This window comes from Neobacillus niacini (genome assembly GCF_036961885.1).
GTDB classification, from domain to species: domain Bacteria; phylum Bacillota; class Bacilli; order Bacillales; family Cytobacillaceae; genus Neobacillus; species Neobacillus niacini_H.
Genome location: NZ_JBALNQ010000062.1, coordinates 1 through 57671, shown reverse-complemented (window position 1 = coordinate 57671; position 57671 = coordinate 1). Strand labels below are relative to the sequence as shown.

Here is a 57671-nt window from a genome sequence, read left to right as displayed (position 1 = left end):
CGCCAAATCGGTTACGGTTGCTTTGAGAACATAATCTTTTTCCACGTCAAGCTGTGTTCCACTTTTATACGGAGCACCATTTAACGTTACAGAAGTTCTGCTTAAATCTAGATGAATATCTGAATACGTAACAATTGGTGCCAGGTTTTGATTAAAGAAGCCATCTAGTATGCCGGAAATCGATAAAATCGGCTTTGTCGTATCTACGGTAAACTTGATTTCAAATGTTGTTTCATTCCCTGCTTTATCACGAGCCAGTACGTTAAAGTGATAAGCCATTTCCTTCGAGGCTGTCGGAGCTGTTCTGCCTATATCTGAACCGTTTAACGTAACAGAAGCGATCTCATCGTCTTTATGATTTAAAGCAAATTCTGGTGTAAAAATTTCGTTTATATATTCACCATCTTTAATCACTCTGTTTTGGCCTTTAAATTTTGGGGTGATGACTGGTTTCGTCTTATCAATCGTGAAGCTCACTTGCTTCGATAAGCTATTTCCAGCTTTGTCGGTCGCTTCTACGAGGACATGATAGTTACCTTCAACGCTAAAATTGTGACTCAATGTTGCACTGTTTTGACTGACCGAGTAGCCGCCGGCATCATAGCGGGCACCATCTCTTGTTACCGTTATTTTGTTACTATCTAAGTTTACATCACGAATAGCGACATTCACTCGCTTATCCTCATTGTAAGAGGCCTCTTGATCAACACCTGTGATTTCAATCGCAGGATTAGTTTGATCAATCGTGAATGTCCGGTTCACCGTGACAGGTCCGTTACCCGCCTTATCTGTCGATTTAACAAATATGGAATACAACCCATCCTGAGAAAAATAATGACCAATTTCTGAAAGCTGTTTTTGATCACTAATGAACGTACCCAAATCATATGGCTTATTATCCTTTGTTACCGCTAGTTCAACATTATTTGTTGAAAAATTCTTCTCATTAACGGATATGGTCACGTTTTTGCTCCCTGGGTTAAAGGAGTGATCGTCCACACCCTCCACTTTCACAACAGGCTTAGTGGAATCAATTATAAAGTCAATCGGTCCATGGACGCTTTTTCGGTTCGCTTTATCCGTTGATTCTAAAGTTACGGTATAATTTCCTTCTTCTTTAAACATATAGCTTAGTGCACCTTCTGTATGATAGCTTAATGCAAGTTCACCAATTCTATATGGAGCCCCATCTTTTAACACGGTTAGCTTTGTATTGGATAGGTCAATATTTGTATCTTTTACCCAAAATGCTGCTGACGTACTTTGGTAATGCTGATCATTCTCAATACCCTCGGTTGCTACTATCGGATCGACGGTATCAATAGTAAAGGTTACGGATTTTTCGTCTGCCTTATTTCCAGCCGCATCTTCCGCAATCACCCTGATGAAATACTCATAGTCATCTTTAAAAAGGTAGGTAAGACTTGATGTTTCAGCAAAGTTTCTCCACTCACCGATCCAAATCGTTTTGCTTTCATTCGTTACTGTATTCTTCTCTATTACTTCATACTGAATCTGGTTGTTAGCAAAGTTATGTTCATTCACTACGATTGAAACAGTTTTGCTCTCAGTGTCGTATGAATGGTTTTTCACCACTTCGTTGGTTTTCACATCGATAATATCGATTACAGGTTTGACTGTATCGACCGTAAACGATAACTCCTTGTTGGAGGCTTTGTTTCCAGCCTTGTCTTCTGCACTTACGGTAATCAGATAATCTCCGTCTTCAGTAAATTTCAGTGCGAGCTCTGATCTTTCACCTGTATTTACAAACGTTTCTTCTATTACACTATCATTCTTCTGAACCGTAACGGTTACGTTGTTTGTTTCATAGTAGTATTCGTTAACCCCGATGACAACCTCACCACTTTTTACAAAGGCACCTTGGTTAATTCCAGTGATATCAACATGTGGTGCGGTTCTATCGATGGTAAACTCTACTGTTTTCGAGCTCATTTTTCCGAATCTGTCTTCTGACATTACTTTAAGTTGATAAACGCCTTCTACTGAAAAGGACATGTTCATTTCACCTTTATAAAGCCACTTTAGGTAATCATAAATGTCCCAATGGCCTGGTTTGAGTTCGGTGACCTGATCACCATTTGTTCTTGTCATTTCAAGGGTCGTTTTGTTTTTATCAAAAGTGAAATCATTGACACTTACTGTTACATCCACATTTTCACTGTTGTAATGTTCCTGATTTTTAACTCCTTTGAACTGAATATCTGGTTTGCCCGTATCAATTATAATGGTTTTCGTTATTACTGATTCATTCCCTGCTTTATCTGTAGATTGTACTGTAATTTCATAGACTCCATCTTCTTTCAATAAATGTTCCGTTGTAATGGTGTCACCGTCACGAACGAATGGATTGATCCCATACTGTTCTCCATTTTTCGTTACCGTTACGTTGTAAGTGTCATGATTCTTATCAGTTACCGCTATTGTTACCGTTTTTTCGCCATCGACTACTCGTTCATCTTCTGTCATCTCCGTACCATCAAGGGAAATGACCGCTTTCGGATGGGTATGATCGATCGTAAAGCTGGTTACTCCTAACTGATGTCCTGGATCGATATTTTGTCGGTCTTTTACTGTAACACTAACCTTATAAACACCATCTTCTGTTAGTGAAAGGACAGCACTTTTACCTTTTCGCTCGAAACTTTTCACTTCCGTGGTCGTTACACCATTTATCGTTTTCTCAATGGATGCCATGGCATCCTGAATACCAATGTCGCTTTCAATCTTCAGTTCAACATTTTTATAAAAACCACTGTCGTTTTTATCTGTAATCGTTAATCTTGGACCCTGTTTCACGATACCAAAGGTCACTATTTTAGCTGTACTGTTATTTCCTGCTTTATCAGCTGCAACCATCGTTACTTCATAAAACCCAGTATTATCAAAGGCTAGGAATGTTTCCTTCTCATTCCAGACTGGCGCTTGTGCAGGTTCGAATGGAATTCCATCTTTTAAAATTGATATCGTACTTTTTTCCGGAGTAAAGTTACTGTCATTTACTTTAATACTCATGGAGACCGGCTTTTTCGTGAAGCCACCTTCTTCAAAGCTACCATCTTCAAATATAGTGGTAACGTCGACAACAGGGATAGTGGCATCTCGATCAATGGTAAATGTGTTGGTTGAAGCAGGGATATTCCATGCATTCTCCACAGCAAATTCCACCGTCACATGTAAGCTGCCATCGCTGCTATCCGGCTGCAATGGAATCGTGACCAAATATTCACCTAAAAAGCCCCATTCAGGTTCCATTATTTCTTCTATTTTTGCTGTTGTGATTTCACTGTCTAAGTAATCAGCTGTAACAGCAAATGGTGTTTCTAACCCAGTAATACCTTCTGTTTGACTAATATTTTCAAAGTCTTCCTTTAAGTCTACCTTGAAGGAAATACTGTCTTTATTGGTCATCCATACTGGCTGATCAATCGATCCCATTTCCCATTCATCTTCATTAAATACGATAAATCGCTTTGCTCCATCAAGTGAAAATGCATTCGAGCTAAATACAAACACAGAAATGAGCAAGAGACTTACCGTTAATGTCCAGATTACTTTCTTTTTACTTTTGTACTTTCTAACTATACTCTCTGCCATTCTACTAAACCCCCTTTAGATGATCGTGTTGGAATGAACAACGATCACATCTACTTCTTTTTTAAAAGGTTCTTCTTCCTCTATTAAGAATGAAGTTTCCTCCATATCCGCTGATAAAACGGTTGTTTCCTCAAAGTCTGCTGTTAACAATGAGGTTTCTTCTATATATCCATCATCACCAAGTAAGGCCGTTTCCTCGATACTGCTCATCAATTCCGTCTCTTGACTGGCTGCAGCCTCCCTGGCATACTGCTTTTTCAACATGATTTCTTGTGTCAGCCGCTTTTGATTTGATTCTTCCTTTGCTTTTCGCTTTTTATGTAATCTTTTCCGAAAGCTTATACCCGTTAAGTCCTCGACCACTTGTGCAATGCCCATTTTGACGTAGAGAATGATCGAGATGATCAGGGTAATAATCGCACCGGCCATTCCTCCGTAAAACATAATCTGGTACTCCATTTCCCTTCCCCTTTCTAGTTCATAGTAAGGTTATCAAACCTCCTTTTTAGCTTTTTAAAAGCTTCATCCTCACCTGCTCCATCCAGTGCATTTGCTTGTTCAAAAATGAGTTTCGCGGCTTGATAATTTCGGCTGCCTTCGTCCTTACTTTGCTCGATATCCAACAATAAATTTCCGAGTTTAACATAGGCATCAATGCTTTTGGGGTAGTTCTTTATCGCATCTTGGAATTCCTTGATTGCACGGGCTGGTTCGCCCATCTCTTGATAAATGACACCGATCTTTACTAAAATTTCTTCCTTATTACTCGCATTTAAATCCCAAAGGTTCTGATAATGCTCGATTGCCCGTTCAAGATCTTCTTTGGCCGTCAGTTTATCTTTTGAATTAACACCTCTGCTGTAAAAGGCTTGCGCTAATTTTTGTTCAAAATCTAGTTCATACTTAAGCATTAAGTTCTCATTTTCGACTAACCGGAGGGCTTCGTAAGCTTTTTCAACGATTTCAATGGCTTTTGTATTGGCATCAGAAATTTGCCCTTTATATGAGATGTAAATATTCGCTAAGGAATTATAGTTATCGATTTTCTTTCGTTCATTTGGCAAACGATCATTAAACGTTTCAAACTCCAGCAGATTTTCGGAGAACTCTTTATAGTCAATATTCATCGAAATCATCGTTGTCGCTAATGCTTCATAATACTGTGCGTCTGGAATTTCATCGGGATCGACTTGATTAAAATGCTTTAGCGCCTCCGCGTAGTTACGTTTGATATCAAAATACGTCATCCCCATTTTAAAGCGGACCTCATTATTCTCATGGATGTTTCCATACTCATCCTCAATATAGGCTTCAATCTTCGCTAACCCCGTATCCGTTTCATTTCGGTTGGTATATAAATCTAGTAAATTGACGTACGCTTCTGCTCGGGATTTGTCGACCGTTGTGATCGCCTTTTCTAACATTTCAATGGCTTTCTTATCCTCGCCATCCATTAAATAAACTGAGCTATCGTTGACCAATCCCATATAATCCTGGAACTGGGTATTTTTCACGCCTTTATAGCCAAACACGGCTGTTGTCGTAAAGGCTAGACACAAGACTACTGGAATGAGGAAAATCGAAAGTTTCTTGCGCAGCTTATTTTTATAACCTTCCGTTAGCTTGTTAATATTTTCAAGGTCATAGGATAGCTCACTGCAGCTTTGATAGCGGGCCGTTGGTTCCGACTGTGTCGCTTTGATAATAATATGTTCAAGACCTTCAGGAAGGGTTGGATCCCAATGACGGATTGGCTTAAGCTCAAAGGGCGGCTCATTTAGACTCTTGCCGGTGACAAGATGATACAAGGTTACCCCTAAGCTATAGACATCCGTGCGCGCATCCGTCTGTTTGCCGGACATCTGCTCCGGCGCCGCATAGGATTTCGTTCCTAAATTAGTTGTATCCGTAGAACTCTCTGTCTTGAATTCCCTTGCAATCCCAAAGTCAATCAGCTTAATTTTCCCTTCAGGGGTGAGCATAATATTATCTGGTTTCATATCCCGATAAATAATCGGGTACGGTTTTCTTGTATGTAAGTACTCTAAAACCCCACTCAGCTGCCTGGCCCAATCAATGACCTGATTCGCGGGAATTTTCTTTTCCCGATGCAGCTTCTCTTTTAAAGACTCTCCTTCGATATAGTCCATGACTACATAGATATCGCCTTCCGATTCGATAATATCGTAGATCTTTGGCAGCGCTCCATGGTCGAGTACCTTGAGCATATTGGCTTCGACGATTAAACTGTTGATGAGAAGCTCGTTATTACTAGACGCACGTTTGCGAATATCCTTTACGACTAATGATTTGTTCAGTCTGTTATCCATCGCCAAATAAACGATACTCATGCCGCCGCGGCCAATTTCCTTTAATATTTCATATCTTTCATCGATTACTGATCCAATTTCTATCAAGAAAAACTCCCCCGCCCCTTTACCTCAATAAACTTTTACTGCTATAACCGAAATATTATCGACTTCTTTCCTAACCTTTACTAACTCAACTAACTCGACAACTCTATCCTTCAACTGCTGATTATTCGTTACCGTTCCTGGTTTGAGTTCCAGTTCTAACTCTTCCTCTGTAATCTGATGGTAAAATCCATCCGAACATAACAGAAACACTGTGTTTGCTTGAACGTCACCCTTAGAGAAATCCACTTCAATCTCCGTTGTTGCCCCGACACATTGCAGCAGCACATTTCTGCGCGGATCTATTTTTGCCTGTTCTTCCGTTATGTTCCCACGGGCTACCTCACGCGCGACCAACGTTTGATCCTTCGTCAGTTGGTTTAAGCTGTTTGAAATGCGATAGGCCCGGCTATCCCCTATATGGGCAATATAATATTTATGGTCGACAATCAAAAGTGCCGTCATGGTTGTCCCTAATTTCACTTTTGAGGTCTCACCGTATTTGAGGATTTTTTCATTCAATTGTTTCATGCATTTTTCAACTTCTGAATAGATTTCTTCCTCGAAGTGCTCTGAGAACGCAAGTCTTGGCATTTGCGTATCAAACCACTCTGCCATTCCTCTAATTACCTTTGCACTTGCCAACTCACCATGGGACAAGCCGCCCATCCCATCACAGACGATGAATAGGCCGACTGGACCTTTCGGAGTTTTCGCAGTCTTTAGTAACAAGGCATCTTGATTGGTTTTCTTTTTGATCCCTACATCTGTATGGTGCGCTGTTAAAAATGCCATCAGTCAACCTCCTTTTTAAAACAACCTGAAAACAAATTCCTGATTTGCAAGCTTAATGCGGTCTTCGTGTTTCATTTTGTTCTTTTCATTTGGATACAGTTTGACTCCATTTAGATAGCTGCCATTCCTTGAATGTTTATCAATTAAAAAATATTCACCATCGGAGGTTACCACTTCTGCATGGATCCGGCCAACCACTTTACTGTTCGATGCATAATCAGCTTGTTCAGGGTCTCTTCCTAATGTAAAAACTTCCTTGGTTACGATAATTTTTTCACCTGTTGCCTCTTCAATGAGAAATGGCTTTAGCAGCATACCGTTATCTACCCCTAATGCTGTGGTGCCTTCTTCATACTTGTTTAGCTCTTGTAATGCCCCTAAAACCGTGGTACCCTCATTTTCCTCTTCAGAGTCCTTTGAAATTGCCAAGGCGCGAGTAATGAATCCTGGACTATAATAATTGGAATTCGATTCCGATACAGCCTCTATTTTCTGAACCTGGACGCCTGAAAACTTAGTCAGCTTTTCCCTAAACTCTTGCAACCGGAGTTCGGTTGCACCCGCTAGGTAATTATGCAGTTTAACAAAAAATAGCAAATCATCATTTTCATCATAGGACGTTGCGGCAAGCAATTCTTTAAAAAATTCACTCATTGATACCTTTTCAAAGACATTATCTTTTATAGGAACATACATAAATACTAATCTATTTGAAAAGTGATCAAGAAAAATATGTTTCTTGTCTAGCAAAATGTTTTCGAAATCTTTACTGCTTTTCTCTAATTCAGTTAAACTGTCGACAATGTTCATCAAATGATTCACCAATTGTTCTTTCGTAAGCGTCCCTGAAAAAAGCTTCTCCAACTCAATCTTCATCCTTATCGTCTCCATTTTTAGAGTCACCTCATGACCCGTTTTTACTTGCTTCGAAAGTAGTTATTCCTAACTCTCCTCGAAAGAAGAGAGTTAGGAACCCGTCAGCATGCCTGCCTATTTAAATGCACTCGCGTTGTTGTTGATTGCTGATTCTGAAGAGTTATAGGCATTGACAGTCTGGTCTAAAAACTTTGCATAGCTGTCAACGATATCACGGAAGTTATCAAACTTTGGTGTAAGAGAATTAAAATTATTACGAATCGTATTCGATGCATCACTATTCCATGAATTAGCTAAAGCATTCATTTCTCTCTTGATTTCATCAAGTCTGCCCGTTAATTGTTGGTTTAAATTACGGATTTGATTCGCTGTACTGCTAACCTCATTTAGCGATATTTTGATTCCTTCTACTGCCACAATTACCACCTCACATTCATACTCAATTAGTTTGTTAAACGTTTCGCTCCACTAATGACTTCGTTTTGAGTTTCTCTATACGTTCTTGCACTTACTCTCAAAAACTCGGAGTATTGCTTCATTAAAGCGGACATCTTATTAAAATCATCCATAAATCCTTTAATTTGTGAAACATACGCCAGGTTATCAGCACCTTGCCACGCAGCCTGCATACCTTCAATCTCATTGAAAAGAGCTTTATAAACTCTCTCATAATCAGCTGATTGCTGGTCAACCTTTGCTGCAGCACTATCTAACTTTGCTGGATCAACTGTGATCGATCTACTCATTCTTCTCACCTCCTTTAAAGTTTGGTCTGCACTTGATTATATTTTCCTTAACTCATACATTACTTTTCGATAGCTATTTGCCGCCTGCTGTAAGCTTGAGGCACTATTGACAGACCCAATCCCTTTGAACTCCCGACCCAAACTCTGTGAGATGTCCTCTAACTCTCTAGCAATCTCATTTATATCAGCAATGATACTAGCAACCTTGCTTTGAACATTCTTATCCATTTGTTTCCCCCAAACGATTACCGTATTGACTGTGCTTTTTTACTCAAAATAGCCTCGGTTCTTTCCAGCAGGGTTTTCACGGAATGTAAATAGGCAATATTTTGGTTTAGCCTAGTGTTAAACGTGGTTAAAATATCTGCTTTCAACACGTTATCCAGCCCAAAGAGTCCCGCTTCCCAATACAAATCATCAATTCTATTATTCAAAGCGCTCGTCTTTCGCTTTATCGCTTCTAATCTATCTGCATAATAGGACAATCTATGTAAATCCACTTTAAGATAGGGTTCGACAGCGACATTTGTTCCATGATAAGCACTGACTGTAATACCGGAAAAGCGTTGCGCCATTTTTTTAACGGAACGGAAGAAACTTATTAGATCATTTGTTACCTTGGTGGTGACATTCTTCAATCCAGAGATGAATGCTACACAGCTATCAATCACAAGTTTCGCTGCCGCTTCCATGCCTTTCCAAGTAGCATGAATAACCATTAATGCTGCGTTTTTTATGGCTAACGCTGCCTTATAAGCATCTCTTACTCCATTTACGGCATAAACAATCGCAAACTTAATTACCTCTGGATTCATGTCTTTAGGTGAAAAAATCGACCCTTGTCTAGCCTTTTCAAATGAGCCATTGGAAAAATTTACACTCGTTTCATAATGCGGATAAAATGGATCATCATAGTCCTCTTTATTAATCGCAACCGTCTTATCCACATAAGGTGCAAACCCTAGATCATGTACAAAATCACCTTCATAGGCAATAAAATCAAATTTATTACTTTTTAATGCTTCTTGTTGTTCCTTGGTTAAACTAGGCCAAAATAATGGAGCACCGTTGACCACATATCCATTAGGGTTATCATCTAAGTTATTTACAAACACATATGAAGCTAAATTGCCACCCTTTGAATGACCAACGATTAACTTTTCACCCGTTGCACCCTTTACAAATTCCCCATAGAAGTGATTGGCTTCCTTATGTTGTTCGATTTCATTTCCAATCCCCGCGGAGCCATTTGATACCCAATCTGTTTTAAAGTGGTCCCAATTTTTAAAGTCTTCACTGCCTCGATAAACCGCTGCTGCATTACCTGTCTTGTCACCCCATGCATAGCCAACAAAGCCTGATTCTGACTCGCCGCCCATAGCTGGATTGTTGTTCTGATACCCCTCGAGCGTTACCTCAGCCAAACTGGAGTTTTGGTAGGTATCAGAAGTAAAATACTCCTCAAGCTTTATTCTTCTGACCTCTCCGCCATTGTTTTGAGTTCTTATTGCTTCTTCCCACATTTCCTTAACACTCAAGCCTGTTAAATCTCCTGGTAAGTCAAAATAAGATAACTGGAGAAGAACATTTTTCTCCTCATCATTTAAGTTTGAAAGTGACATGATATCACTCCTTAAACGCTTTATAATATTCTTCGATTTGACTTGCATCCGATATCGTAAATCGTTTATCAACCATAATCGTTCCATAAACCTTTGCATCCAAATTGGACCAAGGTGTATTGTTAACACCCGAGGTTCGAATATAATCGGAAACATCCACTGCAGAGTCAACAAATCCTACTGAAACACGGCTTGATTTCACATCCATCTGTTTAACCACCTGTAATAGCTGATAAATCGGTTCATTATAATCCGTTACATTTGGGTTCCCTGCACTTTTAACGGCTGCCTTTAACTCAATACTTACATCATTATTTACATTTGCTAAATAATCTTCGACAGACATATCCTTCATGGAGCTATCATATTTTCCGTCCTCGACAAATACTAAAACTCTAAATTCAGCATCCTCTGGCAGTAGATTGCTAATTTCAGGTTTTAACCTTTTTGTCAGTTCCTCTGACCATTTAGACAACACATAGTTATCGTAATATTTTCCTTCATGGTCTCTATCTTCACCCGCTAAAAAGACATGCCCAGGCTTACCCTTTGGATGAACGATCACTTTATCCGCACCGTACATGTTTTTAAAAATGGTACTTCCTTCCTTAAAGGTTTCTACTTCAAAGGTTTCATTATAGGTCTCGTCTAAATATGTCAGTATCGAGTTCTCTGAAGATTTTTCATTCATACAGCCTGTCACCCCTATTAATAGAATGAATGGAAGAAGGATGGATTGTACCTTCTTTGCTATTTTCATTGTGCACCCCCCTTTAGAGGAAATTTAAAAAGATTCCAACCCGTCAGAGTATCATCAGCTTGGATCCATTTTTTAAACCAAGCTCTTCGATGGTTTTGTTGATATCAAATAGATTCCCTGTTTTCCGGTCGCATAGAATCGTTTGCTCGGACGGCTTGTACTGGCCTTGTGATAATTCAGAGATTGTATTCGATAATAAATAGACAACTTCATATACAGGACTTTTCAACGGGATAAAAACATCGTAGCTGTTGTTTGAAGCAGGGTTATAAATCTCGACTAAAATCTTATGCATATTGTACAGCCCCCTCGTCACTCGCCGCGGTGGTCAGAAGTTTTACTAGTTTTACTTTCCCCTTGTTCACTACATAGCCGAAGTCCTCTGGCAGTTCACCATACATGTCATTGGAAATTTTATTGATTTTTAGTGTGTATTGATCGGCTATCCCATTTCCAACCCAAACCGCCTCACTCAGTGATACATGATTTTGGAACCAAGGTTCATACGTGTATGAGCTTAGCTTGTCGACGGCATCTGAAAAAATAATGGTTACGTTCAATCCATTTACTCGTTCTAAAAAGACCTTCAATTTATCTTTTCCATCATCAGATAGCTGTGCATTTAATTCTGTGAATGAATGGATGATACAGGTAATGTTTTCAAACACCGGTGCTGCTTTGCCTTCCGCGATGGTCTCTTTTGTGGTGTTGTTTCGGTGCACCAATGTCGTAAATAAATAAACAATCATCTCTTCTAACGATTGTGAACCTGTCACATATCGATAGGCTCGGCCGCTGTCATTTACAAAGCTGTCAGCAGCATCAAGGACAATTACCTCTCTGCTGTCTTTCATCGTAATGGCTTCCGCAAGTCCCTGCACAAAAGCGGAGCATTCATCACCAGTAATTGAGGTTACGAGATTGACCGGTGATGCAGTAAAATCATAAGTTGCAAGACTTAATGTGCTCTTCTCGATTCCAATCGGAATTCTGCTTGTTTGATTAAAGCGGATTTCATCCTGTATATAGTGGATATCTACCTTATCAGGAAGGATCGGAATCCGTTTTGCTGAGTTCTTGTTCCATTTCTGCTGATAATCACGGCAATAGTCCGTAACAAAGCTGTACATGTCGGATGCATCTTTAGAAATTTGAGCAATTTGGAATTCGTAAACATTTTCTGTTTTAAAGATTCCTCTGCCCTTGAATTTCGAAGGATAGACCCCATCAACATTACCTAGCACACCAGAATATTCAGTTGTGTCATTTAGCTGCAGGACATACATTTGCTTAAAATTCTGTAGAAGCCTGTATCGAATCGCACCCGTATTTAACGCTGTTACAATGAAATAAATCCCATATTTCGTTCCTTCTCGAGTCAAAAATGAAATAGCTTCCTCAAATTGTTCATACATCTCTGAAAACGCTGAGTAATTATGAATCATCAGAACGATAGATGGTACTTTTTCATTCGACTGCAGATTGAAGGTTTTAAAGTCTCCACCATAATTTGAGAATTGTTTCTTTCTCGCTGCGATTTCACTAGCCAGCATTTTAAATAAATTGTCGATTTTTTCCCCTTCATGTGACAGCATCACATCGCCGACATGTGGTGACTCACGATACCAACTTAATGTTTCTGAACCAAAGTCTAGTAAATATAGATTTACTTCTTCAGGCGTATGTTCTTCCATCAAGGAATAGATAAGTGAGGTCAAGAAGGTTGTTTTTCCACTTCCCGCCACACCATACACAACGGTATTGCCTTCTTGGCTAATTGGCAGTCTTAACACTGTCTGGCGTTGACTTGCCGGATCATCATATTCCCCAATCACCGGATTAAGCTCAAACCGCTGTGGGTTTATCATCACACGGTACTTCGCTTTTACTTCATCGATGTAGATGTTAGCAGGGATAGGCTCTAACCAAAGCTGTTTTACTTTAATATTTTCTTGTTTTGCAAGAGATGCTAAATATTTCGTTACCTCATCTATTTGACTTACTGGTTTTTTAACCGTATTTATTCGTTTATCGACTCTAGCCGATTTCATCACTCGTCCTAAATTATCAATGACTGTAATGCCATCATCTATTGTCTTTTCTTTCTTTTCAGCAGGGTAATAAGGTGCCCCTGCCCAAGCGGATTGACCAAGTTCAAATAGTTCATTGTACCCGACCTGCAAGTAGAAACGTCCGGTTTGTGATAGCTCAGCTGCATCCGGTCGTTTGATGACTTCCATACTATCCGCCTTTTCCTGAACCTTCAGACTGATACGGAATTTACTGTTACTCCAAATTTGATCATCGACAACCCCAGAGGGCTTCTGCGTTGCTAAAATCAAATGAATACCCAAGCTTCTGCCAATCCGTGCGGCACTGACCAGCTGCTCCATAAATTCCGGCTGTTGGGTTTTTAATTCGGCAAATTCATCGGAAATCATGAATAAATGCTGTAATGGCTCTGAAACCGCACCTTCACGATATAACTTTTGGTACTTATAAATATCGATATTGCTTTCATTCAAACGTCTGCTTGTTTCACTAAAAATAGCCTGACGCCGCTTCAGCTCACTTTGAATACTAATGAGTGATCGTTTGACAGCTGCTCCATCCAGGTTGGTAATTGTTCCTGCTAAATGCGGCAGGTCCAGGAAGGCATTCGCCATGCCGCCGCCTTTATAATCGATTAAGATAAAGGCCACTTCATCTGGATGGTAGTTAACGGCTAATGATAAAATGAACGTCATAATAAATTCGCTCTTACCAGAACCGGTCATACCTGCAATCAATCCATGTGGTCCATGGTATTTTTCATGTAGATCAAGCTTAAATGGCTCTCCCTTCTGGTTGACACCAATCTCCGTTTCGATGGTCTGAGTTGGATTATTTTCCTTCCATCGGGTCGGCGCATTCAAATGTTCCACTTTTCCAACGCCAAACATTTCTAAAAAAGTGATCATATCTGGCAGTGTGTAAGCTTTTACAGAAGAAGCGAGCTGAATGTTGGCCAACTCTACTGCAATGGGTTCCGCCTCCTGCTGTAAGTAAATATCTGCAGTAAAGGCTTGGTACTTTCCAGAGATATCGTCTTTATCGTAAATTTTGCTGGTTTTGTCATTGATTTCAACAACATTGGTGCATTCCTTCGGCAGCATCTCCAGGGTGTCATACAGGGTAATTAAGCTGAAGCCGATCTCTTTCTTTTCTTTTAGAAGTAAGTTCATCATTTCTGCTTTGTCTGCTAACTCTTTGCTCATTGAAAAAACAACATAATGCTGCTTTATATCTCCTTCAATACTGTCTGCCCGCTCTACTTCTATTCGATGGGCAATTTCCTTTTCAAAATAAGCGGAAAGCTCCTTTATTTCATTGTCGTCAGAGGCAATAAAGCGGATAGTCCTGCTATCATCCCAGACATGTGGCAGCCACTTAACAAACTTCCAACACTCTTGTTCTTCTTTATCGTAAATAAACACGAATTTTAATTCATCGTAACTATGTAACGCGGCGAGTTGAAAAATAATCCCCTTCGCGAACTCAACAACCGTTTCCCTTTTTCCAATTATCCCGCTTACACGTTCATCCATAAGCGACATGGTGACAGGCACCTGCCTGACAATTTGAGGAGATTCTACCCATTGATACAACTCATCCTCGAGGTTGTCATCCTCAAGCGTAAATTTCTTCTCAGGGTATTTGATTTCCGCGTCTAACGGCAGATCGCCTAGGCCAACTCTGATCTTAAGAAAATCATTTTGTCCTAGTGTCCGTTCCCATAAATTACGTTCACGGTTCCGAATCCTTTTTAAGCAAAGGTAAAGGGGAATATGGTTTTCGTGCAAAATCTCACTCTGATACTTGCATTCGTCCGCCACCACCTGTTTCATTTCTTCTATGTACTTACTATATTTCTCCTGCCGTATTTTTTCCTGCGCAATCCGCCGTTTCTTCTCATACCTTTTTGTTAAAATTGGCCAAAGAATCATCCCAATCATCATACTTAATGACATCACAAGCGTAGGTATCGCGTACCTAATGTCACCGTTTGTCCGCATCGCATTTTGGACCGCAAATATTCCTGTAAACAGCGATGCCATCCCCATCGTAATCGACGGACCCAGCATCAGCATTAACGGTGTTTCATCGGTATTATTTTGCTGCGGCGGCGGATCAATTTTGATGGTCTTTCGTTCAATATCCCGCTTAAACCTCGGTGAACGGAAAAACAAATCATCCTGTTCTTCTTCGATAAAAAAATCATCGAGACCATCGTCCTGCTTAACAATCAGCTGATCAACAACAAATGGTTTAAAAGCATTTCGATCCAAAAACACTAATTGATGTGGATTATTTAATGAAAGTAATTGGCCATTGAAAATGATCCGTAAGCCCATAATCGATATGACATCGCCAATGGCCAGTACTTTTTCCTTAATTCTTTCACCATTGACATAGGTACCATTTGAACTGTTATGATCCCGGATTACAGCTGGACCTTTTCCATCATAAACGATTGAACAGTGTGAGCTGGAAACCAATTTGTCGGTAAAACAAATCTCGTTATCCTTCGCCCGCCCGATCTTAATGACATCCGCTGAAACCATATGTCTAGTAAACTCATTTCGCCCTTCACTGGCAGGTTCCACATATAATAGCGCAGACGAATCTTGATCACGATTAATCGTATATGTCACAAAAGGCTCTACTGGAACTTTTCCGACCTTTTCCCCAGCAGTGCCCTTCAGATAGGCATATTTATTTGATTTCACATACCACTTGCCTTTTTCTGCTTCAACCGCCATTAAATCAATCGTATTACCATCTTTATCAACTGTGGTGAGAATATATCTCCCGGTAATTTTTTCTGGTAAAACAAGATTAAATGCCTTACCTCTATCAAATAGCGTAACTATCAAAGCAATTCTCTCCCTAGTTCAAGCTCAAGTAGAAATAATTTCCTATATTTACTATTATAAAACAAATTTCTTTTCAGTCTGTCATACTTTAGACACAATTAGCCAAAATCCAGAATTTGGTTAATTAGTAGGATAAAAGCGAAAAATTTTATTCAACTGGATTAGGTCTAATCGTTCAATATTCACTGCGGCCATAGGGTTTATTGCGAACATCGTATTTTTGAAATTAACAATTCGTACAATCACCGGAAACACTTTTTCCACCCTTTTATACCTATCTTTCACTTGGTAAATCCACGAAAAAAGTACTGCTAAACTCAAAAAATCCACATGAGTAGATTCTCACGTGGATTTGTCATTTTATGTTATTACCTATTTACATTCGCTGCTTCAAGCCCTACACCATTTAATAAGTCACACCACTGCTCAAACGTATTTAATGCAATCCTAACGGGGGCAGTCGGATGATCACTGTATTCAACGACCCAAATCCCTCTTGCAGAAGGAAGAAAGAAGACAATATTTTCAAGAATCGGGTCTTTTTCTATACTTGGATGATGGAACACTGAAATATTATACAGAGACCATGTCTGTAACGCTAAATCATCGAGGAACATTTGAAAACTCTGTTCTTCATCAGGTGAAAAGCTGCTTATTTTCCTTACTTTTCTTTCATTACGATGTTCACTCAGTAAATCAAATGCCTGATCAGAAAGATGGAACAGCTGTGTTTCTTCAATTGCCTCTTCAGAAAAAGAGTAATAGTCTCGGATTATGTTAGGTATATCAGCACTTTTGATATAAGCAAATTCGTGGATAATGTCACGATCAATAATATGAGTCATCCATGTATCTTGTTCGATATGGTGAATCATCAGAATGCTCGATTGCCCTTTATTTGAGCAGCGAACCATCCATTTCGATTCAACATAGCTCTTTATAAATTGCTGAATCTCATCCCGTAATGGAACCTCACCCTTTAACTCTCGATCATCATCCCAGAGCTGCTTCAGGATTAATTGGTGAGTAGTAACTTCCATAATTGCTTCCCATTCTTTTTGGCTTTTTTCTCCAACCGAAGCCTCCGCAATACCCTTTGCGACGCCAGGATATCCACTCAGGGTTACTAAGAGCGCAAGTTCAGCAGATGTACAGGTCATAATATAATCCATTTATTTCACATTCCTTTTTTCATTATAGAGCCGTAGATTCATAGATAGACCATTTATAGAAAAATCGCCCGGAGCAGATTTTTCATTACATAATAAACAATAACAGAGGCAAAAAATTGAACAATAATAGCAATTAACATAAAGAACTTTCTTTTTAAGAAAGAGTACTTTAAAAATTTCTTATTCAGATACGGTCCTATTCCAATAAAAGCATTGGTCACAAACGTAAGTGTCCGTTGAAAAACCGTTTTGGGATTTTCATAAACCCCTGTCTCGTAAACATCAAGCACCACACTACCGAGTAAAAATACCAAGATACTGAAAATTACTTGAATACTGAGATAATAGGATAATAAGCCTTCGATAAGTTCCATTGTTTCTAAAGTCATGTTTTATTCCTTATCCTTTATTATGAGATTTGAAAACCACCGAAACCACCGGGACGGTTCTCATGGCTTTTAATGAAGCATGTTATTCTGCCACAAGAACCGTCCCTCTGGTCCCCCTGGTCTAGTTGAACCAGCTTCCAATGGATTTAAAGGTGTTATTGATTCCTTCACCTATACTTTTAATTCCACTTTCTACTGCTCCTCCAACCTTTTCGCCAACATCTTTAATTTGGTCTTCAAAGATAATACTTCCGACTCCGCCGACTAAGGCACCAACAGCACCGCCCACAACGATTCCAACGGGGCCGCCCACACTGCCGATCATCGCACCCACTTTAGCTCCTGCTCCGATTGCGACAAAATCAGCGGTAATTCCAGCAGCTGCCCGTCCGGTTTTCTCACCGACGGTCTTACCCGCATTGTCAGGATTCCAAAATTCTGTTGCGTTTGCAGCGATTGATATTCCCCAGCCAACCAATGGGACTTTCTTTGCTGCCCTAGTCCATCCCTTGGCATCGATTAGGTGCTCGGCAATTTCCTTTGTACCTGTTGTGATTCGTTTTTGGAATGTACCAGATAAGGTATCCGCTTTTAACATCCGATCTAAATTCTTGGGAAAACCAGCCGCATGCTTTAATAGTGCGGAGGGATTGTTATAAGAGGCTACAACCTTATGAAGTTGCTTAGCGATAGGATTCGTAGGGCTTGAGTTTGAAAAATTGTAGATCGCACGAGCTAGTTTAGAGTCATATCTTCCTCGTCCCCTGCTCTTCCAGGATGAATGAGACCCGACTGAAAATTTATAATCACCCTTAATTTTCTGTAACAGCGATGGTTTCCCACCTATATAGTTAATTTTAAGCCTGCGCGAAAATCCAGCCGTAATCCCGATCGCGAACAGTTGTGATCCGACTAAGGCAGCATCCCCGAGACTTAGCCTTCCATTGATGTAGTTGAAGACATTCAAGATACTAGCAATCGTTGATGTCTTAGATTCTGGGGTTAAGGCGGATTCTGACCTTTTCGTCAACTCCGTCTCTGTCCGGCAATACTGATCCATGGATTGAGCAATAAAGCGGTCCAAATTTCTCAGCCGGGTCTCTAATTGATTGGATGATGTGATGGCAGCATTGAACCTGGATCGTAAATTCCCCCGGTTCATAATCTCATGATCAATCGAATACCTAAGAGCGCTTAAACCATCACCTACCTCTGATACTTTTTGCGACATAGGTCCAATACTGGCACTAGTCTGTTTAACATAACCCGTTCGAATTTTTATCGGCGGCAATTTATCGCACCTCCTATAGATAAATTATTAGTTTAGTTTCCAGTGGTATTTGCTTTTTTTTCAGCTTCAGCTTTTGCCTTTGCTTCTGCCTCAGCTTTTGCTTTTGCTTCAGCTTCTTCTTGACGCTGAATTTGCTGTGCTGCCGAGAGAACATCTGAGCCGATTGAACTTAGTTTAGAAGATAGGGCAGCAATTTCTCGATTTATATTATCTATGGTTTGGTTTATGTAGATCATTTCTAGTGCATTCCAGCCATTGTTTAGGTTACCTTTTATACTATTTAAGTTACTTTTAACTTCAAGTAGTTTTGATGAATAATCGTTGATTTTATTTGCCTGCGAAGCGGCTAAATTAACATTAATACTCATTTCATCACCTGCTTTTTCACGAAATGTTATTGGATTTTCAAAGGCGTGCCAGGGGTCACTTCCAATTCCCTCTATTTTCCTATTTATTATAAAAGCAATTTATCTATTATTCTATAAAAAAGAAAAAGTTGGTTATTTAGTACCGGTCCGCCACCATTATTTATAAAAAATCACGTCTGAAGACCTATGAGTCTTTCATAAACCCTGCTTGACACCTTCTACATGGTGACAATAAGAATGAAAAAAGAGACCTTCCAAAGTTCAAAGAACGAATGGAAAGCCTCTATTTAGACCCATTTTAAAGTATTTTCAGCAGTGTACATATAGTAAACAAATTAATCCGTCAGCCATTTATAGATTTCCACAGCTGTTTTTTCCACATTACTTTGGCCGTTTAAGTAATACAATGGTACTTCCGTTTTGCTTAATTCCTTGATGATTTTTTTATAAAAGGCATGTGAAAAAACATTCGTATTAATAAAGACAGCATCGAACCGTTGAATCTTAGAAATATCCCTATTTATTTCAGATACATCAACAAATTCAATCTGTTGAAACTCCATCTTTAATTTCTGCTGCCAAATAGGAGAGCCGCCGAAGACAATGATTCGCTTTGACTGGATATACTCTGTCATGGTTTTCATTGATGGACCACTTTTGACATGACTGTCATGCTGCTCTTCCCAATAGAGATAGTTACGAAGGGCATGGACCTCATCTGAATAATCTTCCATTTTCACGATGACCTGTTCTAACTGACGAATTTTGGCATTGGCCTCTCGGAGATTCCTCGTTAATCCTTCAATTTCTCTTTGTTTTTGGTCATTGTTAAGATGCCATTCTCTCTGCCTTTGAATCAGTTTGACTTCTTGTTCGTGGATATGAGATTCTTTCGATTTCATTTCTAGATAATATTCCTGCTTGGATTGATCTAAATATATTTGTTTCGTTTCCTGATAATGAGCACTTAAACATTTGATATACACACAAGTAATAAAAAATAATACCTGTTCCTCGTTTTGAATATGATTATATTTTTTGGCATACAACAGTTCTAAATAGATGTTATCCAAATCGATTTTTGTTAACGGCACCTGTTCAGTGGCATCGAGTTCATGGATTTTAAGGATTTTTAACCACCCGCCAATAGCTCCGATATATTTCGCAGGAGAATCTTGAAACACCTGTTCTTCTGCCTTTTTCGTAGGACACTCAGGGGATAATTCATATATTTTTCTTAGGTTATTGCTAATTAAGAACTCTAATAGAGATCCAATCGAATCAAATCGTTGATTTTTTGGAATACCAAATTTTTTATAAAGTTCTTCAATTTCCATTCGATGTTGGTCGCGCATCTTTTTAGAAAACAGGGAATTTTCTACTTCAGATTCATTAATGGACGTAACTAATACTTGAATAAATGATTTCCAAGCAATATTACTTTGATTAAATGTTTTATTCTCACGCACACAAAGATACCAAAGGACAATATTTTGATAGATTAAGTCAATTTCCTTCACGATACTTTTCTTTTGTCTTTTAGCAAAGCTACGCATAAAGTGCTCAAAATCTATGTTGGTATGCTGCTTCATATATTGATAGACATACTTATAACCTTTTTTAATTAATTGGTCCACCTGGGTAAACTGCTGGCTTTGGTAACTCCATGCTACGATACCTGCCACTTGCCTGATTTTCCCCTCGCTTTTCGTTGTGTACATAGAAAAGAGGGAATTATTTTTCCATTCGCATTTCTGAAACGCTTCATAATAGGTCCACTCCTCTTTACTATATAATTCATCAATAAAAGCATGTATAAAGGAATTCCCACCCAAAGCAATGCACAGGAACTGGTTTACAATTGCCACATCCGGTTTTAGATCTTCTATTAGATTTGTCATATGTCATCTATTCCCCTTTAGTATCTCTATTATAGACTTTATACGTTTATACTTTTAGTTGGCTATGCATTTTATCACCTAGTGGTTACGTTTTGTTTGGTTTTATTAAGTACCGTTCACAAAAAATTAACAAAACCAAACAAAACTTAACAAAACTCATTGTTATTCATAGTATTACACATTTATAATAAGAGTATCGAAGCACCTGAAAGCGCTGTTTTAATTCGATAAAGAAAACTAGCTATGATGGAGGAAAATCATGTTAAAAAATCGCTATTTGTCATTCTTATTTGTCTTTATGCTACTGTTCTTAGCAGCATGTGGAAACACTGAAACAAAAGATTCAGCCGCAAAGGAAAAGAAGGTGGAGCCTAAAGCAGAACCAACTGAAATAATCCTTGCAACCACCACTAGTACACAGGACAGCGGATTATTAGATGTTTTAATCCCGATATTTGAGGAAGAAAACAATGTTAAAGTCAAAACAATTGCTGTTGGTACAGGTCAAGCATTAGAAATGGGAACGAAAGGAGAGGCAGATGTTCTTTTAGTCCACGCTCCAAAGTCTGAGGAAGAAATCGTTGCCAGCGGTGACGCTATCAACCGTAAGCGTGTCATGTACAATGATTTCGTTTTAGTAGGACCAAAGGTTAATCCAGCTGGAGTAAGCGGCGAAGACACTGTTGCTGCATTCAAAAAAATCTCTGAAGTAAAAGCAAACTTCATTACTAGAGGCGATGACTCTGGTACACACAAAAAGGAACTAGGAATTTGGACTTCTGCTGCGATCACACCAGCAGGTGACACATATATCTCAACAGGCCAAGGTATGGGTGCTTCTTTACAGATTGCCAACGAGAAATCCGGCTATATCTTAACTGACCGTGCAACTTGGCTTGCACAAGAGAAAAACTTAACAAACCTTCAAATTGTTGTTGAAGGCGGCAAAGACCTTTTGAATATTTACCACGTTATGCAAGTGAACCCTGATAAACATGATATGGTGAACAGCACAGACGCAGAAAAGTTTGTTAACTTTATGGTTGATAGCAAGACACAAGATACGATTGAAAACTTTGGTAAAAAAGAATTTGGTCAATCTTTATTTGTAAAATATACAGAGTAATTTTAAATGGAAGGTCCTCGAAAGGGCCTTCTTTTTTGTATAGTAGCAGTATAAGCCACTGGGACGATTTACAACAACCTTGAGGACTATTCTCCATAGAGTGTATCAAGGTTTTGTCCTCAATAAGCAGCCTTGAGGACTAATCTACATAAAGTGCATTATGGATTCGTCCTCAATAAGCTGTCTTGAGGACGAATCTCCCTAGAGTGCATCAAGGTTTTGTCCTCAATAAGCAGTCTTGAGGACTAATCTCCATAGAGCGCATCAAGGTTTCGTCCTCAATAAGCTGTCTTGAGGACAAATCTTCATTGAGAGCAAATTTGGGGAATTTTTTATTTTCATAGCATTTTTTTCATTTACCAATTTTCAGTATCCACTTTCCAGTTGTTTCGGACGTTTCTTATCTTTTTTATTGAAGCTAGCTAGCTCTGGCCACAAGAATCGTCCCTGTAGATTTTCTTCTCGACAATATTCTTCCCACTCAGAAGGATTAGACCCAGGTTTGACAGCATTTAAAGCTTTTTTAATTAATCGTTTAGTTAAATCTGATTCAACTAATTAATCGATTGATTAAATTGTGGGTAAACCCTTTTATTAAACGAACTAATGCCTGCTTTCAAGAGAATTAATTGTCGAAGAATAGTTGTGGTTGCTATCAATTATCTTCAAAACTGACAATAGAAACTAGAAAAATACATATTCTAATAAATGTTAACAATTTGTTATTCCAACTAAACGTTTGATTGAAAGTACTGTAAACCCTTTTAAACCGAGATTTTAACTGCTTTTTGGAAAAATATTTTGTCGAGGATTGATTACGGCTTAGCCATTCGGATGATCAAATAATAACCCCTAAAAACCCAGATTAATCACAAAAAAGCCTCTCACCTGTTTATATACAGATGAAAGGCCATGGTCAAGAATAGTATTTTAGGTACGCTTCGTTTGAATAAAATTGTTACTCTGCTTTTCCTTCTACCACTACATTATCGGCACTAATGTCATCACCGAAAGCAGATTTCAATGTTTCGTCATATGCTTTGTGGAAGAATTGTTCTTTTCCTAATGTTTCAAGCTCGGTATTTAACCATTTTAACAGTTCTGTATTACCTTTTTTCACAGCTGGTGCAATGTAAGCTACATCACCTAAAGATGGTAATGCAACGGAGAAATCAGGGTTCTGATTAGCCCAGCCAAATAATAATGCATTATCTTGCGCCAACGCATTTCCACGGCCATCTTTTAACGCTTCAAAAGCTTCTGTGATGGCATCATATTTTACAAGTTCAATATCTGGGTGGTTCTTCATAAAATAGGTTTCTGCCGTTGTCCCCTTTGGAACAATTAATTTTTTCCCTTTTAATTGATCAACAGATTTGATTGGAGCTGAATTTGGCGATACTAACCCGATTGCTACCTTCATGTATGGATTAGCAAAATCTACTTGTTCTTGACGTTCGGGTGTTACGGTGAAATTCGCTAATACAATGTCCACTTTATCTGATTTTAATAGATCTACACGTGCTTGTGGTTCGGTTAACACATATTCAATCTTTGACTCATCGCCTAATAAATCTTTTGCAAGACGTTTCGCCAGCACAATATCATAACCTTGGTTTTTCCCATTTGAATCTACAAAACCAAATGGTGGTTTATCGCCAAATACTGCAACACGTAAGGTGCCGCGTTCTTTAATTTCATCAACTACTGTTGTTGCTTTCGCAGATTTATCATTTCCTTTATCGGTACCGGTACTTGATTTACTGCTGCCGCAAGCTGCTAACATTACCATTGTTAATGTTGCCAATACTAAAACTAAAAATTTCTTCTTCATGTTTGTTCCTCCTAAAATTGTAATATATTTAAAAATTGCTGAGCGCGCTCGGTTTGTGGATTGGAGAAAAATTGTTCTGCCGATGCTTGCTCCACTATGTTTCCTTGTTCCATAAAAATCACTTCATCTGCAACTAGTTTTGCAAAATTCATTTCATGCGTCACAATTAACATCGTCATTCCTTGATTGGCCAGTTGTGCAATAACATCCAGTACCTCACGAACCATTTCTGGATCCAGTGAGGCTGTCACTTCATCAAATAACATAATCTCTGGATTAATACATAATGCTCTAACAATCGCAATTCTTTGCTTTTGTCCCCCTGATAACTGCCTTGGATAATCATTTGCCCGATCCGCTAATCCAACACGCTCAAGTAATTCTAAAGCCTGAGCCTCTGCTTCTTGGCGTTGGCGTTTCTGCACTTTCAATGGCGACAATAAGATATTTTCCAACACACTTAAGTTAGGAAATAAATCATAGCTTTGGAAAACCATTCCTATTCGCTGGCGAACATCACGCCATCTAGTGGAATCGCCAATTAAACTCTCGTTATCTAGTAAGATGTCTCCTCCTTGTACTTCCTCCAAACCATTAAGACAGCGCAGAAATGTACTTTTCCCACAACCAGAAGGACCTAAAATGGCAATTACTTTTCCTTTTCCAACTTCCAAATCAATACCATTCAAAACCACTTTATCGCCGAACTTTTTCACGAGATTCTTTACTTGTAAAATAGGAACTTGTCCCCTCATTTTGCTAACAACTCCTTATGCTGCCCATTTTTGTTCGAGCTTTCTTGAAAAACGAGATAATGGGAAACAGATGCAAAAATATAAGAAAAAGATAAAACCATAGACCCAAAATGCAACGATTGGGTAGTTGATATTATTTACTTCAATAATTTGCTGACCCACCTTAATGACCTCCACTACCCCAATCATCGTTAATAGAGCAGTCGTTTTAATCATCCTTGTTATCAAATTAATCATTGGTGGTATTGTACGTTTAATGGCTTGCGGAATTAGCACGTAACGATACATTTGAACGGGACTTAACCCAAGCGCTTTGCTCGATTCAACTTGGTGTTTTGGCAGTGAAATAATCGCCCCCCGTACAATATCACTCATTTCAGCTATTCCCCATAAACTAAAGACAATAAAAGCAACTACCTCTGAACTTAAATTCAAGTCAAAGTTAGCAGGAAAAATATAATAAAAGACAAACAGCCAAACTAGAATCGGGATGATCCGAAACATCTCTAAATAGACTCTGAATAGAAGTTGGACGAATTTATTTTTGGACGTCCGGATAATTCCAATAATGAATCCCATTACAATGGTAATAACGACTGCTACGAGCGCGACACGCAATGTTACGAGAAGTCCTTCAATTATACGCAGCATATTAATACCTTCAAAAAGGACACTAATTCCCGAATTCAGCATGTCTAACCCTCCTTTCCAGCCACGTCAAGAACAATGTTAGAGGGAGTAAAATGATTAAATAGCCAATCACTAGCATGAATAATGCTTCATTGGTTTTATAAAAAATCCCCATAAGGTTTTTGGTTGTGTTCGTCAGCTCTAGAATAGCAATACCACTAAAAATAGAAGTCTCTTTAATAAGGAAAATACAATTTGCACCAAACCCTGGGACACTATAAGAAAATGCCTGTGGTATGATCACATAGCGCATTAATTGCGAATTACTAAGACCAATTGCTTTACCAGCTTCAATTTGGGATTTTGTAACAGCCTCCATCCCTGATCGAAAAACTTCGGCCATATAACTCCCACCTAGAAACGTAAGCCCGATAATTCCACATATTTCTTCACTTAAGGTAATCCCTACCTTAGGCAATCCATAGTATAAAAAGAATAATTGAATTAATAGTGGTGTATTACGTGCGATTTCTAAATATACTTGGACAATGGTAGTCAGTACCTTTATCTTGAAATACTGTATAACACTACAAACAATACCGACGATTATCGCAAACATGATTCCAATACCTGCAAGCTTCACCGTTAACCATAGTGCGGTTTTATAGTAAGGTAAGACCTCCACCATATATTGCCAATCAAATGTCAACTTCCCCACCAACTAACAATGAATTATTTGCCGAAATTTCTTGTCCAGGCTGCAGTGTTTCTACATCCTCGATTTCAACTGTTTCTGGATATTTCAGACCAGAGCCTGTGTTGAGACATACGACATGTTCATCAGCTTGAATCCATCCTTGCTCACGTAGAATCCTAGCTGCTGCAAAGGTCGCTGCTCCTTCTGGACAGATGAAGTTTCCTTCTAATGAAGCTACTTGTTTCTGCGCGTTCAATAGTTCCTCTTCTGAAACGGCAATCGCACAACCTCCTGTTGCATAAATCCCTTCAAGGACAAGAAAATCGCCGATTGCTTTAGGGACATTGATACCAAATGCACATGTTGTAGAATTCTCAAAGAATGTAGACTCGGTTTCACCTTTTTTCCAGGCCTCTACAATTGGTGCACACCCATCTGCTTGAACGGCTACTAAACGCGGGAGTTTCCCATTCTCGATCCAGCCTAATTGTTGCAGTTCAAGAACGGCTTTATAAATCCCGATGATGCCCACTCCACCTCCGGTTGGGTACAGTATCACATCCGGAACCTTCCATCCAAATTGTTCGACAATCTCGTAGCCCATCGTCTTTTTACCTTCAATACGATAGGGTTCTTTCAGTGTAGAAGCATCATATACTCCGTGGTTTTGAACTAAACCAGCAACAACCTTACCAGCATCACTAATCAACCCGTTGATTAGATGCAAGTCTCCACCTGCAATAAAAACCTCTTTGCGCGTAATTTGCGGGGCATCTAAAGGCATAACAATTGTCGCCTTAATATTTGCTTTTGCTGCATATAACGCCCATGCTGCACCTGCATTGCCGTTTGTTGGCATTGCTAATTGTTTTACACCTAGTTCTTTCGCCTTTGAAATACCGACACTAGCACCTCGTGTTTTAAATGAACCAGTGGGAATTACCCCTTCATCTTTTATGTATAAATGATTTATTGCATACTCTGCTCCTAGAGTTGGAAGTTTTTCAAACGGTGTCATTCCCTCACCGAGCGTTACTATATTCTCCTCTTCACGAACAGGTAGTAACTCATGATAGCGCCATAAGCTATTTGGACGATTTGCAATATCCTCGCGTGATAGATTTGCTTTCACTTTCTCTAAATCATAGCGAACTAGTAACGGTGAACCACACTTACATAATTGCTGTACTTTGTTTTCCTCGTAGGTTTCGCCGCATTTTGGGCATTCTAAATGTGAAATATAGCTATAATCTTTCATTGGTCTTTTATCTCCTCCCAAAAAATAAAAGACCACAATTAGTCCCCTTTCTAAAAGGAGAACAATTGTAGTCTTTGGTGGTCCAATCAACTATTGTTTTATTAAACTAATAATATCTTAATCATATATATCCGATAAGTCAACTATGATTTAAAAATTTCCTTTCACTGCACCCGCAATTATACGAATGCCAATGAAAAACTAAAATCCATTTTCCACTAACCATTTCATAATGCTTTCTTCTCTTTCCTTACTATCATTACGCTGCGCATCGTATTTTCGCATTTTCTTCTGTGCCACAAGATTTCCATCTACCATATACAATACTCTTTCGGTTTTAGCTGCCACTTTTACATCATGCGTAACGAGCATGACGGTTGTCCCTTTTTTATTAATCTCTGCAAGAATTGACATAATCTCTGCTGTCGATTTGGAATCTAATGCTCCGGTCGGTTCATCTCCAAATATGATATCCGGACTATTTATCAATGCTCTGCAAATGCCGACTCTCTGCAGCTGTCCACCAGAGCCCTGAGTGATATTATGATCTGCAAGCTTATCAATTCCTGTCATTTCCAACAGTTTTTTTGCTTTTTGATATACCGCATTTTTATCCACATCTTTTGATACAAGAGCAGGAAACATAACATTGTCAATCAATGACAGATTCTTTAATAGATTAATATCCTGAAAGATAAATCCCATGTGATTCAGCCGGAGCTTCGCCAATTCTTCTTCTACTAGTGTGCCGATTTCACTGCCTTTAAATTTCACACTGCCGGAAGTAATTCTATCCATACCGCTTATATTATATAGAAGTGTTGATTTCCCGCTTCCGGATGGCCCCATAACCGATACGAATTCACCTTCTTCTATATCTAGGTTTACATCCTTTAAGATATGAAGCTCATTTTCTTTTCCTAATTCTACTCTTTTGTTCATACCTCTTGCTTCTACTATATTGCTCATCTATATTCCTCCAATCCCATAAATTTAAACCAAGATCTAATCCGCAGAGGCATCAATCCTGACCTTTTCAGCCGTTTTAACTTCTTAAAACTACTGATAAATCATCTTCTACTGTTACCTTACAGCACATAGAAATAGTAAATCCAACGGCTACAATCAACGCTAACGGGCATAGCAACCACGTCTGCCAGGCAACATTAACCAATTCAATTTTTGCAGCTCCCATAGAGGACATTGCCATACTTACAAGAAATTCCCCTAAATAATTAGAAGCAAGCACTCCAACTATGATTCCCAATATCAGTACCATCATAGTTCCTGCCATATATTGATGTTTAATATTTTTAGAAGTTAATCCCACACTTCGCATGATGGCAATCTGAGACATATCCTTTGATAACAACATCCGAAGGAATAATGCAGTTATCAATACAGCAATGATTACTGCTATTGCGATTCCGCCTATAACAATCTGGCTCATCTGATCAATGATATTTCCAAGAGTCTGCCCAGTATATTCTTTGATATCATTTACTTGCGCAGAATCGTAAGCATCCTGGTAGTAGTCCATTTTCACACGTGTATCAACGCCCTGAGCCAAATCCATGCTCACAATATACCAAAGAACAGCCTCTTCATTTACCCCAAGACTCCTATGCGCCTTTGCTGTTTTTCCACCATTTGTAATATCTTGATAAATACCCGTGACTGATAAAGTCTGTTCTTCCCCGCCACCCCTGACGGTTACCTCATCTCCCACTTTCTTGTTTAATCCATCTTTTGACGCATTTGCATAGGAAAGTGAGATTTCACCTGTTCCCTTCGGTGCTCTCCCTTCCAGATAATTTAATGGAAATACGGAAAAATCTCCTGTTTCAATATTAATATAGTCCCAGGAACCTTCAGCGTTTTTGACCTGGTAGGAACTTGTTATGTAGGTCGCATACTTTTCAATATCTGAATCATTCTTCAGTTCTTCCTGCAGCTTTTTAAAATCTTCTCTAATCGTATCTGTCCTTCGAAGATCGATTCTCATGTCGGATTTTCCTATCCCCATGTATGTGGAAAATTCCGGTGAATTCATGGTGTTATAAATATTTAACGGAAGGATGACAATAAACGTACATACGACAAAAATAAAAAACAGTAACCTGTATAAGTTGAAACGCTTAAACACATCCCTAAGTCCCATGTAAATATTGGTGTTGAAGAATTTGTTCTTAAGAAGTGGAAAACTGTATTTTCGACTCTTTCCACGCTCCGTGATAGCCGAACGTAATGCTTCCACCGCAGAAATCTTATCGATTCTTTTCAATACATGCTGGCAGTACATAACAATCATGAAATATACAAGTAATGGAGCTATAAGCGATAGTACATATTTTAAGCTACCTGATAAATCGGAAGAGATGTAAAGTCTCATATTCCCGTTTAACAGATTTACAACTGCAAAGGACATGAGATAACCGACAATTCCGGCTGCTACTGAGATGACTCTGTATTTGTTAAGATAAACCTTTTTTATATCTTTTTTGGATATCCCAATTGCTTTCATAACACCGATTTCTCTAATATCTTCTTCAATCGTTGCTAGAAATGTAAGTCTGATACAGAGCGAAGCAATTACAATCAGCAGAATACTAATAAATATAATGATAATCGCAACTGCCATATCTGACATGGCATTAAACATCGTAAATATCTTTCCTTCAAGTATAGGACCGTTTGCCGGAAGACCCGCTTCGATATAGGCAGTCTGAACAGTAGCAGAATCCCCGTTTTCATACAGCTTGAATTCGATCAGATACTCTAGTTCCCCGGCCTGCAATTCAATCATTTCATCATAGTCATTCTGATTTATCACAAACCGTTTCGAGGAAGTAAGGGAAGAGTTCATCTCAAAATCTCTTGCATATTCAGAAATGATAAACTCTTTCTCATACCCACCGCTTTTCACTGTAATCGTATCACCTATTTTTAAGTCATGTTGTTCCATGAAATAGATGGGAACAGCAACGAAACCTTCCTTTACATCAAGCTTTTCATTATTCAGATCCAAAATAAAATCAAATTTCTTATTCTGTACAACAAAGGAAATATCCTGTATCGTTCCAGCCATCGTTTGATTTTGGCCAAAATGAATATCGCTTCCATCAATATTCTGAAGAACCATCGTCTCCTGCACCGCTATATGGTCACGGTATCGTTTTGTGAATTGGTCGATCTCTGCCTGGTCATATTCTCCAGCATGCATCACCGTAATATCAGCTGGTACTGCATTCTCCTGAAGATCTGACATCGCCTGAAACAGATTGGCAATGTTATTAATGGCACTAGCTGCCAAAATAACTGCCATCGTGATAAATACAAATACTGTCATCGTTACAATTTTGTTTCTAAGGAAATCATTCTTGACTATTTTCAAAAACATTATTTTTCTCCTTCCTGCATACTTTTTTGAATTCATATTATTCTTACATGCAGGTTTCTAAGTTGACTTCACCTAAATAAATAGTAACCACTCTAAAGTAAGCATACAAATTAATTTTTTGTAAATTAACCCGCTAGAGACCAATTCATTACTAAGTCTTCAGCCCTATTTTAGTAAGTTGACGATTGGAGATTATTAGAAAATAATCGAAATGGAGAGAAAGAAGTGGATATCTCCACGTAACGCTAGTAATGAAAAAAGAAGCTTCCCAAAAGTTCAGTGAACTTATGAGAAGCCTCTAATTTCATTATCGGAAAGGTTTCAGCACCTTTCTTCTTTAATTATCTCTACTTAGCTTTATTGCGTTTCATTTCCTCAGCTTTAAAATTTACAAACTTAGCAAAAATTTTACAAATATTTTAAAAATTAAACGGTCACAAATCTCGGCTTGGGTCCTGTTGCCTAATAATTTATCCTCGAGAGTGAAAATCTACACTCATAAATAGTAAAAGGAAGAGTAAATCCTGTCCAAAACTCGGATTTTTTGGACTATTTTCCCATTTTAACACGCTTTACCTTTTCTTTACTGCATTCATACACCCGCTAAATAACTCTATCCTATGATTGGATTGTAATACATATTCGTACAAAGGGAGATGGATTGAATGAATGTTAAGAAGATGTTCAGCACCACGAAGAGCAGAACGATTTTGCTATCAGCTTTGCTGGTTGCCGCGGTTCCGACGATGAATGTTGTCCTTGCCGACCTGACTGCAACAAAATACCCGGCTTCGGAGACGTACAAGCCTACCCCTGTTCCAGACCGTGTAATCCTGAACTGGAAAGGTGACACTGCCACTACTCAAGCTGTTACTTGGCGCACCGATACTAGCGTTATCACACCACAAGCCCAGATTGCTGTTGCTGGGGATGGCCCATCCTTCAAGCAGCAAGCGGTCACCATTAATGCCGAAAGCTCAAGTGAAGTAAAAGGAAATCAGGAGTACACTTCAAAATACCACACCGTTAACTTTGAAGATCTTAATCCGGAAACAAAGTACTTGTACCGGGTCGGAGATGGGGTCAACTGGAGCGAGTGGTTTGAATTCGAAACAGCTTCCAACCAGGCTGAGCCATTCTCCTTCCTTTATGTTGGAGACGCACAAAACGACATAAAAGAACATTGGTCCCGTGTTATCCGTAATGCCTATTCCGATATGCCTGATGCTGACTTCATCATCCACGCCGGTGACTTGATCAACCACGGGGATGCCGACGAGCAATGGGGTGAATGGTTCGAAGCTGGCGGCTGGATCAATGGCATGGTTCCTAGCATTGCCGCTCCAGGCAACCACGAATACTCAAAAATCGTCAAAGGAGCACCAAAGGGACTTTCCCAATACTGGAACCCACAATTTGCTTTTCCTGAAAATGGACCTGCTGAACTAAAGGAAAACGTCTATTACACCGATTATCAAGGCATGCGTATCGTTACCCTTGATACGAACCTTCGTGGTGAAAACCTAGACAAGCAAGTAGCTTGGCTAGAAGAAATCCTAACCAATAATCCGAACAAGTGGACCGTTCTGACATTCCACCATCCGATTTTCTCGACTTCTCCTGGTCGAGATAACCAAGAAGTCCGTGACAAGCTACTTCCTGTCATCGAAAAGCACAGTGTCGATCTCGTTCTTCAAGGACATGACCACAGCTACGCCCGCGGTATGGTAACCAATGTTTCAGAAGGAACAAATGCAATGAGCGAAAAAGCCGACACCGTATTCGTTGTCTCTGTTTCCGGTCCTAAGATGTACGACACTACAACGAAAAATTGGGATGATAATGGTGCCGAAGTGAAAAAAGCAAGCAAGGATACACAGCATTATCAGCTAGTTACGGTTGACGGAAACAAACTTTCCTATGAAGCCCGTACTGCCACTGGCGAATTGTATGATGCTTTCGACATCAACAAAACCCCAAGCGGTGAGAAGCAAATAAAAGAGATTAAAACAGCAAAGTAATAGAAAACGGGGATGGAGATGGATCACTATGATACCATCTCCATTCCCCTGTTTTCCAAAGGAACATTTTTTAAATAGGAAGGAGTACCACCTTATATGAAACAACTACTTACTCTGAATTCTTTCATCCTTTTATTCGTACTCTTACTGACAAGCTTCCTTCCAACTAAGGCAAGTGCCCACGCCAACAGCTACGGCTACATGGACGTTCAGGACGGATCCGATAGAGTTGAAATAGACCTAGCTCTTGATTTTTCTGAGCTTGCTGGGGCATTCGGGTTTATTGCTGCCTTTGAATCCGCAGATTCGATACAGAAAATGGAAGAAGTACTATCCCAAAATGAAGAAACCCTTACGAATTACATAACTGTAGGCATGCATGTTTACCGTGACGAACTTATTTGCGAACCGCAAGTGACCGGGACAAACGTCAGCATGACAAGCGACAACTATCCCCTCGCACACTTCCAAATGGAGTACCCCTGCGGTGGTGAATCAACCCGCATCGCATATGAGTTATTTGTCGATGATATCAACCGTTCACACATCAACTTTGCTACCATCGAAGGCGAAAAAGGAACCCAAGAATTCACGTTTACCATTGCCGAACGTGAATTAGTCATCGGCGATCGGAACTGGCTTCGTCAGGCTTCGAACTTTGTCATCCTTGGAATTCAGCATATACTTACAGGCTATGATCATATTTTATTCGTGCTGTGCCTGATCCTCCCAGCGGCTATTTCACTCGGTCGTGTCGTTGAGGTTGTCACCGCTTTTACGCTGGGCCATAGCATTACTCTTGGCCTTGCAACACTCGGCATCGTTTCACTTCCTAGCCAATTGGTAGAGGCAGCGATTGCTCTCAGCATCGTTTTTGTCGCAATCGAAAACATGACTAAGTGGAAATTGAAAAAACGCTGGATCATCACCCTTTTGTTCGGCCTCATTCACGGCTTCGGATTTGCCGGAATCTTACAGGAAATGCAGCTCTCCAGCAGCACCGTTGCGTCATCGTTGCTCTTTTTCAACCTTGGTGTCGAAATCGGCCAGATCGCCATTATCGCACTCGTCTTTCCATTGCTTGTCATGGCCAGAAAGTACAAACGTTTTCCCGCTTTCGTCACAACCAGCTCCACCCTTATCATGGCCATGGGCCTCTTCTGGTTCGTCCAGCGCCTTGGTTAAATGATAGAAGCACAATAAAGGTGACAGGCACCATCCAAAATGATGGTGCCTGTCACCTTATTTAGAACCATGATCGTGATCCTTCTCCACCATTATTACTACATCCTCATTCTCGACAATAATCTTCCTAAAATGGAGGAATAAACATTGGTGTGACAGCATTTAAATCATTTTTAATCAAACGTTTGATTAGCATCTATTCAACTAATTAATCGTTTGATTAAATAGAGCGTAAACCCTTTGAATAAACGAACTTTTGACTATTTTCAAGAGAATTAATTGTCGTATAAAAGTTGTGGTTGTTAACAATCATCTTCAAAACTGACAATAGAAACTAGCGAAATACATATTATCACAAATAAAAACAGGTTGTTCTACCAATTAAACGTTTGATTGAAAGTGCAGTAAATCCTTTTAAACCAAGTTTTATCCTGTTTTCTAGAAAAATTTATTGTCGAAGAAAACTCTTGTTTTTCTAATATAGGTAATTAACTTTTTTCATTGGATTGCGTTAGCAAAATGTTTGTATATCACTTTTCTTGTATATTTAAATGCTTCAATTTTTGTCGATATCTACTCATTATTTGTAGATATTTCCCGGGAATTGTTGAAATTTAAAACATAATGATTTCTTTTTACTGATTGGGGTTGGGATTGAGGGGTAGATTTCAAATGTATCGGGTATCGAAATTTCCGTGGTTACTTCTAATCTTTCTTTTAATTCATACACACGTTCTTTAAATGTATCATCTCTAAGTTCTTATCCATATCGGGTAGCGATATGCGCTCTATTATCGGATTGAACAAAGCGCTATGAAATTACAAGGTGTATCGCCCGGCGATATGAATCAAAAAAAAGAGCTGTCCCTCCCAGCCCCTTTCTTGAGGAGCACGATTAAGCTTAAAAACCTTAATCAGGCTCCTTACCTTATTTACGAAACACGGAGAAAATCCCTCCCCATTTTCCTTTAGGTTTTTGTATCGCTTCTTCTAAACGTTTATTAAAATCATTTTGTGAATTCCATTCTTTTGTCTGTTCGTCCCGTAACTTTTGTATCTCTTTTTGTAAGAGTTCACTTTTTTGTTTTTCCTGTTGAAGCAATGTTTCGTATTGGATATTTTGTTGTTCAGCTAATTTTTCAATTTTAGCACTAGATTTTTGCGCTGCATTTCCAATACTAGAACTTATAACATGATGATCTTGCTGGAGTCGAGAAACCTTTGTTTTAAGCTCTGACATATCGCTTTTCAGTTGGATGTTCATTTCACGTGTGGCTGCGAGTTCATTGACTAAAAATGTAAAGAACTCTTTTAATTGATTCGGGTCATACGGTAAATTTTCATATGTATCGGTTATCGCAATCTCTATTTCATTGGATTCTTCTAATCTTTCTTTTTGTTGATCCACAAGGTCTTTAGCTGTATCGTCTAGAGGCTTGGATGTATCGCGCAGCGCTATAAGCGCTCCAATGTCAGATTGAACAAAGATACGTCGATCGCCATCTTTCAAGAACACATATCCATTCCGCTCTAAGATTTGGCCATACTTTCGAACAGTAGGAGTTGCAATCCCTACTTCTTCTGCCACTTCCTTGGTAGAATATGCTCGTTCATTCGGTTGTATATCACGTCGCATAGCGAACCCCCCTTATCTATTAAATATGACTGTTTTTAGATATATTTACAAGTTATATCGCCATGCGATACGATACGAAACAAAAAAAAGCCGATTTTCATCTGCAAAAAGGCTTTCCATAAGTTCAGTGAACTTATGGAAAGCCTCTTTCATTGTTTTTTGTGGTCTTAGATAAGTTAACTATCTCTTTCCTTTATCATAAATTTCGCCTAATGCTCTAGGAGCACGATTTGATTTAGAGAAAAAGATTAATAACAATAACGTTAATACATACGGTAAAATCATGAATAAATCGGTGAAACTACTTGGTAATGCCATTGACTGAGCAATAAACGCTCCCCCAGATTTTGCAAAACCAAATAAAAGACAAGCAGCTAATGTAGGGAGAATCCTCCAATTACCAAAAATCAATGCAGCAATAGCTAAGAATCCATATCCCATATAAATATTTGAAGAAAAGTTAGCTGAAATGGAATAGGCAAAACATATGCCGCCCAGACCTGATAATAGACCCGAAATTAGAACCGCAGAAAACCTAATTTTTGATACATTAACACCCGCCGCATCAACCGAATGGGGATTTTCCCCGCTCGCTCTCAAGCGCATGCCAAATTTTGTTTTATATAAAAGATACCACGCAAAAAAGGCAATCACGATGATAATCACTTCGAAGGGATACACATTTGTAAAGACGGCGCCAATCACTGGTATATTGGCTAAACCTTCAATTGTAAACCGTTCGGATACACCTAATCGAAACTTGTCCGAAGCCGCTCCAAATACAATTGCATTTATTTGTGTTGTTAAGAACGTTGTTAGTGCTAAAGCCAAAATATTAATCACGACACCGCTAATAACTTGATCTGCCTTAAATTTAATACTTAGTACAGCATGAATAACGGAAAAAGCCATCCCGCCAATCATTGCAAATAGTAACGACACGTAAAATAGATTTTGAATATCTGTGCCAGTAGCATGGGCGATTAAAACAGCTGACAGCGCTCCGATGAAAGCCCCAAACCCTTGAAAGCCTTCAAGCGCTAAATTGGTAATACCACTCTTTTCACTATATATTCCGCCTATTGCCATAATAAAAAGAGGCAGAGCAAAGGATAATCCATCAATAATTATCGTATCCATTATGATTCACTCTCCTTTTGATCCACTTCTTTTTCCTTCAAGCGGCTGACTTTATGTTTCAAGTATGCACCACAAGCACTAAATAAAAGGATTAACCCGATGATAACTGAAGAAATTTCTTGTCTAATTCCAGCCTGTGAACTCATATATGTGCTTCCCTGGTCGATAATTGATATTAAAAATGATGAAAATATAACACCAATTGGATGAGAGTTTCCTAATAGAGATACAGCGATGGAATCAAAACCGATACTTGATAATACTTTTGGCTGTATGGAAGAAAAATAACCTAAATAATAAGTGACACCTGCAAGACCAGCCAATCCTCCTGAAATAACCATGGCTAAGACGGTATTTCTTCCGACATTAATTCCTGCATATTTAGCTGCATTGCGGTTGGAACCTACCGCTTTAATTTCAAAACCAACCACTGTTTTGTCCATGACAAACTTTAATAAAATAGCAATAATGATGGCTAAAATAAATCCCAATGGAATATCCATTTTCAAGTTGGCTATTTCAACATTTACTAAAGTTAATCTTGCTGCTTCTGAAATATATTTCGATTGTCTTGAAACAGGATCAATATAATACATTTGAATGAAAAAGCTTATGACATATTGTGCAATATAATTTAACATAATCGTAGAGACTACTTCATTAATGTTAAATTTATATTTTAGCCACCCTACTAATCCTCCCATTAATCCTCCAGCGACCATTCCGATTACCAACACAAGCGGCTTTGCGATTATCGCATCCAAACCACTGTAGCCAACGACAATCGTCGCTAAAAAACCAGAAACAAGCATTTGGCCAGAAACCCCAATATTAAATAGACCCGCTTTAAACGCAACAGCGACTGCCAAACTGGCAAATACAAGCGGCGTCATGGCATTTAGCAAACTCAAAAAATCAGTCAGCATGCTCTTATAGCCGGCATAAGAAGGCTTAGGCAAAATACCTGCTCCTTGGAATAAGTTGTAAAACGCCTGTAAGGGATTTTTACCTATTAACAGGATAACAATAGCCGCAGCAATAAAACTTATTAGTATTGAAACAATTGGAATGGAGATGGGCTGCCATTTCTCATTACTCATTGGTCGAATTAGATTATAACGTAAGCTTTTTATCTTTTTATCTTTACTCATGCTTTGCCCCCATCATATATTCGCCAACTTCATTCGTCGTTAACGATTCACTGCTGGCGATTTTTTGAAGTCGGCCATTATAGATAACTCCAATGGTATCCGCTACATTCATAATTTCATCTAACTCCAATGAAATAAGTAAGATTGCTTTTCCTTGATCTCGTTCGTGGATCATCATTTTATGAATATTTTCAATCGCACCAATATCTACTCCTCGTGTTGGCTGAACGAAAATCATGAGCGGCGATTGTAATTCGATTTCACGAGCAATAATTGCTTTTTGCTGATTACCGCCACTCATCGAACGAACTTGCGTCTTGGTACCTTGTCCACTTCTAATATCGTATTTATCAATCAACTTACTGCCAAATTGCTCAAATTCCTCTTTATTTAAGACTCCTTTACTAGAAAGGGGCTCCCTGTAGTACTGTTTTAATGCTAAATTTGTTGATAACTCAAAATCCAATACTAGTCCAAAGCTTTGTCGATCTTCTGGGATATAAGATATTCCCATTTCTGTTCTGTTTCTTATACTTTCATTGGTAATGTCCTTACCCTCAAGGAATATTTTCCCACCGTTAACCTTTGTTAATCCGGCAATGGCATCCGCTATTTCGACTTGTCCATTATCTGCGACTCCAGCGATAGCAAATATTTCACCACTATGAATGGTAAAAGATACATCTTTAACGACTTCAAAACCATCTTCATTTTTAACGGTTAAATGTTCTACCTTCAATACTTCCTCTTTCATTACAGCAGGGGCTTTATCAGATTCGAAATTTACTTCCCTGCCAACCATGAGTTGAGCCATTTGCTTGGTAGATGTTTCCTTTACATCCAACATACCAACTAATTTACCCTTATTCAAAACAGCACATCGATCAGCTACTTTTTTAATTTCCTCTAGTTTATGTGTAATTAATATGATTGTTTTTCCACCGTTTCGCAGACCTTCGATAATACCGAGCAAGAAATCAATTTCTTGTGGCGTTAAGACGGCCGTTGGTTCGTCAAAAATAAGGATTTCTGCTTCACGATAAAGCACCTTTAAAATTTCCACCCGTTGCTGCATGGAAACAGTAAGATCAGCTATTTTTTTCGTAGGGTCCACTTCTAAGCCGAAGTTTTTAGACAGTTCTTCAATTTTCCGATTGGCATTTCGAATATCTACGTATGGAAAGAGACCTGCAAATTTTTTGATTGGCTCTACTCCTAAGATAATATTCTCAGTAATCGTATAATCAGAGACGAGCTTAAAATGCTGATGGACCATTCCTATGTTAAGCTTTGCGGCATGATTGGGTGAGCTAATTTGAACTTTCTTACCCCGAATATAAACTTCTCCTTCATCCGGTTCGTACATGCCACCTAGAATACTCATTAGAGTTGATTTACCTGCACCATTTTCACCAAGCAAGGCAAAAATTTCTCCTTTTTTAATGCCAATGGATACATCATCGTTTGCCACTATTCCAGGAAATCGTTTGGTTATATGTTTCATTTCTACAATATAATCAGACATCTTTTGTCTCCTCTATCGTGAAAAATAAGTTAAAAGAAGTTCATCATTCCCTGGTTTTTAGGAAATGATAAACTTCTATGTTTCATGTCAGTATTGTGTTTCTATTTAGTGTTACAACCCTGGAAACTTTTCTGGAGTATGCCCATTAAAGTTAGATGCAGGTACAATTTTTCCTTCTTTAACTAATTGATATGTTTCATTAAGCTTGTTCAATGTATCCTCTGATAATTGATGACGCCCTTCTTCTTTTACAAAACCGGTTGAATCTGTATCTGCATGAAGAACGACATTTCCACCTTTAAAGCTTCCATCAACAACAGAATTTAATGCCTTTTCAATATTCATACCCATGAATTTGACTCCAGATGTTAATACGATATTTTCGGATCCATTTACACCTTCATCAAATTGGTCAACATCCACACCAATTACCTTTACGTCACCTTTAGCTTCTTTAACTGCTGTGAATACACCATTTCCAGTACCACCAGCTGCAACAAACATTATATCTACACCTTGTTTAATTAACGCATTTCCGATAACTTTTCCTGTTGCTTCATCTGCAAAAGATCCTGCATAGTTACCGCCAACATCAGCACCTTCTACATCAATCCCTGCATAACCTGATAATTCAACAAGTTCAACATTTTTCCCAAATACCTTATTAGCATAATTTACACCTGATTCAAATCCAAATTGATAATTTACATTTGAAGGATAAGCTATACCATTTACAACCGCTACTTTATTTGATTTTGTTTCTAATGCTGCAGCCATTCCTGCAAAAAAGCCGCTTTCTTGTTCAGCAAAATTCATCGCATATATATTGTCAAACTTTTTCTGGTCACCTACAGGTGCGGGCTCAGAGTCGTTTAAAATAAATATTTTATCAGGGTTTTCTACAGCAATACTAGAAACTCCAGCAAATTGGAACCCAGGTGTTACAATTACATCGTAATCCGCCACAATATCAGCAACAGCTTGTACAGCCGCGGCAGGATCACCCGTTTCTTCTTTAACAGCTTTTACTGTTGCTGTTGGATGCTTCTCAATAAAACTCAAAATACCATTATAGTTATCTTCATTAAAGTTACCATCATCAACGCCTGAAGGGCTGGTTACAATGGCAATTTTTAATCCTTCTTCACCTTTTTCAGACTTAGCTTCATTGTCTTTAGCTGAGTCATTTCCGCAAGCTGCCATAACAGCAGTCATTAAAGAAATGAATAATACCATTACTATTTTCTTTGTACTTTTTTTCATAAAAGTTTTCCTCCTCTGTAAATCATGTTGAATGGTCGTTTGTGTAAAAATCAAAAAAAGCACCGAGTTACACCGGTGCTTGACGTTAGGAGGGTAGATATATAGAAATAACAAATAAGAGTTAATCCTATATTTATATACACAACCTCGTAGTCAAGCTATTAACGGTAGCTTGGTAGAAACTCTAGGGCCATATCCCTAATATTATACGAGAATAATATTTAATTTTTACTAACTCATAGTAACATCGAAAATTAACACTGTCAACAAACACGTATGTTTTTTAAAAATTAACATTTATTATACGTGTTTTGGGCGATTGGTTTAAATAAGGGGATGAACCACAAGTATTCATTTCAATAAATCCTATCTTTGCTATCTGTTAAGAATGAGGATACTATCCTAAATGTTTTTATAATTTTGTAAATCATGTAATAATAAATTATTGCTTTATGATATTTAGAAGCATGCTATTCCAATTTAATAGTAAAAAATCGTAAAGGAGATCTGAACATGAAGCATATTTATACAGGAAAAACAAAAGATGTTTATGAATTAGAGGATGGCAACTACCTCCTTCAATTTAAAGATGATGTTACCGGTGTTGACGGTGTGTTTGATCCAGGTGCCAATTCGGTTGGTTTGACAATCGAAGGAGCTGGACGCTCAGGATTAAAGCTTACCAAATACTTTTTTGAAGAATTAAAAGAAAAAGGAATCCCCACTCATTATGTTGATGCTGATATCGAAAAGGCGACAATGACTGTAAAACCTGCTGAAGTTTTTGGAAAAGGGCTTGAAGTCATTTGCCGCTACCGAGCAGTAGGAAGCTTTTTACGTAGATACGGATTATATGCTGAAGAAGGGCAGCCACTAGATGCTTTCGTCGAAGTGACCATTAAGGACGATGAACGCGAAGACCCGCCAATTAGTGAAGATGCATTGGATATGCTTGGTATCTTATCTAAAGATGAATATAAAGTATTAAAAGAATTAACACAACAAATCGGAAACGTCGTTAAAGAGGAACTTGCTAAAAAGGACATTGAGTTATACGATATTAAATTCGAATTTGGTCGTACAGGTGAAGAAAAACAAATCGTTCTGATTGATGAAATCTCCGGCGGTAACATGCGTGCTTATAAAGATGGAAAATATATCGAACCATTAGAATTAGAAAAATTGTTCTTATAAGCAACCAATCATATTTGTTAAATAAGGAGACAAGCCCATTATCCTGCCGTTTGTCATCATTTATAATGAGTTGAAAAAAACACTCCTCTTAAAACAAAAAGAACGAATTCCGTCGGGTATTCGTTCTTTTAAAGTATAATCAGGCTAACTCTAACTCTTTTCGTTGCTTTAATAGGTAAGATTTACGTGTTCTTTATTTTAGCTAATCTAACAAAATTTTCATCTCTTTGTCTAATTTTCTGTTGAATTTCTTCATCACCAGCGTATGTAAATAACCCACTACCTGTTTTGATTCCTAGATTTCCACTTTGGACTTTATCCTCAACAAAGGCTGGAATCTTTATCTCCTTTGATAATTCTGGGGCAAGATTTTCCACTACACTCTTCCAAATGTCAAGTCCTCCAAAATCAGCGGTTTCTAATGGACCGATAAATGACCATCTGAATCCTGGACCATCGGTAATGGCTGAATCAATATCTTCTGCGGAAGCAATCCCTTCATCCAGTAAGTAAAAGGCTTCCCGGACTAGTGCTGCTTGCAAGCGATTGGCAATGAAACCAGGGATATCTTTTTTCAGAACTACTGGTTTTTTTCCTATACTTTTCAGTATTTTCACGGTTCGGTTAATAATTTCTTGTGGAGTATCAGGTCCCTTCACCACTTCCACTAACGGAACAATCTGAGCTGGATTGAAGAAATGAGTGATAATTAATCGGTCTTTCTTCTGAATCCCTTCTGATAATTGTCTTAATGAAAATGTCGAAGTATTAGAGGCAATAACGGTATCATCCTCGATTAATTCTTCCAACTGATTGAACAAGCTAAATTTAATATCTAAATTCTCTGAAGCAGCCTCGGTAACAAAGGTTGTATCCTTAACAGCCTCTTCTAAATTAGTCGTTATAAAAACATGTGATAAAGCGCTTTCTTTTTCCTTTTCACCAATAACTCCTTCTTGGATTAGCATATTTAAATTCGTTGAAATTCTGGTGACCGCATTAGTTAAAAATTCAGCTTTAATATCATATAAAAAAACATTATATCCTGCCTGAGCATAAAGTTGAGCAATTCCATGCCCCATTGTACCTGCACCTAATACAGTAACTTTTTCAGCCATAGTACCCCGCCTTTGTTAATATTTACTAATCTATTTTTATTTTACTATAAATCTATTAATACAAGAAGCATTTGTAGCAGTAACCCATAGCTAAAGCTAGGGTGTGTAATAATATTGCTTATGAAGCAAAACCTGACAGAGGCAAGGTTGATTAGGATGTGAACAATAAAAAATGAAAGATAGTTAGCGAATCATGCTAACTATCTTTTTTCATCTACAATATAGGATACTATTTTGATACACTTCAATAGTTGCTAAAAAAAATATTGACATCGTTTTTCGTTTTATTTATACTTTTAATGGTAAAAGACAAACAGTTTAATAGCCTGAAATATGCTCAGTTAATGAAGCTTAGCGTGGGAGCTAATTTTCGTAAGTTGATTGCAACTTCTTCGACTTATTTTTATTATTGTTAATATTTCAGGATTAAACTCCCGATGCTTCAACTTCACTAGCATCCTCTTCTTCTGTTACAGGTTTCACATAGTCCACCATCATGACGGCTTCTTCATCCTCATGATTGAACGTACAGTTACTATACTCTTTTTTAATATCTGCTATTTGAACAGTATGACCGATTTCAAAATTTGTCATATCAATTTCAATACTATCAGGGATATTATTCACATTTGCTGTTATATTCAATTCGTGCAGAAACTGTTTAACAATTCCTCCAACTTTTTCTCCATTAGATGTTCCCTTTAAAATCACACTAACACTTGTATCTATTTCAGTGTGCTTATCAACCTGAAGAAAATCCACATGAAGCATATCCTTTGTTACAGGGTTATTTTGGTAATCTCTTAAAATAACATCTTTTGATTTTCCATTAAGGTTTAGCGATATAATACCATTTCTACCAACGTCCTTTATCACTTTTCGTAAGTCTGCGTTCTTAATAAAAATAGATTTAGTATTAATCTCTCTTCCATAAACAATCCCAGGAATTTCCCCATCTTTCCTCATTGTTTTCAAAGTAGATTTTTTAACATCTTCTCTTTCTTGTGCTGCTAGTGTATTCATTTCTTACTTCCACCTTCCTAATTAAATGAATCTTAGACTCTTATTTTTATAGTCTAAAACTATTAAAAATTATCTTACTATTTAAGTATATCTAATCCTGTAGATTATTTCAAAGACTTAGGTTCCCCGTCTTGTTTACTGCGAAAGCCTCTTTAAACTAATTTCTTCGAAAAAGAACCTTTCTAAATATTTTTTCAATATCAAATTGCCACCTTAAATGATGTTGTTGTATAACCCTAAGGGCTTCAAGAAATGCAAAAAGAAGCCTCTCAAAAGTTCAAACTAAACTTATGAGAAGCCTCCGTTAATTTCCTCAATGTTAGCATTCCACTCTAATCTAACTCAAAAACCATTTTGTTTCTACTTCTCAACTTAGCGCAAAACCTTATTCATGCTGCCACTTTTATAGCCAACAAGATCCATTGTAATATAGCTGTATCCAAATTCTCGAAGTAATGCTGTGATTTCTTGATGATGTTCCAGTAATCGTTGCATCTCTTGTGGCTCTACTTCAATTCTAGCAATCTCACTATGCGTACGGACCCTTACTTGGCGAATTCCAATGGCACGAATAGCTTGTTCCGATTGATCTATCCTTGTCAGTTTTTCTATTGTAATGTGCTCTCCATAAGCGATCCTTGATGAAAGACAAGCAAAGGAAGGCTTATCCCATGTTGGCAAACCCATTTGTTGTGAAAGCTCACGAATCTCACTTTTATAAAGATCTGCTTCCTGAAGCGGCCCCTTAACGTTATACTCTTTCGCTGCCTTTATCCCTGGTCTGTGTTCTCCAAGATCATCAGCGATTAGGCCGAAAGCTACATTCTTATAGTTATGCTCTTCCATAATGGGTACAAGAAGCTCGAATAAGCTTTTTTTGCAAAAATAGCACCTGTTTGATGTGTTTTCAGAATAACCTGGAATATTTAATTCAGATGTCTGAATAACCTCATGTTTTGCTCCTAGCTGTTCCGCAAGTTTAATGGCTTCTTGTAATTCCTCAAAAGGGTAGGTTTCACTATCCGCTGTTACAGCCAATACATTTTCCCTGCCAAGAGTGTCGAGTGCAGCCTTCAATAATAATGTACTGTCCACACCACCAGAAAAGGCGATGACGACAGTTTCCATTTTCCTTAATATTTCTTGAAGTTTGCTATATTTTAATTCTAGCATGACAATCTCCTTTACTAACGTTTTGGCGCTAATTCAATTGTGTTTATGGCCAAATTGCCCCTTTTACTCTTCCACATATGGAATGGTCAATGGACCTAATGGTAAAACGGCTATCGACATATTTTCTCCGTATGTTTGTTTCAATTCCTCTAAAGTTTGTTCAATATTATGAGTAGGCTTTAGCATCGCACCTGTAACTTGTTCATCTGCGAGCATGGAATACACATAAATATCTGACCATACTTGCGTCACCGCTTGTTTCTGGACCTGCCATTGATCAAACATCTTAAAATTCGGATCATTAATTAAATCCAATAAAGCTTGCGGGGTGTCAGCGAATTCAAAAATCTTTGAATAATTACCATGACTGGGAAGACCATCCGAACATTCAGAAGCCACAATAATCGTTCCGCCTTTTTTAACAATTTTATGTGCTGCACTCATCCCTTTAACAGCTTGATAAAGATTTTGGTCAAGCGGGTAACCAGAATTGGATGTAATCACGACATCGAATCGATTCTGACACTTTATCATGGCATGTTTTTTTACAAATTCACAACCTTTATCATGTGCTTCATACAATTCACCAGCAAATACAGATGTGATTTTCTTTTCTTTATTTAAGGTAACATTAAACATGAAATCAGGTTTACACATACGATTGATTTCACGAGTCATTTCTTGAACCGGATTATCCTCCATATTTCCCCATGTGGAACGAGCATCTCCAATCATTCTTGCATTGTGGAAGGTCAAAATGGTTTCAATGCCAGCAATTCCTGGCATAATTCCCTTTGGACCGCCAGAAAAGCCTGCAAAAAAGTGCGGTTCGATAAAGCCTGTTACAATACGAAAATCGGCTTCTACGTATTCTTTATTTAAAAATACATCACAACCAAACTTACTTTTTCCGAGATTAACCAATGTCTCTTTATCATGGCATTGATTGTTGATGATTCTTATATTATCTACAACCCAATCACCAAGCATTTGAACAAATTCTTCCCTTGTTTGGTCACGATGGGTACCCGTGCCGTTAATAATAACAAAATTTTCTAATGGAACATGATTAAGTTCTTCAATCAGTACGGGTACCATCTTGTGATTGGGTGTTGGTCTTGTAATGTCACTAATAACTATGGCCACTTTATCCGTTGCTTTCACCATTTCTTTTAAAGGCGCTGCGCCAATTGGATTTCTTAATGCTTCTTTTAGTGCTTCAATTTCATTTTCTAATCCTGGTAAATGATTTGGTTCTACAATAAACGCATCATTAGGCAACTGAAGAGTAAGGCCAGTTTTACCATATAGTAAGGTTGTTTCCATTAAAATCCCCCACCTTTTTCTTTTGTTTAATTATGTTATGAAATTACCAAAACACACATTTTCCTATTTTCTAAAAAGATATAATAACCACACCCCTGAGAGAGTACTCAGGGGTGTTAATCTTATTTTGCAATATTTTGGGTACCTTGCTTCGTATTTACTATTTCACTTTCTAAAGTACCATCAATTCCTTTTCTTTTTTGATACTTATCAACTAAGATAACAGCAATTGGGCATAAAACCGCCGTTGTAAGAACGGCAATGGAAATTTGCGCTGTTGCCAGGTTGGCAATTTCAGCATAGCTAGCTGCTTCAGCTTTACTCATCATCCCCGAACTTGCCGCAACGGCAGCTGCCGCTGCAATGGCTGCTGGAGTACCAACTGCATTACCTGCTGTAGATGCTTCCGCCCATGGTGCAATTTGGCTTTTCTCTCTAAACAATTTGAATACTAACATACCTGTAGCCCCTGTTAGAACAGTCGTAAGAATTCCGAGTGTTAAACCCGCTGCTACAACGGAAGGATTGAAGAAATTAGCAAAGTTCATGCCAGCACCTAAAGCGAAGGCAAAGAATGGTACTGGTAAAATTTCTCCTGGCTTTAGGAAGGCACGAATTTCAGGATCTAAGTTTCCTAATATCATTCCAATTCCAATTGGTAATAAAACAGCGATAAAGGCGATAACCGGGAATTTGGAACCTAATAAACCTAAAGACATTAGAGTAAAGAAGGGACCGTCATTAAGAGATAAAACCGCAACTGCTCCTACATCAGAACGGTTTCCATATTGGCCAGTTAAGGCTGCATACATTCCACCATTTCCGTTAGTCATTGCCGCAATAATGGCAATCGTTGAAAGACCAAACAGTCCTGCCATGGGGTCAAATAAATATCCAAAGAGAACACCGATCCCTAATCCTGTTAAATATTTAGAAGTAGTAAGTAAGACACCCTTTTTTAAGGCTGTCCCCCCTACTCTTATATTCATTTGACTACCTGCACAGAAAAGGAATAAAGCAATAAGGACTAGTGCACCGTTTTTAAAAAGAGCTTCAGAAAAACCGCCTATTCTTAACATTTCATAATTGCCTTCAGCTGTTTGAGCTACACCTAAAGATTTTAAAAAGTCCATAATAACCGGCAAATGTAATTGATCAATTGTATTAAGTAACGCACCTAACATTAGAGGGACAACCATCAGACCTCCAGGGACTTTTTCAATCGCTTGTTTAATTTTCATGTTATATAACCACCTTTCTAGTCTTTAGTTTTATGGTAAAAGAAGGATCTGACTACTTGTTCTGCACTCTTAGCTAATAAATCCGCTGCATTCTCGATGGCTTCATTTAATGTCATAGGCTTGTTTATAATACTGTTTACACTTACAATGCCGTGTTGATATAACACATCAATTCCAGTACCTATAGAGCCAGCAATAATAACAGTAGGAATATTCTGTATTTTCGCTGCCTGAGCTACCCCCATCGGAGTCTTGCCTGAGGCAGTTTGGAAATCCACTTGACCTTCTCCTGTAATGACAAGGTCAGCTCCATCAAGAGCCATATGAAGGCCTGTATGTTCAATAACCACATCAATCCCTCGTTTCATTTGCGAAGGAAAAAACGCTTGAAATGCCCCGCCTATTCCACCAGCTGCTCCTGCTCCTTGTAAATCATGAAGATGGACACCAGTTACTTTTTCAACTTCATCTGCCCAATGTGCGAGACAATCATCTAATTGCAGAACCATCTCTGGTGTTGCCCCCTTTTGAGGACCAAACACATGTGACGCTCCTTTTGGACCAATTAAAGGGTTTTCTACATCCGAAGCAATTAGAAACTGGCAATCATGTATCCTCTCGTCGAAACCACTTACATCAACGGTATGAATTTTAGAAAGCTCCGCACCACCTGTGGAAATTTGTTTCCCGTACTCATCTAAAAGTGATAACCCAAGTGCCTGGAGCATTCCTACTCCGCCATCATTGGTAGCTGAACCTCCCAGCGCTAATATAAATGACGTAAATCCATCATCTAAAGCCTGTTTAATCAGTTCCCCTGTTCCAAAGGTAGTAGCTTTTAAAGGATTTAGCTCTTCTCGAGGAACTAGCGATATACCAGAGGCATTTGCCATTTCGATGACGCACGTCTTTCCATCACCCAAGACGCCATATTCCGCTTCTACTTTATGACCTAAAGGTCCAGTTACTTGAATGGAAATTTTTTGTCCATTCGTGGCAGCAACTAATGTATCTAATGTTCCTTCTCCACCGTCCGCAACTGGAAGACGTACAGTGTCAGCATAAGGATGAGCCTTAAGAACACCTTGTTCTATTGCTCTAGCTGCTTCATCAGCATTTAAACTCCCCTTAAATGAGTCAGGGGCTATGACAATTTTCATATCTTCCCTCTTTCTGAAAACGTTTTCAATACTAGTTTCATTATACTAAGGTTGATTTTATAATTCATCGGATGTACAATACAAAAAAAACGCTTTATTTTGATGTTTTTTTGTACAATTCGACTAACATTATCGGAGGAGACCATGTTAACAAGAGAAATCGCCCAAACGATTGTATTAGAAACCTCTCTTCGCCTCAATAGAAATATTAACATCATGGATGAAAAAGGGATTATCATTGCCTCAGGTGATTCTTCAAGGATAGATGATATTCACGAGGGAGCACTTGCCGTTCTAAAAAGTGGTGAAACACTTATTATTTCTTCCAATGAAAGAGGAGTTTGGAGAGGAGCACACCCCGGCATCAATCTACCAATTGTATTTCAGGATAAAATAGTAGGAGTAATCGGGATTACAGGCAATCCTAAAGAAATAGAGGAGCTAGGCGGCATCGTAAAAATGATTACGGAGCTTATGATTCAAGAAAAATTTATCGCTTCACAATTGGAGTGGAAAATGAGAACGAAAGAAATGATTATCGAGGAACTTTTGAAAAGCGCTCCATCCTATAGCAATATCGAACGCTGGCTTAACCTAGTTGGCCAGAACCTTCGGGAACCATTTATCACAGCTGTTATTCAAATGACAGATCGCACCATCTCGAATCAATCATTAATCAGTAAAATTGAAGAATTAATTGGTGAAAAACACTGCCTTGTGGGCTTTATCAATATTAATCGAATGTTTATTGCTTTTTCCGGTTACAATGAGCACGAATCAGACAAGAAGCTGAACAGTATTTACGAGGCACTGAAAAAACTTAAGTTAACATTTCGATTAGCTTACAGCACCCCTTTTATATCATTAAGTAAGTTTAATCAATCTTATATTGATTGTGATCTTGCCCTTCAAATAAGTGATGAAAAAGAGGATTTCATTTCATTTGTTGAAGTGGAACCGAAAGCATTAATTTATAAAATAGATCGTGTTTGGGGAGAAAAGTTTACCGATAGAATCATGGATAAAACCATAGTTAAATATTCTGATACTTTAGATGTCTTTTTCAAAAATAACTTAAATATTCAACAAACTGCTGATGACTTATATCTCCATCGAAACACACTCATTTATCGACTTAGTAAAATAGAAAAAGACACGGGTTATGATCCAAAAAAGTTTAGAGATGCGTTGACACTTCAGCTCGCACTTTGGTCTGATAAGAGATTAAAATCCGTTGAACTGTGAGTGTAAAAAGTGTCAGGCCGCTATACAACAAGGGAATGAGCTGCTATTCCATCTTACCGGGCGATAAACTTGGTAACAGCCTTCCCTCCATTGGCATTTCCCGAATCCTATGAAACAAATTCAGGCATTTTTTACTTTAATCATTATGATGATATTAACTAATCTGATTTATGTTAAATTCGTTCTACTGCTGTAACTTCCTTTTTAACAGGAAGAATCTGATTCTTTTCCTTCGCTTCGGATACCCATTTATCAAGTGATAAATAAATAATTCCAGCAATGATACAACCAATTCCGAGAACCGTAAATAGAACCTGACCAAGATGAGCATCAAGCAAAAAGCCGGCAAAGATCGGACCTACTGCACTACCAACGATCCACTGAAGACTAGCTGCCCCCATATAAGTACCACGTAAATGTTCAGGTGCAATATTCGCTACAAATGTCATTTGTACCGGGGATAAGAGCATTTCCCCTAATGTGTAGATTCCATAGATAATGAGAAGGATTAAAAGGATACTCCAAAAGGAAAACTGTAACTTTGTAAAAAATATTGGCAGCCATCCTACCGCAAGCAGCCCAAAACCAAATAAAACTGAACCAAATAACATGACCTTACCAAGTTTACGCTTACTTGCCCATCTCGATATCGCAAATTGAAAGAAAACGACCAGAGCTCCGTTAAAAGCCATTAAATAAGGATATGGATTTTGAGCATCGGAAAGTCCCGGCAATTGTTGATCAAAATGCAATGGCAGCATCCCTTCTGTTTGTGAAAATCCCATCGAAATCACAATTCCCGTGATAATATAGAAAAATAAAATTTTATCTTTGATGAGCACCGTAAAAATAGATGGCAGTTTCTCTTCTTCATCAAAAACTTTCGTATCCTTATTTCGTTTATTTTTCGGTAATGTTTCTGAAAGCAAGAGCGCTAAAAAAAAGGAATAAACAAAAACGGATGAAGCAGCAATGATAAAAATAACTGATTTTGATAAAAACACAATCGATGCACCAAGCAATGGACCAATTGCTGCTCCAATATTATGTCCCATACGCAGCAAACCATATGCTTCCGTCCTACCCTCTTCATCCGTCACATCGGCGACCATGGCTGATGCCGCAGGATGGAAAAGTGAATTAAACAAGCCAAAAAAACTCGATATCACTAAGAATGGATAGAAGCCGTCGAAAAAAATAAAACCAAGCATCACCAGCCCATTTCCAACCATTGAAACAATCATAATAGGCTTCCTGCCATATGAATCCGCAAGCCTTCCTCCTATTAATGAACCAAGCACTCCGGCAAGCGGCCCCATCGCCATAACCACACCGACCTGCCAAAAGTGATCCACCTTATCGCTCATATATAAGGCAAAAAAGGGCATTAACATCATCATCGCAATACCATTAATCGATTCACCGATAAAACGAATCCAAATATTACGATCCATTTTTCGATATGCCTGTAAAGTCATTTTCATTTCATTTCCTCATTTCACTTTGACATCTTCAGGACATAAAAGCCGTGAGCAGAGTAGACCCGCCCACGGCTTTTAACTAAAATAGAGAAGGAGAAGGAAACCTTACGATTGATCCATCGCCGTATAGTTAAAAAGGGGACACTCTCCCGTTAGACAAAAAAACATTTTGGTGGAACGAACGTCTATTAACCAATTAACGATATGACGTAAACCAGTCAGCATTTCCTTATACCTCCTATTCCTGAAATTTTAAAATTATCTTAATTATCCATTCAAATTATAAATTATTACTAGCAGATGTGTAAAGAAATCCCAAAAAACTTGATAAGCGAATTCTAATAACACAAAAAACCACTCCCTAATTTTTATAGGAAGTGGTTATTATTATAACTAATTACTGGTATATCCTCTCCAGAAAGGCATCCTTTATATCTTTTGATTCTTTGGAAAAATAATTTCAAAACAGGTTCCCACTCCAACTTTGCTATACACTTTTACTTTGCCATGATGTTTGTCAATAATCCATTTTGCAATAGCAAGCCCAAGACCAGCTCCCGCTTCTTCAGTCCTGGATTTGTCCACTTGAAAAAATCGATCAAATAGTTTGGGTATATTCTCTTCGTCTATACCAATGCCATTATCCTTTACTTTAATCAAAACGGTATGAGAGGTATGGGAACAAGAAATAAAAATTTTTCCTCCCTTTTTCGTATTCTTCATAGCATTATCTAATAAAATGACCATTAATTGATGGATTCTCTCCTTGTCTCCGATAAGAAAGACAGAAGATGGGGTATTTAATACAAGTTCTTTTTCTTGATATAAGGCTATTTCTGAGTAATGTTCGATTAATTCCTTCAATAATTGACTTAATAAAAACTCTTTCTTTTCCATTTCTAGCTGATCTGAATCAGAGCGCGCCAATGTAAGCAAATTGGAAACCAGCTTTGACAATCGTCTCGCCTCTTTTGATATGACAGATATATCTATTGCCTTATCTTGTATGGTAGAAGTCGGGGAACGCCATAATAGATCTGTTTTAGTCTGGATAACAGCTAAAGGTGTTCTTAATTCGTGAGAAGCGTCTGACACAAACTGTTGCTGCTTTTGCCATGCTTTTTTAATTGGAACGAGTGCCCTTCCAGCCAAAAAGAATCCCGCACCCACCGCACACACACTTCCAATACTGGAACCGATAACTAAAATTAATAGCAATGACTGAAGCATGTCTTTTTCGGAAGTAATGTTTCTTGCAAATTGCACCGTTATTCCTCCAAAATTTGGATGATGCGCTTTTATTGCGATGGTTCTAAAGTGGAACCCTTCTGCTTCTGTGTCTTGATGTATTCCTAACTCTTTAGGGCGAAATTTTGATTCGTTGTCGGAAAAAATTGTTCCACCCTCATTTAAGGTAATCAGTTCATTTTTTTCGTTCCATATCAGTAAAGCAATACGGGGGTCTCTGGGACCTATCGGCAATCCATCCGGCTGTATCAGCGGCCTGCGTTGTCCTGGCCCAGCTACACGTTCTACCGCCTCAAGCAAATCATTGTTAACATCCCGATATAAACGCGACCCGGCATAAGAATAAATAACGGATGCAAGAACTCCGATTAAAATGATGAAGACTAATGAATTTAAAATAGTAAGTCTAATACGAGTTCGTTGAAACATATCCTTCTCTCCTACTGAACTTTCAGCATATATCCAATGCCGCGTACGGTTTGAATGTCTTTATGATACCCGAACGGTTCCATCTTTTTGCGAAGATGATGGACAAATACTTCTACTATGCCAATTGTTGTATCGGAATCAAATCCCCATACTCGGTCGTAAAGCTGTTCTTTCGTCAAAATGGCACCTTTGTTCTGAATCATAAATTCTAGCATTTCATACTGTTTTAACGTTATTTTTATAGGATAGCCATCTACTAAAATGGCTTTTTCTTTTCCAAATAGTTCAATCCCTCGATATTGAATCGTTTGATTTGTCGTTAGACTGCCACTCCTTCTCAATAACGCTCGAATACGCGCTTGCAGTTCCGGTGCTTGAAATGGCTTGGTCAGATAATCATCTCCTCCAAAGTCCAATCCTTTGACCCGATCTTCTAATGAATCTTTGGCAGTCAAAAACAAAACAGGGGTCTCAATATGTCCCCCGCGTATCTTTTGGATAACCTCAAATCCATCCATTTCCGGAAGCATAACATCAAGGACAATCAAATCATATATATTTTGCATGGCCATAAATAACCCTTCTTCTCCATTTTCTGTGCAATCCACTTCAAATTCTTCAGATAAAATTTGGTTAATAGACTCTAGCAAGGCCACGTTATCTTCTACTACTAATATACGCATCATGTGTCACTCCTTTCTTACATAGTAACAAAACAAAGCGTTCGCAGAAACGAATCGCTTTGTTTTTACTATTGACAGTTATCATAAAGATTGTTGTTAAAATCCTACAGCCGATTTTAACGTGGTATAATCTATTTTTGGGCTCGAAATGAAGTTTGCGAGCGCTTTTCTTAATTGAAGGCTATTTTGCAATAAATCATAGCTCATTAAAGGGTTTTTAATCTCCAAAAGAACAAAGTATAAGAAAAGCGCCTTTCTATTCATATCGAAGAGCCTGAATCGGGTCAAGCTTAGAAGCTTTATTCGCCGGAAACACACCGAATACAACTCCAACTAATAAAGAGAAAACAAATGATAGCAGCATAACAGGGATAGAATAAACTGTTGCTGTACCTGTTGCTAACGTAAATATGTGAGCACTAATTACCCCTATTCCTATTCCAATGATCCCACCGAGTGAACTTAAGACAACTGCTTCAATAAGGAATTGAAGCAGAATATTATTACGTTTTGCTCCAATTGCTTTTCTAATGCCAATTTCTTTTGTACGCTCTGAAACGGATACAAGCATAATGTTCATTATACCAATCCCACCAACAATAAGAGAAATTGCTGCACTTCCGCCTAACATTAAAGTCATCGTTTCATTAACAGATGATGCAGTTTCCATTAAATCTTGGGGACTTGATACACTATAACTATCCGCATCACCCACAATGGAATACATCGTTCTTTCAATAAGGTTGGATATGAAATTCATCATATCTTCATTCTCTACCTTTACATATACTGTCCCAATAGTGGTAGTAGAAGCTAAACGTTGTCCTGTGCTAAGAGGGACAAGAATCGTATTATCTCCACTTGTTCCTAAGGAACTTCCAACTGATTCAAGAACGCCCACAACTTTGTAGGATGTCCCGTTTACCTTTACTGATTCACCAACCGGGTCGCCTAAACCGAATACTGTTTGGGCTGTGTCTGAACCCAGTACGGCAATTCTTGAATGATTATCATGATCCAAGTCTGCAATGAAACGTCCTGATTGCAGCTGTAAATCACGGACATCTAAGTAGGAAGAAGTTGTTCCAATCATTGACACTTGTGTGTTCGTTTTCCCGTTTTTTACTGTTACCCTTCCAGACACTGTTGGGGCAATTTCTTCAATACCATCGACAACATGAATTTGATTAGCATCCACTTCTTTAAATGTAACATCTGAACCCGTAACCGATACAGTTAATACATTTGTACCCAGGCTGCCAATTTGATCTTGTACTTCTTTTGTTGACCCCTGTCCTATCGCAACCATGACGATCACCGAGGATACACCGATAATAATCCCTAACATCGTTAGAAATGCTCTAATTTTATTTGATTTGATACTTTTCAGTGCCATATTGAGTGTCTGCAAACCATTCACCTCCATTCTCATAGAGTTGTCCATCGTGAATACGAACAACACGGTTTGCTTTTTTTGCAACGTCTAAATCATGGGTAATGAGAATAATGGTATGTCCCTGCTCATTTAATGAATGTAAAATCCCCAAAATTTCCTTACTTGTTTTACTATCTAATGCACCAGTTGGTTCATCTGCTAGTAAAATAGGAGGATGTCCAACCAACGCACGAGCAATTGCAACACGTTGCTGCTGGCCGCCAGACAATTGAGCAGGCAAATGATTCGCTCTATCTGCCAATCCTACTTTTTCTAATACTTCTAATGCCGTTTCTCTTCGTTTCGCTGCTTTCATTCCTCGGTAAATGAGTGGGAGTTCGATATTCTCAACTGCTGTAAGCTTCGATATAAGATTGAAGTTTTGAAAAATAAAACCTATTTTTTCATTTCGAATGGTTGCAAGCTGTGAACTCTTCATTTTTCCTATATCTTCAGTATCTAAAAAGTATTCACCAGAATCAGGTCGGTCTAGACATCCAATCATATTCATAAATGTTGATTTTCCGGAGCCCGATGGACCTATAATAGAGATAAAATCGCCCTTTTGTATATCGAGGGAAACACTTTGAAGAGCCAATACCGTTTCGCCGCCAAGTACATACTCTTTCTGCATGTTTTTAATTTGAATAATCGGCTCATGAATAGTCATTAGTTTCCACCTCGTCCGCCTGATGGAGCACCGCCACCAAATGGGGCTCCTCCTCCATTTCCTCCTCCAAAGTCACTACCTGGGAAGCTGCCGCCTGGGAAGCCACCGCTTGGCATCATCATCATTCCTCCTCGGGAAGAATTTCCACTAGATTGTACGATCGGTATTTGGATAGATTCTCCCTTTTTTAAACCACTTATAATTTCAACATACGTATCATTCGCAATACCTGTTTCTACTGTTACTTTTTTTGTAGATTGTGTGGAATCGTCAGAAGTTGCAGGAACTAATACATATTTTTCATCTCCGCTTTTATATACGGCTTCTACTGGAACGTATAGCGCGTCTTCTTTATTCTCGATTGTGATACTTGCTTCCGTTGACATACCAATTTTTAAGTTTTTTGGATCAGTGATTTGGATTGCAACATCAAATGTAGACACTCCATTTGACGATGTTCCCACATTTGCTACACTCGTTACAGTTCCTTCGAATGCTTCTTCTTCAAATGCAGTTGCGGTTATTTTTACTGCCTGTCCTACTTGGACTTTTGTAATATCTAACTCATCAACACTAATGGTTGTTTGCAATGAGCTGTAATTTGTAAGGTGTGCAACTGTCTCTGAATTTTGTACAGAATCACCGTTTGCAATAGAAAGGCTAGTAATGGTACCATCAACCGGAGTTTGTAAGATACTACCATCTGTAAAGGTTACGAGTGTGTCACCTGCTTTGACAACATCTCCTGCCTTTACACTGACAGTATCCGCTGTTAAGCTACTGCCACCAGTAGTTCCTAAGCTATCTGAACCATTATTGTCTCCTCTTGTTACTGGTGAAATGACCCCATCTCCATCTTCGATACGAAGCAGGATTGTTCCTTTTGAAGCTCCGCTGCCACTTTCCACATTAACTGCTGTGATTTCTCCACTATTTGGGGCCTTAACAACATCACCATTTTTAAACGTTACAAGTGTTTCCCCTTTAGATACGGTATCACCAGATGCTACACTTACACTCTCAACAACAAGAATTGTATTTTCGGCTGTTACATCATAATCGGTAATGGCTGTAACCGAACCTGAACCACTCACGGCTACCTCTAATTTCCCTATTTGTACTTGTGTCGTTTGTGCTGCAGCCGCAACATTTTGAGTTTGATCTTTTTCCCCTAAAAGGAACCAGGCGCTTGCTCCTCCGATTACAACAATAATCGCTGAAATTATTATCCACTTTTTCAATGTTCTATCTCCTTTCTATCATTGAGTTTGACCTGATTGACCTTGACTAGGCTGGAATTGGCCATTACCCGGGAACATCTGACCGTTCCCTCTTGGTCCCATTTCTGAAAAATCAGGGCTTTTACTTTGTTTATAAACTATATAACCTACCCCAATAGCTGCACACGTACTTATCACCAAATTTACGATGAGTAAAATTTTTATTAGATCTTGTTTAGCTTGTTCCATTTTTTTGCCTCCTTATTTTAAGTTGATAAGCCCATTATGAAATTCGTTCCTTAACTTTTCCTTAAGATTTCAACTTTAGATGTCAAATTAATGTAACCTTTCTTACGAATGTTCCAAAAAAGACAGATGGCTACATGAGGCACTGAAAAGTCCCTATAGGTTTAGATAAGCGAAGGCTTCCTCAATAAAATTGAGGAAGCCTTCGCATTTTTTTATGTATTATAGTTGTATTAGTTTTGGCGGTGTCTCGGATAATCTAAATCAATAACCACAACGCATCCCAGGTG

At 38.4% G+C, this 57671-nt stretch carries 47 protein-coding genes and 1 riboswitch (1 of these 48 running past the window's edge); of the genes, 5 read left to right on the top strand and 42 right to left on the bottom strand.

From position 1 onward, the window contains the following. From V7124_RS22475 to V7124_RS22395, 17 genes are all read right to left on the bottom strand, one after another. Positions 1–3618, bottom strand: the 5' portion of a protein-coding gene (locus V7124_RS22475) for an Ig-like domain-containing protein (RefSeq protein WP_335493672.1). Its footprint begins 687 nt before the window's first position; the window shows 3618 of its 4305 coding nt (coding positions 1–3618); it begins with the start codon at positions 3616–3618; its stop codon lies beyond the left edge, outside the window. A 15-nt stretch (positions 3619–3633) separates the two neighbouring features. Then, on the bottom strand, positions 3634–4077 hold the full coding sequence (locus V7124_RS22470) for a hypothetical protein (RefSeq protein ID WP_335493670.1): 444 nt from the start codon (positions 4075–4077) through the stop codon (positions 3634–3636). 14 nt (positions 4078–4091) lie between these two features. Then, on the bottom strand, positions 4092–6035 hold the full coding sequence (locus V7124_RS22465) for a protein kinase domain-containing protein (RefSeq protein ID WP_335493668.1): 1944 nt from the start codon (positions 6033–6035) through the stop codon (positions 4092–4094). Positions 6036–6059: 24 nt separating this feature from the next. After that, the gene (locus V7124_RS22460; protein WP_335493666.1) at positions 6060–6827 is read right to left on the bottom strand and encodes a PP2C family protein-serine/threonine phosphatase; all 768 of its coding nucleotides are present in this window, start codon (positions 6825–6827) and stop codon (positions 6060–6062) included. A gap of 15 nt (positions 6828–6842) precedes the next feature. Then, a complete protein-coding gene (locus tag V7124_RS22455) occupies positions 6843–7703 on the bottom strand; it encodes an FHA domain-containing protein (protein WP_335493664.1) in 861 nt (286 codons plus the stop codon). A 114-nt stretch (positions 7704–7817) separates the two neighbouring features. Then, positions 7818–8120, bottom strand: coding sequence for a pore-forming ESAT-6 family protein (locus V7124_RS22450; protein ID WP_335410130.1), 303 nt, complete (start codon positions 8118–8120; stop codon positions 7818–7820). A 26-nt stretch (positions 8121–8146) separates the two neighbouring features. Then, positions 8147–8449 (bottom strand): WXG100 family type VII secretion target, encoded by a 303-nt coding sequence (locus V7124_RS22445; protein WP_335410129.1) that lies wholly within the window; start codon positions 8447–8449, stop codon positions 8147–8149. Between the two features lie 36 nt (positions 8450–8485). After that, positions 8486–8677 carry a hypothetical protein gene (locus V7124_RS22440; protein WP_335410127.1) on the bottom strand — a complete coding sequence of 64 codons (192 nt, stop codon included), beginning with the start codon at positions 8675–8677 and terminating at the stop codon, positions 8486–8488. A gap of 17 nt (positions 8678–8694) precedes the next feature. After that, positions 8695–10071, bottom strand: coding sequence for an Mbeg1-like protein (locus V7124_RS22435; protein WP_335493662.1), 1377 nt, complete (start codon positions 10069–10071; stop codon positions 8695–8697). A gap of 4 nt (positions 10072–10075) precedes the next feature. After that, positions 10076–10831: a hypothetical protein gene (locus tag V7124_RS22430; RefSeq protein WP_335493660.1), complete on the bottom strand. Its 756-nt coding sequence runs from the start codon at positions 10829–10831 to the stop codon at positions 10076–10078. A 43-nt stretch (positions 10832–10874) separates the two neighbouring features. Continuing rightward, on the bottom strand, positions 10875–11126 hold the full coding sequence (locus tag V7124_RS22425) for a methyltransferase (RefSeq protein ID WP_335410119.1): 252 nt from the start codon (positions 11124–11126) through the stop codon (positions 10875–10877). After that, on the bottom strand, positions 11119–15747 hold the full coding sequence (gene essC, locus V7124_RS22420; RefSeq protein ID WP_335493658.1) for a type VII secretion protein EssC: 4629 nt from the start codon (positions 15745–15747) through the stop codon (positions 11119–11121). Before essC ends, V7124_RS22425 begins: the two co-directional genes overlap by 8 nt. 368 nt (positions 15748–16115) lie before the next feature. Beyond that, entirely contained in the window at positions 16116–16919 is an 804-nt protein-coding gene (locus tag V7124_RS22415; RefSeq protein WP_335410116.1) for a hypothetical protein, read from the bottom strand. A gap of 53 nt (positions 16920–16972) precedes the next feature. Then, on the bottom strand, positions 16973–17308 hold the full coding sequence (locus tag V7124_RS22410) for a hypothetical protein (RefSeq protein ID WP_335410114.1): 336 nt from the start codon (positions 17306–17308) through the stop codon (positions 16973–16975). 121 nt (positions 17309–17429) lie between these two features. Next, positions 17430–18599 (bottom strand): hypothetical protein, encoded by a 1170-nt coding sequence (locus V7124_RS22405; protein WP_335493656.1) that lies wholly within the window; start codon positions 18597–18599, stop codon positions 17430–17432. 32 nt (positions 18600–18631) lie between these two features. Further along, positions 18632–18967 (bottom strand): hypothetical protein, encoded by a 336-nt coding sequence (locus V7124_RS22400; RefSeq protein ID WP_335493654.1) that lies wholly within the window; start codon positions 18965–18967, stop codon positions 18632–18634. A 335-nt stretch (positions 18968–19302) separates the two neighbouring features. Beyond that, positions 19303–20868, bottom strand: coding sequence for a hypothetical protein (locus V7124_RS22395; RefSeq protein ID WP_335493652.1), 1566 nt, complete (start codon positions 20866–20868; stop codon positions 19303–19305). Between the two features lie 259 nt (positions 20869–21127). On the opposite strand from V7124_RS22395, the gene V7124_RS22390 reads away from it, so the two are divergent. After that, entirely contained in the window at positions 21128–21994 is an 867-nt protein-coding gene (locus V7124_RS22390; protein ID WP_335493650.1) for a substrate-binding domain-containing protein, read from the top strand. A gap of 958 nt (positions 21995–22952) precedes the next feature. Here the strand turns inward: V7124_RS22390 and V7124_RS22385 are convergent. The 7 genes from V7124_RS22385 to V7124_RS22355 all read right to left on the bottom strand — a co-directional run bounded on the left by V7124_RS22385 (position 22953) and on the right by V7124_RS22355 (position 30517). Next, a complete protein-coding gene (locus V7124_RS22385) occupies positions 22953–23828 on the bottom strand; it encodes a cysteine ABC transporter substrate-binding protein (RefSeq protein ID WP_335493648.1) in 876 nt (291 codons plus the stop codon). Between the two features lie 11 nt (positions 23829–23839). Then, positions 23840–24583: an amino acid ABC transporter ATP-binding protein gene (locus V7124_RS22380; protein WP_335493646.1), complete on the bottom strand. Its 744-nt coding sequence runs from the start codon at positions 24581–24583 to the stop codon at positions 23840–23842. A 15-nt stretch (positions 24584–24598) separates the two neighbouring features. Continuing rightward, positions 24599–25276: an amino acid ABC transporter permease gene (locus V7124_RS22375; RefSeq protein ID WP_335493644.1), complete on the bottom strand. Its 678-nt coding sequence runs from the start codon at positions 25274–25276 to the stop codon at positions 24599–24601. Beyond that, complete coding sequence (locus V7124_RS22370; RefSeq protein ID WP_420490583.1) at positions 25257–25931, bottom strand: amino acid ABC transporter permease; 675 nt, start codon at positions 25929–25931, stop codon at positions 25257–25259. The genes V7124_RS22375 and V7124_RS22370 overlap by 20 nt, the downstream gene beginning before the upstream one ends. Continuing rightward, entirely contained in the window at positions 25912–27168 is a 1257-nt protein-coding gene (locus V7124_RS22365) for a threonine synthase (protein WP_335493642.1), read from the bottom strand. The genes V7124_RS22370 and V7124_RS22365 overlap by 20 nt, the downstream gene beginning before the upstream one ends. A gap of 201 nt (positions 27169–27369) precedes the next feature. Further along, positions 27370–28137 carry an ABC transporter ATP-binding protein gene (locus tag V7124_RS22360; protein WP_335493640.1) on the bottom strand — a complete coding sequence of 256 codons (768 nt, stop codon included), beginning with the start codon at positions 28135–28137 and terminating at the stop codon, positions 27370–27372. A 76-nt stretch (positions 28138–28213) separates the two neighbouring features. After that, complete coding sequence (locus tag V7124_RS22355) at positions 28214–30517, bottom strand: ABC transporter permease (protein WP_335493638.1); 2304 nt, start codon at positions 30515–30517, stop codon at positions 28214–28216. A gap of 716 nt (positions 30518–31233) precedes the next feature. Between V7124_RS22355 and V7124_RS22350 the strand changes: the two genes are divergently transcribed. Both V7124_RS22350 and V7124_RS22345 read left to right on the top strand, forming a co-directional pair. Then, complete coding sequence (locus tag V7124_RS22350) at positions 31234–32589, top strand: metallophosphoesterase family protein (RefSeq protein ID WP_335410097.1); 1356 nt, start codon at positions 31234–31236, stop codon at positions 32587–32589. A 96-nt stretch (positions 32590–32685) separates the two neighbouring features. After that, positions 32686–33774 carry a HupE/UreJ family protein gene (locus V7124_RS22345; protein WP_335410095.1) on the top strand — a complete coding sequence of 363 codons (1089 nt, stop codon included), beginning with the start codon at positions 32686–32688 and terminating at the stop codon, positions 33772–33774. Between the two features lie 928 nt (positions 33775–34702). Here the strand turns inward: V7124_RS22345 and V7124_RS22340 are convergent. From V7124_RS22340 to V7124_RS22320, 5 genes are all read right to left on the bottom strand, one after another. Beyond that, on the bottom strand, positions 34703–35410 hold the full coding sequence (locus tag V7124_RS22340; protein WP_335410094.1) for a hypothetical protein: 708 nt from the start codon (positions 35408–35410) through the stop codon (positions 34703–34705). A gap of 180 nt (positions 35411–35590) precedes the next feature. After that, positions 35591–36550 (bottom strand): ABC transporter permease, encoded by a 960-nt coding sequence (locus V7124_RS22335; protein WP_335493636.1) that lies wholly within the window; start codon positions 36548–36550, stop codon positions 35591–35593. Then, positions 36550–37701 carry an ABC transporter permease gene (locus V7124_RS22330; RefSeq protein ID WP_335419545.1) on the bottom strand — a complete coding sequence of 384 codons (1152 nt, stop codon included), beginning with the start codon at positions 37699–37701 and terminating at the stop codon, positions 36550–36552. The genes V7124_RS22335 and V7124_RS22330 overlap by 1 nt, the downstream gene beginning before the upstream one ends. Further along, positions 37694–39226 (bottom strand): ABC transporter ATP-binding protein, encoded by a 1533-nt coding sequence (locus tag V7124_RS22325; protein ID WP_335493634.1) that lies wholly within the window; start codon positions 39224–39226, stop codon positions 37694–37696. The genes V7124_RS22330 and V7124_RS22325 overlap by 8 nt, the downstream gene beginning before the upstream one ends. 111 nt (positions 39227–39337) lie before the next feature. Beyond that, positions 39338–40489: a BMP family lipoprotein gene (locus V7124_RS22320; RefSeq protein ID WP_335419540.1), complete on the bottom strand. Its 1152-nt coding sequence runs from the start codon at positions 40487–40489 to the stop codon at positions 39338–39340. Positions 40490–40619: 130 nt separating this feature from the next. Further along, positions 40620–40721, bottom strand: a riboswitch (purine riboswitch). A 281-nt stretch (positions 40722–41002) separates the two neighbouring features. On the opposite strand from V7124_RS22320, the gene V7124_RS22315 reads away from it, so the two are divergent. Then, positions 41003–41683: a phosphoribosylaminoimidazolesuccinocarboxamide synthase gene (locus V7124_RS22315; RefSeq protein ID WP_335419537.1), complete on the top strand. Its 681-nt coding sequence runs from the start codon at positions 41003–41005 to the stop codon at positions 41681–41683. A gap of 182 nt (positions 41684–41865) precedes the next feature. Here the strand turns inward: V7124_RS22315 and V7124_RS22310 are convergent, their stop codons facing one another. From V7124_RS22310 to V7124_RS22285, 6 genes are all read right to left on the bottom strand, one after another. Continuing rightward, the gene (locus V7124_RS22310; RefSeq protein WP_335419535.1) at positions 41866–42801 is read right to left on the bottom strand and encodes a 3-hydroxyacyl-CoA dehydrogenase family protein; all 936 of its coding nucleotides are present in this window, start codon (positions 42799–42801) and stop codon (positions 41866–41868) included. A gap of 426 nt (positions 42802–43227) precedes the next feature. Continuing rightward, positions 43228–43824, bottom strand: coding sequence for a 50S ribosomal protein L25 (locus V7124_RS22305; protein ID WP_335493631.1), 597 nt, complete (start codon positions 43822–43824; stop codon positions 43228–43230). Positions 43825–44196: 372 nt separating this feature from the next. Beyond that, on the bottom strand, positions 44197–44997 hold the full coding sequence (larE, locus tag V7124_RS22300; RefSeq protein WP_335493629.1) for an ATP-dependent sacrificial sulfur transferase LarE: 801 nt from the start codon (positions 44995–44997) through the stop codon (positions 44197–44199). Between the two features lie 63 nt (positions 44998–45060). Next, the gene (larA, locus tag V7124_RS22295) at positions 45061–46323 is read right to left on the bottom strand and encodes a nickel-dependent lactate racemase (protein WP_335493627.1); all 1263 of its coding nucleotides are present in this window, start codon (positions 46321–46323) and stop codon (positions 45061–45063) included. 122 nt (positions 46324–46445) lie between these two features. Then, entirely contained in the window at positions 46446–47564 is a 1119-nt protein-coding gene (locus V7124_RS22290; RefSeq protein ID WP_335419524.1) for a 2-keto-3-deoxygluconate permease, read from the bottom strand. Between the two features lie 17 nt (positions 47565–47581). Continuing rightward, positions 47582–48724, bottom strand: coding sequence for a glycerate kinase (locus tag V7124_RS22285; protein WP_335493625.1), 1143 nt, complete (start codon positions 48722–48724; stop codon positions 47582–47584). 144 nt (positions 48725–48868) lie between these two features. On the opposite strand from V7124_RS22285, the gene V7124_RS22280 reads away from it, so the two are divergent. Next, the gene (locus tag V7124_RS22280) at positions 48869–49969 is read left to right on the top strand and encodes a CdaR family transcriptional regulator (RefSeq protein ID WP_335493623.1); all 1101 of its coding nucleotides are present in this window, start codon (positions 48869–48871) and stop codon (positions 49967–49969) included. Positions 49970–50142: 173 nt separating this feature from the next. On the opposite strand, the gene V7124_RS22275 is transcribed toward V7124_RS22280, so the two are convergent. The 7 genes from V7124_RS22275 to V7124_RS22245 form a co-directional block, all read right to left on the bottom strand. Then, the gene (locus V7124_RS22275) at positions 50143–51453 is read right to left on the bottom strand and encodes an MDR family MFS transporter (RefSeq protein WP_335419516.1); all 1311 of its coding nucleotides are present in this window, start codon (positions 51451–51453) and stop codon (positions 50143–50145) included. Between the two features lie 426 nt (positions 51454–51879). Beyond that, positions 51880–53127 carry a sensor histidine kinase gene (locus V7124_RS22270; RefSeq protein WP_335493621.1) on the bottom strand — a complete coding sequence of 416 codons (1248 nt, stop codon included), beginning with the start codon at positions 53125–53127 and terminating at the stop codon, positions 51880–51882. 11 nt (positions 53128–53138) lie between these two features. After that, a complete protein-coding gene (locus V7124_RS22265) occupies positions 53139–53810 on the bottom strand; it encodes a response regulator transcription factor (protein WP_335419914.1) in 672 nt (223 codons plus the stop codon). A gap of 256 nt (positions 53811–54066) precedes the next feature. Next, positions 54067–55206, bottom strand: a complete 1140-nt coding sequence (locus tag V7124_RS22260) for an ABC transporter permease (RefSeq protein ID WP_335419925.1) — start codon at positions 55204–55206, stop codon at positions 54067–54069. Continuing rightward, positions 55178–55915 carry an ABC transporter ATP-binding protein gene (locus tag V7124_RS22255; protein ID WP_420489578.1) on the bottom strand — a complete coding sequence of 246 codons (738 nt, stop codon included), beginning with the start codon at positions 55913–55915 and terminating at the stop codon, positions 55178–55180. Before V7124_RS22255 ends, V7124_RS22260 begins: the two co-directional genes overlap by 29 nt. Next, positions 55915–57156 carry an efflux RND transporter periplasmic adaptor subunit gene (locus V7124_RS22250; RefSeq protein WP_335493619.1) on the bottom strand — a complete coding sequence of 414 codons (1242 nt, stop codon included), beginning with the start codon at positions 57154–57156 and terminating at the stop codon, positions 55915–55917. Before V7124_RS22250 ends, V7124_RS22255 begins: the two co-directional genes overlap by 1 nt. An 18-nt stretch (positions 57157–57174) precedes the next feature. Beyond that, positions 57175–57384, bottom strand: coding sequence for a hypothetical protein (locus V7124_RS22245; RefSeq protein WP_335419908.1), 210 nt, complete (start codon positions 57382–57384; stop codon positions 57175–57177). Positions 57385–57671: the final 287 nt, after the last annotated feature.

Coding starts and splice junctions, on each gene's coding strand:
- V7124_RS22470 (WP_335493670.1), bottom strand. CDS start 4,077: ATGGAGTACCAGATTATGTTTTACGGAGGAATGGCCGGTGCGATTATT.
- V7124_RS22460 (WP_335493666.1), bottom strand. CDS start 6,827: ATGGCATTTTTAACAGCGCACCATACAGATGTAGGGATCAAAAAGAAA.
- V7124_RS22455 (WP_335493664.1), bottom strand. CDS start 7,703: ATGAAGATTGAGTTGGAGAAGCTTTTTTCAGGGACGCTTACGAAAGAA.
- V7124_RS22445 (WP_335410129.1), bottom strand. CDS start 8,449: ATGAGTAGATCGATCACAGTTGATCCAGCAAAGTTAGATAGTGCTGCA.
- V7124_RS22440 (WP_335410127.1), bottom strand. CDS start 8,677: ATGGATAAGAATGTTCAAAGCAAGGTTGCTAGTATCATTGCTGATATA.
- V7124_RS22435 (WP_335493662.1), bottom strand. CDS start 10,071: ATGTCACTTTCAAACTTAAATGATGAGGAGAAAAATGTTCTTCTCCAG.
- V7124_RS22430 (WP_335493660.1), bottom strand. CDS start 10,831: ATGAAAATAGCAAAGAAGGTACAATCCATCCTTCTTCCATTCATTCTA.
- V7124_RS22425 (WP_335410119.1), bottom strand. CDS start 11,126: ATGCATAAGATTTTAGTCGAGATTTATAACCCTGCTTCAAACAACAGC.
- V7124_RS22415 (WP_335410116.1), bottom strand. CDS start 16,919: ATGGATTATATTATGACCTGTACATCTGCTGAACTTGCGCTCTTAGTA.
- V7124_RS22410 (WP_335410114.1), bottom strand. CDS start 17,308: ATGACTTTAGAAACAATGGAACTTATCGAAGGCTTATTATCCTATTAT.
- V7124_RS22400 (WP_335493654.1), bottom strand. CDS start 18,967: ATGAGTATTAATGTTAATTTAGCCGCTTCGCAGGCAAATAAAATCAAC.
- V7124_RS22395 (WP_335493652.1), bottom strand. CDS start 20,868: ATGACAAATCTAATAGAAGATCTAAAACCGGATGTGGCAATTGTAAAC.
- V7124_RS22390 (WP_335493650.1), top strand. CDS start 21,128: ATGTTAAAAAATCGCTATTTGTCATTCTTATTTGTCTTTATGCTACTG.
- V7124_RS22385 (WP_335493648.1), bottom strand. CDS start 23,828: ATGAAGAAGAAATTTTTAGTTTTAGTATTGGCAACATTAACAATGGTA.
- V7124_RS22380 (WP_335493646.1), bottom strand. CDS start 24,583: ATGAGGGGACAAGTTCCTATTTTACAAGTAAAGAATCTCGTGAAAAAG.
- V7124_RS22375 (WP_335493644.1), bottom strand. CDS start 25,276: ATGCTGAATTCGGGAATTAGTGTCCTTTTTGAAGGTATTAATATGCTG.
- V7124_RS22365 (WP_335493642.1), bottom strand. CDS start 27,168: ATGAAAGATTATAGCTATATTTCACATTTAGAATGCCCAAAATGCGGC.
- V7124_RS22360 (WP_335493640.1), bottom strand. CDS start 28,137: ATGAGCAATATAGTAGAAGCAAGAGGTATGAACAAAAGAGTAGAATTA.
- V7124_RS22355 (WP_335493638.1), bottom strand. CDS start 30,517: ATGACAGTATTTGTATTTATCACGATGGCAGTTATTTTGGCAGCTAGT.
- V7124_RS22350 (WP_335410097.1), top strand. CDS start 31,234: ATGAATGTTAAGAAGATGTTCAGCACCACGAAGAGCAGAACGATTTTG.
- V7124_RS22345 (WP_335410095.1), top strand. CDS start 32,686: ATGAAACAACTACTTACTCTGAATTCTTTCATCCTTTTATTCGTACTC.
- V7124_RS22340 (WP_335410094.1), bottom strand. CDS start 35,410: ATGCGACGTGATATACAACCGAATGAACGAGCATATTCTACCAAGGAA.
- V7124_RS22335 (WP_335493636.1), bottom strand. CDS start 36,550: ATGGATACGATAATTATTGATGGATTATCCTTTGCTCTGCCTCTTTTT.
- V7124_RS22330 (WP_335419545.1), bottom strand. CDS start 37,701: ATGAGTAAAGATAAAAAGATAAAAAGCTTACGTTATAATCTAATTCGA.
- V7124_RS22325 (WP_335493634.1), bottom strand. CDS start 39,226: ATGTCTGATTATATTGTAGAAATGAAACATATAACCAAACGATTTCCT.
- V7124_RS22320 (WP_335419540.1), bottom strand. CDS start 40,489: ATGAAAAAAAGTACAAAGAAAATAGTAATGGTATTATTCATTTCTTTA.
- V7124_RS22315 (WP_335419537.1), top strand. CDS start 41,003: ATGAAGCATATTTATACAGGAAAAACAAAAGATGTTTATGAATTAGAG.
- V7124_RS22310 (WP_335419535.1), bottom strand. CDS start 42,801: ATGGCTGAAAAAGTTACTGTATTAGGTGCAGGTACAATGGGGCATGGA.
- V7124_RS22305 (WP_335493631.1), bottom strand. CDS start 43,824: ATGAATACACTAGCAGCACAAGAAAGAGAAGATGTTAAAAAATCTACT.
- larE (WP_335493629.1), bottom strand. CDS start 44,997: ATGCTAGAATTAAAATATAGCAAACTTCAAGAAATATTAAGGAAAATG.
- larA (WP_335493627.1), bottom strand. CDS start 46,323: ATGGAAACAACCTTACTATATGGTAAAACTGGCCTTACTCTTCAGTTG.
- V7124_RS22290 (WP_335419524.1), bottom strand. CDS start 47,564: ATGAAAATTAAACAAGCGATTGAAAAAGTCCCTGGAGGTCTGATGGTT.
- V7124_RS22285 (WP_335493625.1), bottom strand. CDS start 48,724: ATGAAAATTGTCATAGCCCCTGACTCATTTAAGGGGAGTTTAAATGCT.
- V7124_RS22280 (WP_335493623.1), top strand. CDS start 48,869: ATGTTAACAAGAGAAATCGCCCAAACGATTGTATTAGAAACCTCTCTT.
- V7124_RS22275 (WP_335419516.1), bottom strand. CDS start 51,453: ATGAAAATGACTTTACAGGCATATCGAAAAATGGATCGTAATATTTGG.
- V7124_RS22270 (WP_335493621.1), bottom strand. CDS start 53,127: ATGTTTCAACGAACTCGTATTAGACTTACTATTTTAAATTCATTAGTC.
- V7124_RS22265 (WP_335419914.1), bottom strand. CDS start 53,810: ATGCGTATATTAGTAGTAGAAGATAACGTGGCCTTGCTAGAGTCTATT.
- V7124_RS22260 (WP_335419925.1), bottom strand. CDS start 55,206: ATGGCACTGAAAAGTATCAAATCAAATAAAATTAGAGCATTTCTAACG.
- V7124_RS22255 (WP_420489578.1), bottom strand. CDS start 55,915: ATGACTATTCATGAGCCGATTATTCAAATTAAAAACATGCAGAAAGAG.
- V7124_RS22245 (WP_335419908.1), bottom strand. CDS start 57,384: ATGGAACAAGCTAAACAAGATCTAATAAAAATTTTACTCATCGTAAAT.